Below are 57,671 nucleotides of genomic sequence, written 5' to 3' on the forward strand. Positions count from 1 at the left end.
CCGGGGTGACGTAGATCACCGCCTCCGCGTCATCCGTTCCGTTGGCTCCCGTCGTCCGGTAGGTGAACTTGTCGATGCCGGTACGATCGGGAGCCGGCGTGTAGTCGAAGCCGCCATTGGCCGACAGCACGACCGTGCCGCGCGTCGGGTTGGTCAGCAGGGTCGCCGTCACGGGCGGCCCGGCGATGTCGTTGAACAGCACACCGCTCGAGGCTGCCATGTGCAGCGTCGTATCCTTGGTCGCGATGTAGGCGTCATCGTAGGCGGTGAGGATCGCCGTATCGTCGTTGAGGATGGTGCCCACTGCCGTGGGATGGTCTTCGCACAGCTGCACCGTCGACCCCGACAGCACCTCGAGCGTCTGCGTCGTGGCGATCGTCGTCGCCGACGCATCGGTCGCAATCACCCGTGCCGTGATCTGCTCGGATGCCGATACCGACAGGCCGGTCAAGGTTCCGGTGTACTGCAGCCCGAGCGACGTCTGCACCAGCTGGTTGGGCTGGATCGTCTGCACCACCACGCCATTCACCAGCAGCTCGACCCGCGCGATCTCGGCGAGCTTCACCCCGCCGCCCAGCAGCCCCGAGGTCAGCTGGCTCGGATCGAGCACGATCGTCGCCGTGTTGTTCGCCAGCCCGTCGTCGACCAGGTCGAGCGGGCCCGCCGACGCCCCCGACCCAACGCCGAACGCCTGGATGCCCACCTTCGCCGCCAGCAGCCGGCTCACCTCGTCGGCATACGCCGTCGTCGAATCGGGCTGGCCGTCCGACAGGAAGAACAGCACGTTCTGGCCCGACGGAGCGCCCTTGTAGAACGCCTCCGCCTGCTGCAGCCCGGCCTCGTAGTTCGTCGACCCGCCCGTCTTCAGCCCGCGCAGCGCCTCGACCACGTCGAGCACGCCGTTCTTGTTGGCGTCCGCCCCCGCCGTCGTCACCAGGTTGGTCGCCGCCCCGCTCTCGAACGAGATCACCGCGATCGTGGCGCTGCCCAGCCCGAGGCTGTTGATCGACGCCAGCACCGCTTCGAACCCGGCGATCTCGGCATCCAGCACCGTGTTCGCCACGCCGTCGCCGTTCAGGTCGGCGATCGTCTTCGCGCCCGAGAACGTGCTCCCGGTGCTGCCCGAGCGGTCGACCACGAACGCGATGTTGTACTGACCCGTCCCGCTGCCGCCCGACCGGCTCACCAGCCCGCTCACCGCCTCGCTCGTGCTCGACGAGGCGTCCGGCGCCGTCAGGCTGATCCCCAGCGTCTGGCCCGTCGACACGATCGTGCCGCTGTTCGACGTCGTCTGGTTGCCGCTGCCGCCGCCCACCGTCGCCGGCGACGACAGCGACACCAGGAACGTCTCGTCCAGCTCCAGCCCGGTGTCGCCCTGCACGTTGATCGTGATCGTCTTGGCCGACTCGCCCGGCGCGAACGTCACCGTCCCCGACGGCAGCACTCCGCCGACGAAATCCACCGCATTGGCCGGCGCCCCACCGATGCTGCTCACCGACCACTTCACGCTGTGCGTGCCTGACAGGTCACCCTCGCGCTCCACCGTGAAGGTGAACGGCGTCGGCCCGACATGCCCTTCCTTCAGCGTCGCGTTCGCCGGATGGATGCAGATCTCGGTGCCATCGTCGTTGAGGATCGTGCCGACCGCGGTCGGGTCATCGCACAGCACGACCCCTGATCCCGACAACACCTCCAGCGTCTGTGTCGTGGCGATCGTCGTCGCCGCCGGATCGGTCGCGATCACCCGTGCCGTGATCTGCTCGGACGACGACACCGACAGCCCGGTCAGCGTCCCGGTGTACTGCAGCCCGAGCGGCGTCTGAACCAGCTGGTTGGGCTGGATCGTCTGCACCACAACGCCGTTCACCAGAAGCTCGACCCGCGCGATCTCCGCCAGCTTCACCCCGCCGCCCAGCAGCCCCGACGAAAGCTGGCTCGGATCGAGCACGATCGTCGCCGAGTTGTTCGCCACCCCGTCGTCCACCAGGTCGAGCGCCGTCGGCGACGCCCCCGATCCCACCCCGAACGACCGGATATCGGTCTTCGCCGCCAGCAGACGACTCACCTCGTCGGTAAACGCCGTCTGCGAATCGGGGAAGCCGTCCGACAGGAAGAAGACCACGTCGTTGCCCGCCGGCGTGCCGGCGAAGAACGTCTCCGCCTGCTGCAGACCCGCCTCGTAGTTGGTCGAGCCAGTCGCCTTCAGGCTGCGCAGCGTCTCCACCACATCAAGCGTGCCGTTCTTGTTGGCATCGGCCGCCACCGTCGTGGTGAGATGAGTCGTCGCTCCACTCTCGAACGAGATCACCGCGATGTTGGCGCTGCCCAGACCCAGCCCGTTGATCGACGCCAGCAGGGCCTCGAAGCCGGCAATCTCCGCATCCAGGATGGTGTTCGCCGTGCCGTCGCCGTTGAGATCGCCGATCGACTGCGCGCCCGAGAACGTGCCCGCCGTGCTGCCCGAGCGGTCGACCACGAAGGCGATGTTGTACTGACCCGTCCCGCTGCCGCCCGACCGGCTCACCAGCCCGCTCACCGTCTCGCTCGTGCTCGACGAGGCGTCCGGCGCCGTCAGGCTGATCCCCAGCGTCTGGCCCGTCGACACGATCGTGCCGCTGTTCGACGTCGTCTGGTTGCCGCTGCCGCCGCCCACCGTCGCCGGCGACGACAGCGACACCAGGAACGTCTCGTCCGCCTCCATGCCGGTGTCGCCCTGCACGTTCACGGTGATGGTCTTGGCCGACTCGCCCGGCGCGAACGTCACCGTCCCCGACGGCAGCACGCCGCCCACGAAGTCCACCGCGTTGGCCGGCGCCCCGCCGATGCTGCTCACCGACCACTTCACGCTGTGCGTGCCCGACAGGTCACCCTCGCGGGTCACCGTGAAGGTGAACGGCGTCGGCCCGACATGACCTTCCTTCAGCGTCGAATTCGCCGTCTCGATGCAGATCTCGGTGTCGTCGTTGAGGATCGTGCCGATCGCCGTCGGATCGGCGCACAGCTGTACGTGCGACCCTGACAGCACCTCGAGCGTCTGCGTCGTGGCGATCGTCGTCGCCGACGCGTCGGTCGCAATCACCCGTGCCGTGATCTGCTCGGATGCCGATACCGACAGGCCGGTCAAGGTCCCGGTGTACTGCAGCCCGAGCGGTGTCTGCACCAGCTGGTTGGGCTGGATCGTCTGCACCACAACGCCGTTCACCAGCAGCTCGACCCGCGCGATCTCGGCGAGCTTCACCCCGCCGCCCAGCAGCCCCGAGGTCAGCTGGCTCGGATCGAGCACGATCGTCGCCGTGTTGTTCGCCAGCCCGTCGTCGACCAGGTCGAGCGGGCCCGCCGACGCCCCCGACCCAACGCCGAACGCCTGGATGCCCACCTTCGCCGCCAGCAGCCGGCTCACCTCGTCGGCATACGCCGTCGTCGAATCGGGCTGGCCGTCCGACAGGAAGAACAGCACGTTCTGGCCCGACGGAGCGCCCTTGTAGAACGCCTCCGCCTGCTGCAGCCCGGCCTCGTAGTTCGTCGACCCGCCCGTCTTCAGCCCGCGCAGCGCCTCGACCACGTCGAGCACGCCGTTCTTGTTGGCGTCCGCCCCCGCCGTCGTCACCAGGTTGGTCGCCGCCCCGCTCTCGAACGAGATCACCGCGATCGTGGCGCTGCCCAAGCCGAGGCTGTTGATCGACGCCAGCACTGCTTCGAACCCGGCGATCTCGGCGTCCAGCACCGTATTCGCCACGCCGTCGCCGTTCAGGTCAGCAACCGTCTTCGCCCCGGAGAACGTGCTCGCCGTGCTGCCCGAGCGGTCGACCACGAACGCGATGTTGTACTGCCCCGTCCCGCTGCCGCCCGACCGGCTCACCAGCCCGCTCACCGTCTCGCTCGTGCTCGACGAAGCGTCCGGCGCCGTCAGGCTGATCCCCAGCGTCTGGCCCGTCGACACGATCGTGCCGCTGTTCGACGTCGTCTGGTTGCCGCTGCGCCGCCCACCGTCGCCGGCGACGACAGCGACACCAGGAACGTCTCGTCCAGCTCCAGCCCGGTGTCGCCCTGCACGTTGATCGTGATCGTCTTGGCCGACTCGCCCGGCGCGAACGTCACCGTCCCCGACGGCAGCACGCCGCCCACGAAGTCTACCGCGTTGGCCGGCGCCCCACCGGTGCTGCTCACCGACCACTTCACGCTGTGCGTGCCCGACAGGTCGCCCTCGCGGGTCACCGTGAAGGTGAACGGCGTCGCACCGACGTGACCCTCCCTCAGCGTCGAGCTCGCCGTCTCGATGCAGATCTCGGTGTCGTCGTTGAGAATGGTGCCGATCGCGGTCGGGTCGTCGCACAGCTGCACCGTCGACCCCGACAGCACCTCGAGCGTCTGCGTCGTGGCGATCGTCGTCGCCGCCGCGTCGGTCGCAATCACCCGTGCCGTGATCTGCTCGGACGACGACACCGACAGCCCGGTCAGCGTCCCGGTGTACTGCAGCCCGAGCGGTGTCTGAACCAGCTGGTTGGGCTGGATCGTCTGCACCACAACGCCGTTCACCAGCAGCTCGACCCGCGCGATCTCCGCCAGCTTCACCCCGCCGCCCAGCAGCCCGGAGGTCAGCTGGCTCGGATCGAGCACGATCGTCGCCGTGTTGTTCGCCAGCCCGTCGTCGACCAGGTCGAGCGGGCCCGCCGACGCCCCCGACCCAACGCCGAACGCCTGGATGCCCACCTTCGCCGCCAGCAGCCGGCTCACCTCGTCGGCATACGCCGTCGTCGAATCGGGCTGGCCGTCCGACAGGAAGAACAGCACGTTCTGGCCCGACGGAGCGCCCTTGTAGAACGCCTCCGCCTGCTGCAGCCCGGCCTCGTAGTTCGTCGACCCGCCCGTCTTCAGCCCGCGCAGCGCCTCGACCACGTCGAGCACGCCGTTCTTGTTGGCGTCCGCCCCCGCCGTCGTCACCAGGTTGGTCGCCGCCCCGCTCTCGAACGAGATCACCGCGATCGTGGCGCTGCCCAAGCCGAGGCTGTTGATCGACGCCAGCACCGCCTCGAACCCGGCGATCTCCGCATCCAGCACCGTGTTCGCCGTGCCGTCGCCGTTCAGGTCGGCAACCGTCTTCGCCCCGGAGAACGTGCTCGCCGTGCTGCCCGAGCGGTCGACCACGAAGGCGATGTTGTACTGCCCCGTCCCGCTGCCGCCCGACCGGCTCACCAGCCCGCTCGCCGCCTCGCTCGTGCTCGACGAGGCATCCGGCGCCGTCAGGCTGATCCCCAGCGTCTGGCCTGTCGACACGATCGTGCCGCTGTTCGACGTCGTCTGGTTGCCGCTGCCGCCGCCCACCGTCGCCGGCGACGACAGCGACACCAGGAACGTCTCGTCCAGCTCAACGCCCGTGTCACCCTGCACGTTCACGGTGATGGTCTTGGCCGACTCGCCCGGCGCGAACGTCACTGTGCCCGACGGCAGCACGCCGCCCACGAAGTCCACCGCGTTGGCCGGCGCCCCACCGATGCTGCTCACCGACCACTTCACGCTGTGCGTGCCCGACAGGTCACCCTCGCGGGTCACCGTGAAGGTGAACGGCGTCGCACCGACGTGACCCTCCCTCAGCGTCGAGCTCGCCGTCTCGATGCAGATCTCGGTGGTCCCATCGTCGTTGCGCACGACGCCGGTCGCGGTCGAGGTGCCAATCGCGACGCCTGCGACCTCGAGCGTCTGCGTGGTCGAGACCGTCGTCGTTGCCGCGTCCGTCGCCACGACCCGCGCCGTGATCTGCTCCGCCGCCGACGCCGACAGCCCGGTCATCGTGCCCGTGTACTGCAGCCCGAGCGGCGTCTGAACCAGCTGGTTGGGCTGGATCGTCTGCACCACCACGCCGTTCACAAGAAGCTCGACCCGCGCGATCTCCGCCAGCTTCACCCCGCCGCCCAGCAGTCCCGACGAAAGCTGGCTCGGATCGAGCACGATCGTCGCGCTGTTGTTCGCCAGCCCGTCATCCACCAGGTCGAGCGCCGTCGGCGAGGCGCCCGACCCCACGCCGAACGCCCGGATGTCCGTCTTCGCCGCCAGTAGCCGATTCACCTCGTCGGCAAACGCCGTCTGCGAATCGGGGAAGCCGTCCGACAGGAAGAACAACACGTCGTTGCTCGCCAGCGTGGCGGGAAAGAACGCCTCCGCCAGCTGCAGCCCGGCCTCGTAGTTGGTCGTGTTCCCGGCCTTCAGGCTGCGCAACGCGTCGGCGACGTCGAGCACGCCATTATGGTTGGTATCGGCGCTGGCCGTGGTGCTGATGTTCATCGCCGCGCTGCTATCGAACGAGATCACCGCGATGTTGGCGCTGCCCAGCCCCAGCCCATTGATCGACGCCAGCAGCGCCTCGAAGCCGGCGATCTCGGCGTCCAGGATGGTGTTGGCCGTACCGTCGCCGTTCAGGTCGGCGATCGCCTGCTTTCCGACGAAGGTGTCCGCCGTGCTGCCCGACCGGTCGATCACGAAGGCGATGTTGTACTGCCCCGTGCCGCTGCCGCCCGACCGGCTCACCAGACCGCTCACCGCCTCGCTCGTGCTCGACGAGGCATCCGGCGCCGTCAGGCTGATCCCCAGGGTCTGACCCGTCGACGGGATCGTGCCGGTGTTCGAGGTCGTCTGGTTGCCGGTCGATTGCGCGGGCGCCGAGATCGTCACCGTGAAGGTCTCGTCGGCCTCCACGACGAGGTCGCCCTGGATGTTCACCGTCAGCGTCCGCGACGTCTCGCCGGGAGCAAAGGTGACGGAGCCGGAAGGCAGGACGCCCCCCACGAAATCAGTCCCGTTGGTCGGCGCCGCGCCGCTGCCCGTCACCGCCCAGTTCACCACGTGAGTGCCCGAGATGTCGCCCGTACGGCTCAGGGTGAAGGTGAAGGGCGTCGGACCGACATTGCCCTCGGCCCGATCTGCGCTCGCCGCGGTAATGCTGACTTGCGCGCCGGCCGCCGAGTCGTCGTTGCGAATCGTGCCGGCTGCCGTGCTCGTGCCCAGTGTCGCGCCGCCTGTCGGTGACGACAGAGAGACCGTGAATCCCTCGTCGGCTTCCACCGCGGCATCGCCTTGCACGTTCACCGTGACCGTCTTGGACGTCTCGCCGACGGCAAAGGAAACCGTCCCCGCGGGCAACGCGCCGCCTGCGAAATCGGCAGCGCCAGCAGGATTGGCTCCCGAACCAGCGACCGCATAGGCGACGCTGCGCGCGGTCGAGGTGTCGCCCGCCAATGTCACCGTGAAGGTGAAGGCCGTGCTGCCAGCGTTGCCCTCCGCCTTGTCGGCGCTCGCCACGGAGATCGAGAACAGGGCAACGACCGGGATGCCGTTGCGAACGCTGAAGGTGAAGAGGCCGGGCGTCGCGACGTTGCTGGCGTTCGGCAGACCGAGCATGCCGGACTGGTTGCCGCTCTGCGCCAACTGAAAGAAATTCACGCCGTCGCCCGCCGAGTAGCCGGCGACGGCGACGTCGCCGCCCAGCCCTCCGGAACCGCCCGACGCGTCGCCGGTCGTCCAGTTGATCGCCTCGTAGCGGAACTGGATGTCGAAATCGCCGTTCGTGCCCACCGCGATGATGCGCAGCTGGAAGGCGTTCAGCTTGTCCGAATGCTGGCTGTAATAGGCGACGTCGTCCCATGTCGCCGTGAAGACGCGGTTGACGGCATCGAGATCGTACCAGACGAGATTGGAGCCGGTGGATGTGCCGCCCGGCGTCGCCGTCACGGTGCCCCCGCGCGTATCGACATCGCCCCAGAAGGGAGCGAGGATGGGAATGGTCGTCGCCGCGGTGATCGCCGTCGGGCTGAACGCCTCGAGCGCATCCCCGAAGGTCACGCTGCCGTTGTAGTTGAGAAACAGGCTCGTATAGGTCTGACCGAACAGATCGATGCCGCCCGGAACGATCGACGTGAAATCGATCTCGAGCGATGGAGAATCGTCGGCGCGCGGCAGCGCGTTCTCACCGAATCCTGAAGTTCCACCCAGACCGTTGATCAGCGACGTAGCCATCCCACACCCCCTCGAACGGATTCATTGTTTGGCACGGCGCCCAACGCCGGGCTTGATCCACGTCAAAGGCGAGCGCAGGCCGTCCCGAGATCCCGAGACAGCTCATTGACACGGCCCGGCGCGCAGCCAGGATGCTCAGCGCGTCGCTCATGGTGTCACCGTTCTCGCGACAACCCCCGCCGTCGCGATCCCACGCGTGAATTCTGTTTCGTAAACGTGCCTTCCCACTCGAATTGGGAACCGCTTTCTCAGCAAAGTCAACGCATACACCGGAAATTGATGGCGGCGCCGGCGCGGGCAATGCAAATCATTCCAGAGCACCTTGAACAGCTGCCTGTCGACGACGGCGCCGGGCTACGATGGCCCTCGAATGTGCTCCCGCAGGGGAGACGACGATCAGATCAGTCGTCGTAGACGCTGGTGCCGCGCGCGACGAGGCTCGCGAGCGCGCTTTCCATGGCAAGGACCGTGGCCTTGTCTGTGATACCGGCCTCCGCCGCCAACCGGCCGAGCGCGCGGTAGCTCACCCACACGCGACCGCGTTCATCTTCCCAAACCGACAGGCGCAGCGGAAGATCGAGCGCGACCGACTGATGCTCCTGCATCAGCTTGGTGCCGACCTTGGGATTGCCGAAAACCAGGACCCTGGTCGGCCGCAACTGCATGCCAGCCTGGCGGGCATTTTCAGCATGGTCGAACTGGGCGAACACGGGAACGTTCAGCGCCCGAAGATGCGCCTCCAGACGGGCCACCGTCTCGTCGACCGAGAACTTGCTTTCCCGGGTGACGACGTCGTCGGAGGTCGCGCCCGCGCCCAACCCGGCCTTGTAGGATTCAGCGATCTCGCGCCCGAGGCCGGTCAGGTCGAGGCCTTCGCGGTTGGCCACCAGGGTCACGCAGACGAGGTCCGCCGGCGCGGTGAATCGACTCAAGTATGCGCTGAAGCCCGGCGCCGATCCCTTGATCTCCATGAAGCCGGGATGGCGCGTGAATTCCCAGCCCGCCATCGCCGGCACGACCGTGCCGTTGGCGAGCTTCGTCGGCTGGTAGATCAGCGCGCGGCTCTCCTCTTTCTTGACCAGGATGCCACCCGCCAGGGCGATGTCCCACACGCTGATGTCCTCGGCCGACGACCACAGGCCGCCGAAGGCGAAGAGGTTGGCCGAGAGCTTGGGATCGACGGCGACGAGCGCCCCGCCGGCCAGCTTGTAACCAGTTGCCGGCTCGATGGGGTTGACGAAGGGCACCTCGGCCTTGAAGCGCGTATGCTGCTTGCCGGCACTGCCAGGCGCCGGCCGGTCGGCGAAGGATCTGGTCGGAAAATCCTCGACGAACATCGTGGCGCGCAGCCCGAGCGGCTCGATCTGCTGGCGCGTGACGAAGTCGCGATAGGACACGCCGCTCGTCCGCTCGACGATCAGTCCGAGCAGCACGAAGTTGGTGGCGCTCAGGCGGACCTGGGTGCCGGCCTTGAACAGCGGCGGGGTCGCCGCCACCAGCGCCAAGAGCTCGGCCGGCCGATAACTCCGGTTGGCATCGTAGCCGCGCGCCGCGCGGAAGTCGGCAATGCCCGAGGCGTGCTGCAGCAGCTCGAGGATCGTCGTCTTGCCCCACGCCGCCGGGAGATCAGGCAGGTGCCTGTCGATCGTGTCGGCGACGTCGAGCTTTCCCGCCTCCTCCAGCTGGAAGATCGCGACGGCGGTGAAGCCCTGGGTGATCGGGCCGATACCCCACATCGTCCGTGTCGAAGCGAGCTCGTCGCGCGCCGGGCTCGCCCGGCCATAGCCGGCCGAGCGCGGGATGTACGGCGCCTGGACGATCGCCATCGCCAAGCCGGGCGCATCGTGGCGTTCCATGAATTCGGCGATGCGCTGGTCGATGTACTTGCCGCGCACCGAAAGACTGGGCTCGCCGCGACCGAAGTCCGTCGCCTAGGCGAAGCTCGGACCGGCTGCCAGGACCAGCGGGGCGACAACGGCAATGACCAGTGCCGTCGTGGACCAAGCGCACTTCAAGATCATGCAGGACTCCCTCTATCGGAGATTTGTGATTTACACGCCCGGAAAAGGGAAGGCCTCTCGTTGCCTTCGTCGTCCCAGGCACCGTGAACGAAGACGGCTCGCATACTGCACCATGGGCTCTCCGGCACGACGACGATCAAGCCGGCCGACGCGGCCATCCCGCTCCCGGGGCCGCTCCCAGGCCACCCGTCGCCTTCTCGCGGCAAACCTTGCATCGCGGTTGCGGGCGCGATAAGCCACCCCGCAAATGCCTCGATTGAACGCGAAGGATGCTGCCAGGCGACACGCTTCCGGGCAGGGCTCCTATTATGTCGAGGCGCTGGCCCGCGGACTGGCAATCATCCGCGCTTTCGGCCGCGATCGTTCGTCGATGACGTTGAGCGACATGGCGCGCGCCGCAAACCTGCCCAAGCCTACCGTGCGGCGCGTGCTGCATACGCTGGTCGATCTGGGCTACGCCGAGACGGATGGCCGGCTGTTCCAGCTCACGCCGGCTGTGCTCAACCTCGCCGCCGCCTATCTCGGCACCGACCTCGTGGCCACCGTCCTGCAACCCGTCTGCCAGCGGGTGAGCAAGGCCACCGGCGAGGCCTGCTTCGTCGGCGTGCTGGACGGTCAGGAGATGGTGATGATCGCGCATGCCTCGACGCGTTTTCCGTTCGGCCTCGCCACCTCGGCCGGCATGCGCATGCCGGCCTTCCTTACCGCGGCGGGACGCGTCCTGCTCGGCCTGCTGCCCGACGACGAGCTCGAGCGGCGCCTGAAGGCGGCGAAGGTCAAGGCCAACACCAAGTTCGCGGTCACCAACAAGGCGAAGCTCAGGTCGATCATCCTGAAGGGCCGCGCCGACGGCTATTGCATCACCGAGCGCGAGGTCGCGATGGGCTTCTGCGCCGTCGCCGTGCCGCTGCGACGTATAGACGGCAGCGCGGTCGGCGCCATCAGCATCCCCGCCCTCGCCGAACGTTGCGCCGCCAATCCCGGCCTTCTCGACACTTACCTCAACATCCTTCGCGAGCAGGTCGACACGCTCAGCCAGCAGCTCCTTTGATCCCCCGACGGGCCAGGTCGCGGGCCGGCGGTGCAGATTGGCGATCAGGATGCAGGCGCTGATCAACAGAGCCCGCGTCCCTCGGCACGGACGAACGGAACAGCAGCAGGACGGCGATCAGCAGGGCAGCGAACCGGATGCCGGCGATGGCGGCAGCCCGTGGGCTGCGCAGCCTCCTGCCGGTCCGCGGCACGGCGTCGCTCAGCGCGCCGATTCGTCGGGAAAGCCGGCAAGCATCGCCGCGGTGTTGGCCATGGACTGCTGACTTACCTTGATGAAGCCCGCGCCCGGTCGATCGATGTCCTGGATCAGGAGCACCATGGCGGCGACGAGCAGGCCCATAGGATGCACGGGTACGCGCGAACGTTTCGCCTCGACCCCGCTGCCATAGCCAGCGAAGCCGATACCGATGATGGAGACGCCATACAGCGCGATGACGATGATCGGCGGCAGGCGGTTGTGCATCGCCGCCAGGCGCTTCTCCTGGTCGTCGATCAGCCCGATCGAGGAAAGCCCTGAATCCCTCCTCGCGCTGCGCATCCAGATGAAAGATGAGTGGCGGCTGATCCTCGACGACGATCTGGCCGCCGACCATCTCGGCCAGCTTCGGATAGTCCATTGTGCAACGCTAGGATGCCCACTCGGAGTCGGCCTTGATGTGGCGCAAGCGGCGGAGCGAGTGTCGGCGCTGGCCGGCAGCGACTGCCTGGACAGGCCGGAACATCTCCGCGCACATGATGGCTTCACCTTTTCGCGGCGGATTGACTCGGATTCCCCAGCTTCGCTGGGAAGGGATCCTAGAACGGCAGCCCGACGTAGTTCTCCGCGAGCGCGGTCTGGGCGGCGCGCGAGCCGGCCAGGTAATCGAGCTCGGCGCGCTGCATCTGCGCCTCGAAACTCCTCTCGGGGTGCAGCTTGTGCAGCAGCATGGTCATCCACCACGAGAAGCGTTCGGCTTTCCACACGCGCGCCAACGCGGTATCGTTGTAGGAGATCAGCATATCGTCGTTGCTTTTCCTGTAGAAGGCCATCAGCGCGCGGCACAGATAGTGGACGTCGGACGCGGCAAGGTTGAGGCCCTTGGCACCGGTTGGCGGCACGATGTGGGCCGCATCGCCAGCCAGGAACAACCGGCCATGCTGCATCGGCGTCGACACGAAGCTGCGTAGCGGCGCCACGCTCTTCTCGATCGACGGCCCGCGCGTGATGTGAGGCGGCGGATCCGCCCCGAGCCTGAGCTCGAGCTCGTCCCAGATGCGGGCGTCGGGCCAGTCCTCGATCTTCTCGTCGAGGGCGCATTGAATATAGTAGCGGCTGCGCGTCGGCGAGCGCATCGAGGCGAGCGAGAAGCCGCGTGCGTGACTGGCATAGATCAGCTCGTCCGAGCACGGCGGCACGTCGGCCAGGATGCCGAGCCAGCCGAACGGGTAGGTGCGCTCGTAGGTCTGGGATATCGCTGCCGGCAGCGCCGACCGGCTGACGCCGTGGAAGCCGTCGCAGCCGGCGATGAAGTCGCAGGCAAGCCTCTGCTCGAGGCCGGCGGCACGATAGCTAATGCTCGGCCGCGCCGACGTGAGATCGTGCACGGCGACGTCGGCCGCCTCCCAGACGATCGGGCCGTCGCCGGCCAGCCGCGCGGCAATCAGGTCCTTGGTCATCTCGGTCTGGCCATAGACGGTGACGGTCTTGCCGACGAGATCACGGAAGTCGACGCGAAAGCGCCGGCCGGCGACAGTGATCTCGACGCCGTCGTGCACCAGCCCGTCGCGCTGCAGTCGGTCGGCGACGCCGGCCTCTTCCATCAACGACACCGTACCCTGCTCGAGCACGCCGGCGCGAATGCGCGCCTCGACATACGCGCGCGAGCGCGCTTCCAGGATGACGCTGTCGATGCCGTGCACCTTGAGCAGGCGCGCCAGCAGCAGCCCCGCCGGCCCCGCGCCGATGATGCCGACCTGTGTCCGTTGCTGTATCGCCACGACGTGTTTCGCCTCCCCGTTGCGATCTTAGGCGGGATTTGCTTGGGGCTAAAACAACATTCATCAACGCGAAGACTCGAATTCACTTGGGCCGATGCCCTCCGTCGCAGAAGACGGCGACAGCTCCCATGAAGATGGGCTGGGGGCGCGGCGCGATCATCGTTGATCACACCAGAAGGCGCGCCGCTCCGGTGGCGCGCCCCCGGTCATGAGCGACTGCCTTTTTCACCGCATCGTGGTGTGCGTCGCCGCCTGCTTCAGCCCAGAGAGGAACCGTTCGACGGCTGCCGCGAACTGCTCCGGCATGTGATCTGGCAGCGGCACCATGCCATTCTCGATCTCGACCAGGGTGCTGCCGGCGATGTCGCCCGCCACGCGCGCGGCATGCGGATAGGCGTGCGGGTCCGCGGTCGGCGCGATCACCAGGGTCGGGCAGCGCACCAAAGCGAGGCGCGGCTCCATGACGTAGCGGCCGACCACCCGATGGCCCTCGGCAGCGCGCGGACCGGCGCGCAGCGCATCGATCACGAAGCGCTCCAGGAGATCGCCGCGATTGTCGGGATAGAAGGCCTGGCGCATGGCCCACAACTCCATCAGGTGGCGGCCATCGGCCGACGCCGTCACCTCGTCGACCACCTTCTTCCCGGCCGACGCCGCACGGCGCGCCGCATCGACATAGGGCGAAGCGGAAAGCACCAAGGCCTCGACACGCTCCGGCCGCGACGCCGCCATCTCGACGGCGATCGCCGCGCCGGTGTGATGGCCGACCACGATCGCCGTATCGTGGCCCAGCGCCGTCAGCAGCTGGTGCGCGGCGTCGGCCCACGCCTCGATCGACTCCTGGCCGGCCGGCAGGGGCGTCGAATCGCCGAACCCCATCGTATCCATGGCAAGGGCGCGGTAGCGCCTGCCGAGCAGCGGCAGCACGTCGCGGAACTCGTCCCAGGAGCGCGGCGTCTGGTGCAGCAGAAGGACCGGAGGCCCGCTGCCGCAGGCGGCGACATGGACGCGACCGTTGCGGATGGGCACGAACGATCGCTCGATCACCGTATCGCCACCCACCGTATCGTCACTCTCATGGCTATCCGTGCTGCCAGGACCGGCTGCCGTCCTGTCTGCACACCCTACAGTGGCTGGCCACCGGCGTCCCGGATGATCGCGCGCACCCGATCGGCGGTCTCAAACAGCCGCTGGGTGTGCCCGCCGAGCTCGATGGTCGATCGCGCGCCGCCAACCATGTCCTTGGGCGCGAGCGCGACCGGGCCGACAACCCGCAGCGCGTCGAACCAGATCCTGGTTCCATCCGGCGCGGTGACGACAGCCAACGACGGCAGCTCGGCCTTCGCCAGCGCGACGACCTCGTCGATTGGTTCGCGCACCAGGGACGTTTCCGCCCAGTCGATGCGGGTTTGCGCGCCGCGGTTCCCGGCCATGCTCTCCCCTGCCAGGGTGCTCCGAATCCGCACGATCCGCCCGGTATCGATTACGATCTCATGGCCATCCAGGGCCGTCAGCCTGATCATCCCCGTCCCACTCCCCACGCGCAGTCTATGAAGGGACAGGGATGGATGCAACCTTTGATAGATGTTTTTGGAGATCGATTATCGCAATAACGTCACATTCCGCCGGCGCGGCCGTTTCGCAGACGGCAAGAACCTCATGGACAGGCGCGCCCGGCATTGGGAAGGCTAAGCATTGGAGAGAAGAGATGTCTCATGCTTGCTGAAATCGAAACCGAGGCGACCTTGGCCGAGCGCTGGCTGCTGCGCTTCGAGCAGGCGCTGACACGCGGCGATTCGGGCCTGCTCGAACCGTTGTTCCATCGCGACAGCCATTGGCGCGACGTGGTGGCGCTCTCCTGGGACATCAAGACGCTGAGCGGCCGCGAGCATTTTATCGGCCCCCTGGGTTTCGATGCCCGGCAGAGTCGGCCACACCACTTCGCCTTGAGCCGCGAGCGCACGCCGCCGCGCGTGGCGACCCGCTCCGGCATCGGGGCGATCGAGGCGATCTTCCGCTTCGAGACGGCGTTCGGCCGCGGCAGCGGCGTGCTGCGCCTCACGCCGGCCGACGGCAGCGCCGAGCCCAAGGCATGGGCCCTGCTGACGGCACTCGACGAGCTCAAGGGCTATGAGGAGCAATCAGGCCGCGCCCGCCCGTCAGGCAAGGCGCATTCGCGCGACTTCCGCGGCCCCAACTGGCTCGACCTGCGCCGCAAGGCGGCGCGCTACGAGGATCGCGATCCGGCGGTGATCGTGGTCGGCGGCGGCCAGGCCGGCCTTTCGATCGCCGCCCGCCTGGGCCAGCTCGGGGTCGATACCCTGATCGTCGATCGCGAGGGGCGCATCGGCGACAATTGGCGCAACCGCTACCACGCGCTCACCCTGCACAACCAGGTGCAGGTCAATCACCTGCCTTACATGCCATTCCCGGCGAGCTGGCCGACCTACATCCCCAAGGACAAGCTGGCCGGCTGGTTCGAGACCTATGTCGAGAGCCTCGAGCTCAACTTCTGGACCGAGACCGAGTTCGAGGGCGGCGGCTACGACGAACGACACGGCCGCTGGACGGTCAGCCTGCGCCGCGCCGACGGCACGCGCCGACAGATGCAGCCGCGCCACATCGTGCTCGCGACCGGAGTGAGCGGGATCCCGAACCTGCCCGATATCCCGGGCCTCAAGGACTTCGCCGGCAAGGTCGTGCACTCGAGCCGCTACGAGGACGGCGAGGCGTGGGCGGGCAAGCGTGCGCTCGTCATCGGCACCGGCAACAGCGGTCACGACATCGCCCAGGACCTTTACTCGGGTGGTGCCAAGGTAACGCTGGTGCAGCGCAGCCCGACCCTGGTCGTCAACATCGAGCCCAGCGCCCAGCTGCCCTATGCGCTCTACGACGAAGGCCCGTCGCTCGAGGATTGCGACCTCATCGCCACCTCGATCCCGACCGTGCTGGCCAGGCAGAGCCACATCAGGTTCACGCAGCAAGCCAAGGCGATGGACAAGACGCTGCTCGACGGGCTGCAGCGCGTTGGCTTCAAGCTCGACGACGGCGAGGACGGCACCGGCTGGCAGTTCAAGTACCTGACGCGGGGCGGTGGCTACTACTTCAACGTCGGCTGCTCCGACCTGATCGCCGAGAGCGCCATCGCGCTCCGGCAGTTCGCCGACATCGACACATTCGTGGCCGAGGGCGCGCGGATGCGCGACGGCACCATGCTGCCCGCCGACCTCGTGGTGCTGGCGACCGGCTACAAGGGCCAGGAGCATCTGGTCGGCAAGCTGTTCGGCGAGGCGATCGCCCGGCGCGTCGGGCCGATCTGGGGCTTCGGCGACGGTCAGGAGCTGCGCAACATGTTCACCCGCACGCCGCAGCCCGGCCTGTGGTTCATCGCCGGCAGCCTCGCGCAGTGCCGCATCAACTCGAAGTATCTCGCGCTGCAGATCAAGGCGAGCGAGGTGGGGTTGCTGGGGGCGCGGTAGCACAGCTCCCAACTGTCATCCCGAGCGACGCGAAGGTTCCCATCCCTGCTTCGATCGTGGACTTGCATCTGATGGCGATGATCGCAGCCAGTGCCGCGCCGAGCGCCTTGTTGCCGCGCAGCGACTCGATACGTACTGAAGCAGGGGCTGACCGCAAATCGACCATCAAGGAGGCCATCGTGACTCACCTGGCTCACCGCATCACCATCCTGCTCGCCGTCTTCGCTCTCGCAAGCCCTCAGGCTGCCTCGGCTGCGGATCCGGACTGGCCGCAGGTCGCGAGTTCGCTGGGCCGGCCCCTGCCCGCCCCGTCGGCCGACGGCGTCTACCGCTTCGGGCTGCCGCGCTCAGATCTCAAGGTCGTGGTGGACGGCGTCGCGATCAAGCCCGCGCTGGCGTTGGGCGGCTGGCTCGCCTTCATGCCGATGAGCGGCGGCACCATGGTGATGGGCGATCTCTTGCTCGCCCAGGACGAGATCGGCCCGGTGATGAAGCGGCTGCTCGAGGGCGGCATCGAGATCAGCGCGATCCACAACCACCTGCTGCGCGCCGAGCCGTCGCCGATCTACATGCATGTCAGCGCGTTCGGCGACCCGCAGCGCCTCGCCTCGACGTTCCATGACGCCCTGAAGCGCAGCCGCCTGCCGCCTGCCAGCCCGCCAACCAACGAGAAAATCGCGCTCGACGTCGAGGCGCTCGACGCCATCGTTGGCGCCAAGGGAGCGGCGAATGGCGGCGTCTACCAGTACACCATCGCTCGCAGCGAGCAGGTGAAGGACTCGGGCATGGTCGTGCCGCCGGCCCTCGGCTCGGCGCATGTCGTCAACTTCCAGCCGACCGGCGACGGCAAGGCCGCCGTCACCGGCGACTTCGTCCTGCTGGCCGACGAGGTCAAGCTGGTGCAACGCGACCTGGTCAGCAAGGGCATCGAGGTCACCGCGCTGCACAGCCACATGCTGAAGGAGGAGCCACGGCTATTCTTCATGCATTTCTGGGCCAATGCCGACGCCGCCACGCTGGCGAAGACCATTCGCCAGGCGCTCGACCGCACCAAGGTCAAACGCGACTGAAGCGCGACACGCTGGCGGTCTTCGAGGCACCCGTCGTAGAAGTTGCAACCGTCAGCGTTTCCTTCGAGGCTTCGACGACGTGACGATCATGAGTCCGTGATCATCCGTCCGCATGGGGAAATCATGCACGCTTGGAACGCGGACGGGCCGCGTACTATGGTCGGCGCAATGACTTCCGTTTCCCTGGTCGCTCCCTGGCGCATTGGCGTCGATGTCGGGGGCACATTCACCGACATGGTGCTGCGCGATGGCGCAGGCGCCGTCCGCATCTTCAAGTCGCCGTCCGTGCCGGCCGATCCCAGCGAAGGCGTGCTGGGCGTGCTCAGGCTGGCGGCGCGCCAGCTCGACCTGCCGCTCACCGCGCTGTTGCGCGACTGCGCGCTGTTCGTGCACGGCTCGACCGTGGCGACCAACACCATCCTCGAGAAGAAGGGCGCCAGGGTCGGCATGCTGACGACCGCGGGGTTTCGCGATTCGCTCGAGATCCGCCGCGGCATCCGCGAGAACCAGTGGGACCATCGCGCCCCCTTCCCCGAGGTGCTGGCGCCGCGCTACCTGCGCCAGCCGGTGCGCGGGCGCATCGCCGCCGATGGCAGCGAGCTGGCGCCCCTCGTGCTCGAGGACGTCGATGCGGCAGGCCGCATCTTCTCCGAGGAGGGCGTCGAGTCGGTCGCCGTCTGCCTGTTCAACAGCTTTCTCGACGGCGGGCACGAGAGATCGAGCGGCGAGCGGCTGACGCGGAGCTGGGCCGGCCAATGGGTGTCGCTGTCGAGCGATGTCATGCCGACAATGGGCGAGTACGAGCGGGGCTCGACCGCCGTGGTCAACGCCTACATCGCGCCCAAGGTGACGAGCTACCTCCGCGCGCTCGACGATCAGCTGCGCCAGCTCGGCCTGCCGCGCTCGCTGCTGCTGCTGCAGAGCAACGGCGGCGCCGTATCGGTCGGTCAGGTCGCCAGCCGCCCGGTCATGCTGGTGTTGTCCGGCCCGGCCGCCGGGGTCGGGGCGCTCAAGGGCTGCGCCGATCCGGGCGAGCCGGCCAACCTGATCTCGATGGAGATCGGCGGCACGAGCTGCGATGTCATGGTGATGGCGAAAGGCGACGTGCCGGTCGCCGATGCTCTCACCATCGACGGCTACCATCTCACCACGCCGTCGGTCGAGATCCATACGGTCGGCGCCGGCGGCGGCGCCATCGCCTGGGTCGACGACGCCGGCCTGCTGCATGTCGGCCCACGCGGCGCCGGCGCCCGGCCGGGCCCGGCCGCCTACGGGCTGGGCGGCGAGGAGCCGACCGTGACCGACGCCCAGCTGGTGCTCGGTCGCCTGCGTTCCGGGCCGCTGGCCGGCGGCGCGGTGACGCTCGACGGCGGGCTGGCGCGCCGCGCCATCGAGGCCAAGCTCGCCAAGCCGCTCGGCCTTTCTGTCGAAGCCGCCGCGGCCGGCGTGATCCGCCTGCTCGAGCAGAATCTGCTGCACGCGGTCGAACGGCTCAGCATCGAACGCGGCCACAATCCCGCGACCTTCACCCTGGTCGCGGCCGGCGGCGCCGGGCCGATGCACGGCGCCAACGTCGCCCGTGCCCTCGGAGCCACGCGGGCGCTCCTGCCGCGGGCTGCCGGAGCCTTCTGCGCCATGGGCATGCTGCAGTCGGACGTGCGGCAGGACTACCTGCAAGTCTATCTCGCGGATCTCGACAAGGCCGACCGCGCCAGCCTCGACGCCGCCTTCGCCCAGCTCGAGGCGCGTGCCCACGACGCCCTGGCACGCGAAGGATTCAGCGGCAAGAGCGCCGCGCTGGAGCGCGAGATGGACCTGCGCTACGAGGGCCAGCAATGGCCGGTGCGCGTGGCGATCGGCGCGCAAGGCTTCGACCCCGTCCTCGCGCGAAAAGCCTTCGAGACCGAGCACCAGCGCCTGTTCGGCCACGTCCAGCCCGGCCGCATCGACATCACCGCGCTGCGCGTCGTCGGCCGCGGCCTGCTCGACTGGACGCCATCGGCGGCGCGCGCGCCGCAGGCCGCGCAGCCCATGCCGCGCGAGACCCGCAAGGTATGGATCGATCCGGCGCGGGGCTGGCGCGAGGTGGCGGTCTACGACGGCGCCGACCTCGCGCCCGGCTGCCGGCTCGACGGGCCATTGCTGGTCGAGGAGCGCACCACCACCGCCTTCATCGGCCCGGACGATGCGCTCGAGGTCGATGCGCGCGACGATTTCCTGATCCATGTCGGAGCCCGGCAGCCATGAGCACGCCCCTCGATCCCGTGACGCTCGCCCTGGTGCAAAACCGCCTAGACCATATCTCGCACCAGATGGGCTGGGTGATGACGCGCACCGCGCGCTCGCCGATCTTCAGCCAGAGCCATGATTTCTCCTGCTTCATCGCCGATTCGCGCGGCACCCTGATCAGCCAGGCCGACGGCATTCCCATTCACACCGGCGGCGGCGGCTTCGCGGTGCGCGCCATCCTGCGCGACTTCGCGGGTACGATTGCGCCGGAGGACGTGTTCCTGCTGAACGATCCCTACACGGCCGGCGGCAATCACCTGCCCGACTGGGTGATCGCGCGGCCGGTGTTCGTCGCCGGCGCCCTGGTGGCCTTCGCCTGCAACCGCGCCCACCAGGCCGACATCGGCGGCGGCGCTGCCGGCACCTACAACTCGGCGGCAACCGAGATCTTCCACGAAGGCATCCGGCTGCCGGTGCTGAAGCTGATCGAGCGCGGCCGCGCGCGCGACGACCTGTGGCAGCTGCTGATGCTCAACACCCGCCTGCCCGAGGCGCTCGATGGCGACCTGCGCGCCATGATCGGCTCGACCCGCATCGGCGGCGAGCGGCTCGCCGCGCTGGTCGAGGAGCTCGGCGCCGACCGCGCCGATGATTTCTTCGAAGGCGTGCTGGCCCATGCCGATCGCCGCTTCAGGAGCTGCATCGACCGCCTGGCCGAGGGCGTGTGGCGCGCCGAGGAGACGGTCGACAACGATTGCTTCGAGCCGATCGACGGCCGCATCGTCGTCGCGCTCACGGTCAAGGGCTCGAGCCTGGTCGTCGATTTCGCCGGCACCTCGCCCCAGGTGAAGGGCTTCAAGAACAGCTCGATCGCCAACTCGACCTCGGCGGTGTTCATGGCGCTGTCGTCGTTCTTCGAGCCCGACCTGCCGCGCAACGAGGGCGCTTTCCGCAGCGTCGCGATCCGCCTGCCCGAGGGCACGCTGGTCAATGCGCGGCCGCCCGCGCCGATGACCATGAACACCGTGTTCGTGGCACACGAGATCGTCCACGTGATGTGGAAGGCGCTCAGCCAGGCGCTGCCCGAGCGCGCCTCGGCCGGCTGGTCGAAAGCAGTGCACTCCGTCACCGCCGGCCTCAGGGACGACGGCAGCCGCTACGTGATGTACCAGTGGGGCGGCGCGCCGGCCGGCGGCGCCGTCGAGGGCCGCGACGGCTTCCACCTGATCGGTCACCTGATCACCCTGGGCGGCCTCACGCTGCCCAATCTCGAGACCTACGAGCAGCTCTACCCGGTGCGCTTCCGCCGGCAGGAGCTGCGCTGCGACAGCGCTGGCCCCGGCCGCTTCCGCGGCGGCGCCGGCTGCGACTACGAGGTCGAGATGTTCACGGCGGCCGACTACGCCTTCCGCGGCGAGGGCGTCGGCGCGCCGTCGAGCTACGGCGCCGCCGGCGGCAAGGCGGGCGTGGGCGGCGCGGTGATCCTCACCCTGGCCGACGGCACCGAGATCCAGGCGCCGAAATACGGCGTGCAGCGCCACGGCCCCGGCACCTACCACGCCATCTCGCCGGGCGGCGGCGGCTACGGCGACCCGCGCACCCGCGATCCGGCCCGCGTCCTGCGCGACGTCCGCGACGGCGTGGTGAGCGCGGCGGCCGCCGAGCGCGAGTACGGCGTGGCGATCACGGCCGACGGCCGCAGCATTGACCAGGTGCGAACGGCGGGGCTCAGGGGCTGAGGCAGCCCACCTCTCTCTTGTCATCCTGAGCGCAGCGAAGGATCTCATCGCCAGAAGTGTCAAAGTGCACTCGTGGCATGCGGCGCTGAGGTCCTTCGCTCCGCTCAGGACGACAAGAAGGCGGTCATCTGGTCTCGCCGTCCCGGTAGTTGTCGCCGGCCGTCCCTGTGCTCGCCCCCTACTCCGCGGCAAGTCTCTCGCCGCTGAAGGCCGGCATGACGTCGCGGGCGAACCAGCGCAGCTGGTCCTTGAATTCCGCCGAGGACAAACCCTCGGCCCAATGGATCATGAAATCCTCGAGCCCCGGGTACTTGGCCTCGATCGACTTTATGCCGTCGATGACCTCGCCCGGCGTGCCGCAGAACCAGGCCTTCTGCTTCACGCCATCGCGCAGCGACGGGATCCTGGCCGGGGCGCCCGGCGTGCCCCAGGTACGGCCCTGCTCGTCGGCGTAGCGCACGAAACCGAAGGGCGCGAACCATTTGTAGCGCTCGTCATGCGCCGGCTCGACGCGCCGGATCGCCTCCTCCTGGCTGCCGGCGAGGTAGAGGCCCGCGCCCCAGATCATGTCCTCGCCGAGCTGCTTCTGCCGACCATGGCGCGCACAGGCCTCCTGGTAGGCGCGGACCGAGTCGTCGAGAATCTTCTCGCCGTTCAGGTCGACCATGGCCTTGAGGCCGTAGCGCGCCATCATGTCGATGCTCCGGCCACTGGCGATCGGCATCCAGATATCGACCGGCAGATGCTTGGGCCGCGGCACCATGGTGATGTCCTTCAGCCGATAGCCCCGGTAATCGACGGCCGGCGGGCACTCGAAATAGTTGCCCTTGAAGTGGAACGAATCCTCGTTGAAGCACTTCAGCAGCAGCTGGAGCTGCTCCTCGAAATATTCCCGGTTGGCCTCGGCATCGAGGAGCGGTGCACCGAAGGTCTCGACCTCACGGCTGTGATAGCCGCGGCCGACTCCCATGATGACGCGGCCGTCGGTCACGATGTCGGCCATCGCATAGTCCTCGGCCAGCCGGATCGGATGCCACATCGGCAGGATGTTGAAGCCGCAGCCGAACTTCAGACGCTTCGTCTGGGTGGCGAGCCACAGGCCGAGCTGCACCAGATTGGGCAGGCACTCGTAGCCTTCCCGCTGGAAGTGGTGCTCCGCCGTCCACAGCGCGTGGTAGCCAAGCTCGTCCATGAGCCGCGCGACGTCGCGGGCGGTCGCGAACACCTCGCTCAGGCGCTGGTTGGCGTAACGGCGATCGTTGGCCGGCGTCCCGTCGAGACCGACATTGTCGAGGTCGATCTGACCGACATACAAGGCATGGAATCTCTTGATCATGTGACTTGCTCCCTCGGGCAACAACGACAAGCACCTGTCGATGATACGCGACGGCCGACCGTTGATCTCCCTGTCCCGTACACGCTGGCCGACGCTGCACGCGCGTGCCCGCCCGCTGCTATTCGACGCATCTCACGTCTCTGCGCGGCTGCCTGCGCCCATCATCGTCCTTGCGAATGCCGATGAACGCAAGAGCGGTCCGATGGACAACTCCCATGTGGGCACATCTCGCGCCTTGCCGAGGCCGCCTTGAACACGTCGCCGCGGGCGCCTAGCCTGCCCGCGTCCGGTCGATGGGAGCATGCGGATGTCGAACCATTTCACTGGCCTGAGCCTCGGCCCGCCCCTCGGTGATCAGAGGCTGGACCTCTGCGATCTCTACGCCTTCCAGTCGCCGGCGGACGCGACGAGGACGGTGATCATCCTCAATGCCAATCCCTCGGCCGACGAGTTCCATCCCGACGCCCTCTATCGCCTCAACATCGACAACGACGGCGATTGCCTGACCGACCTCGCCTTCACCTTCGTGTTCGCCCCGAAGAGGAACGGCCGGCAGACCGCGAGCGTCTTCCTGGCGAAGGGAGCGGAAGCGCGCTCCGTCGAGCCGGCTGGCGCGGAGATCATTGCCGATGCCGAGGTGTCGCTCGGCGCCATGCCGAATATCGTCAGGTCCGGCGTCTACACCATCTTCGCCGGCAGCCGCAGCGACGCCTTCTTCTTCGACTATGATGGAATCAAGAACCTGTTCGACACCAGCGGAGGGCGGAACTTCACGGCGCCGCACCTCGGCGGCAAGTCGCCATGGACCGGCAAGGACTCGAATACCGAGGCCAACGTGCTGTCGATGGCCATCGAGATGCCGACCGCCGCGCTTGGCGGAAAGCCTGCCATACGCATCTGGGGGCGCTGCAGCGTGCGCCGCGACGGCAAGCTCGTCCATGTCGACCGTGCCGGCCATCCGTCGGTCAGCAGCTTCTTCAATACCGACGACACCAAGGAGGAATACAATGCCAGCGAGCCGGTCAACGACCGCACGCGCTGGCTCGAGATGTTCATCCACCTGATGGGTCATACCGGCAACTACACGCGCGAGGAGGCGATTGCGGCAATCGACGCCCACGGCCTCCTGCCAGACATGCTGAGCTTCGATCCGTCACGGCCCGCGCAGTACCCGAACGGCCGGGTCTTCGCCGACGACGTCATCAACCACCGTCTGTCCTTCTTGTCCAAGGGAGATATCCCGCCCGACGGGCTCAAGCCGCATGACGACGTGCTCGCGGTGTTCCCCTACCTCGGGCCGCCGCATCCGCCGGCAGGCTAGAGCTGGTTGCGGGCAAGCAGACAGCTACCGTTCGCCGGACGGCTGGAGCACCGCGGGGACCCGCTTGCGCATCGAAGCATCGAGACGAATGGCATCCGGCCGCGTGTAGCTTCACGGACTCCCCCCATCGTCATCGCCGGTCGCGGTCCGTTTGCGGACTGAGCGGGTTGGCGCCGCAACCGGCGGCATGGCGCACCGTTGTGATGCGGTACCGGTGGAACCGGCGGAATCGCGATCCCTCTGAGCACCGATCAAGTCGATGCCCGCGCGCCGTCAAGCGCGCTTTACCATCCTGCCCGGCTGGAGGTTTCCGCCTCTGCGATGACGGTCGCGGCGGTTACAGTCATACTGGCAATCCTCGTCGTCAATGCCGCGCTGCGCGGGCCACAGCTGGATCGACACGTCACTCCCGCAAGCCCTGATCGTGCCGCTCGCTCTCATCGGTGCAGCGCTCTGGCACAACCCCGTCGTCGTCGTCGGGCTGTGGAGGGAACCGCGCGCGTTCCTTTGGCGAGACGGACCGTTTCTCGTCGTGATCTCCAGCACGCTGGTTTCGGGCATCGCGCTCGTGCTCGGGCTCCATGTCTTCATGCCGATCATGATCGACCGCTACCTCTTCGCGGTGCCGGTGCTGGTCTCTGCCCTGATGGCCGCTCCGGCGGCGCGGCTGGCCGGTCACCTGCCGATGGTCGCCCTCCTGGCGCTCGTCTCAATAGTCGCCGCCGGCGCGAACCTGGCCGACACCGGCATCAAGCCGCTATGGCGCGCCAATGCCCAGGTGATCGCAGAGATCGTCCAGGACTGCCCGACGACGCAAGTCTATGCAGCGAGCGGATGGGCGCTGGGGCCGGCTGCCGCGACGCTGGCCGCACGCCGCGAGGATCCCGTGTTCGAGCGCGCCTACCGTTCGCTCGCCCGCGAGCACGGCTATGACGTCTGGTTCATCGGCCAGAACGGTCGCGTCCACGCGACGCCCGGACGCTGCCCGGTGCTGCTCTGGGTCGAACATTCGCCCAACGAGGCCGAGAACGATCTTCCCGAGGCGATTCACAGTGGCGGTCTGCCAAGCCTCGAGGAGGCTCACCTTTCGGTCTACCGCAGCGCCACCGGGCTGGTCGTTCGCGCCGATCGCTGACTGGACCTGCGAGCCTTCCCCATCCCGGCAACCACAAATTGGACGGGCTACTTCCTGCGTGTCTCCGAGGCACCGTCATTTCGCGGTGATCACGCGGCAAGCGGGAAATATTTCGTGGGCTTCGCGACGCCAACACAAGAAAGTGGCCACGGGCCGGCATCGCCGATGACAAAGCCCTTGCCGCCGATTTGGGCAGTCGGTGTAATTCGCCGCGTCAAGACAAAGTGTATGGCCCGCACGCGGCGATCGAGCCGCCGGGTCGATGGGAGGAAAAAATGCAGACCAAATGGGGGCGCCGAGCTTTCCTGGCCGGCACCGGTGCGTCCGTCGCCCTGCCGCGGCTGGCCGCGGCGCAAGCCGCCTTTCCGGCTAAGCCGATTCGCATCGTGCACGGCTACAGCGCCGCCTCGAACCCGGACACGATCGCCCGCGTGATCGCGCCCAGCATGATTGAGACGCTGGGCCAGAGCGTCATCGTCGAGCCCAAGCCGGGCGCCGGCGAACGTATCGCCGCGCAGTACCTGATGACGCAGCCGGCCGACGGCTACACGCTTTACCTCATCACCGGCGGCGCCAACGTGATCAGCGCCACCGATCCGCAGACGCCGTTCAATACGCTGAAGGATTTCTCCTACGTCTCGACGATCACGCTGTTCCCGTTCGCGCTGTTCGTTGCCGCCAATTCGCCGCTGCAGAGCTTCAAGGACCTGCGCGCCGCCGCACTGGCGCGGCCGGGCAAGCTCAACTACGGCCACAGCGGCGTCGGCAACACGCTGCATCTCGCGGTCGAGTACCTCAAGGCGCTGACCGACATGAAGATGGAGGCGATCGCCTACAAGGACACCGGCCAGCAAATCAACGATGTCCTCACCGGCCGGCTCGACGTGGCGATCGGCACGTTCACCGGCTATCACGGCGCGCTCGCCAACCGCCAGGCCCGCGCGATCGGAGTCACGTCGAAGGAAGTCTGGCCGCTCAATCCCGACGTGCCGCCGATCGCGCTGGACGTGCCGGGCTACGAGGTGGTGTCGTGGCTGGGCCTCGCTGGGCCGATCGGCCTGCCGGGCCCGATCGCCGACAAGCTCTCCGACGCGGTCAAGATCGCGGTGGCGCGGACCGACGTGAAGGAACGGCTGCAGGGCATGGGCAACGACGCGCGAGCGAGCACGCCCGCCCAATTCCGTGCCCGCATCGAGGCTGACTACGCCAAGTGGCAGCCGCTCGCCAAGTTCGTGAACCCGTAGTGGCTCACCGTGGGGAGCGCATCGGGATGGGAGACAGTTGCATGGTAACGTTCAACAAGGTCGATGAGCTGCCGGCCCACGCCGTGCCGGGCGGGCTGATGCATCGCCTGATCGGCGACAAGCTCACGGTGATGTGGGGCAAGCGCGGCAAGGGTACCGCCACGCCGCGCCACGCCCATCCCCACGAGCAGATCGCCTGGCTGGTGTCGGGCCAGCTCGACTGCCGGATCGGGGACGGGGCGGTCGAGCGGCTGGAGGCCGGCACGACATTCCTGATCCCGGGCGGCGTCGAGCACGAGTTCTGGTACCGCGAGGACTGCGAGATCGTCGAGATCTTCGCACCACCGCGCCACGACCTGTTCCCCGGCGGCAAGCATCCCAAGGATCTGTGAGCCAATGTGAATCATCCTCTTTCGGACCGCGAGCGTCGACGGCATCATCGTGCTCGAGGGCGAGACCCACGCCGTTCTCGACAAGGGCGAGACGCTGCTCAAGCGGGGCGATATCCTGGTCCAGCGGGGAACCAACCATTCGTGGAGCATGCGCGGCACCAGGCTCGCCATCGTCGCCGCGGTCCTGGTGGGCGCGGCGCCGGTCGGCCGGCTGGCGCGCAAGAATCCGCGCAAGGCGGCGAAACGGACGAAGACCAAGAGGTAGTCAGTCATGAAAATCGGCGCGGTGATGTTCTTCACCACGGACTCCATGCAGCCCGCCCCGCTGGCGCGCGTGCTGGAGGAGCGCGGCTTCGAATCGCTGTGGGTGCCCGAGCACACCCACATACCGTCGACCCGCAAGACGCCCTATCCGGCGGGCGGGCCCCTGATCCGGCCCTACTACGACATCATGGATCCGTTCCTGGCGCTCAACACGGCGGCCACGGTGACGTCCAGGCTGAAGGTCGGCACTGGAATTGCGCTGCTGACGCAGCGCGACCCGATCGTCACCGCCAAGGTCGTGTCGACGATCGACCAGCTGAGCCAGGGCCGCTTCCTGTTCGGCGTCGGCAACGGCTGGAACCAGGACGAGATCGAGAACCACGGCACGGCCTTCGAGAGCCGCCACAAGCTCGCGCGCGAGCGCATGGAAGCGATGAAGACGATCTGGACCGAGGACGAGCCGGAGTATCACGGCGAGTTCGTCAATTTCGACAAGATGAAGCAGTGGCCCAAGCCGTTCCAGAAGCCGCATCCGCCGGTCATCGTCGGCGGCGCCTTCCCCTACGCGGCGCGGCGCGCCATCCGCTACGGCGACGGCTGGATCCCGCGCGCCGACCGGCTCGAGTCGGCAGGCGTCGGCGTGGTGATCGACAAGTTCCGCAAGATGGCGAGCGAAGCCGGGCGCGACCCCGCCTCGCTGCCCATCACCATCTTCCGCGTGCCCGAGGCGATGGAGGGCCTGCGCTTCTGCCAGCAGATCGGCATCGACCGCGTCACCTTCACCCTGCCGGCGGAGAAAGAAGACAAGCTGATGCCGATTATCGACCGCTGGACGGAGATCAAGCGCAAGCTGGAGCAGGCCTGACCCTTCCCCAGCAAAGCTGGGGAAGGGTTCCCGCCATACGCGACGAAGGGGTCACGACTCTTCTGGACCGCGGGCGCTCCGCCCGCTCATGATCATGATTCATGCGCGGGCGAGACGCCCGTGGTCCAAGAAGAGCCTCACTCCACGCTGACGTTGGCCGCCGCAGCGACCTCCTTCCAGGTCGCGATGTCCTTCTTCAGGAAGGCGGCGAATTGCTGCGGCGTGCTGCCGACCGGCTCCATCGCCTGTTTGCTGAGCAGCTCCTTGATGTCGGGCTTCTGCAGCGCCTTGACGATCTCGCTATTGAGTTTGCCGATGACCGGCTGCGGCGTGCCGGCCGGGGCGAAGATGCCGTGCCAGGCAACCGCCTCCATCTTGGGATAGCCCGTTTCGATCATGGTCGGCACCTGGGACATCACCGGCGAACGCTGTGGGCTGGTCACGGCAAGCGCGCGCAAGGTGCCGGCCTGGATATGCGGCAGGGCGCTCACCGGATCGCTGAACACCAGGGTCACCTGACCGGCCACGAGATCGGCGACGGCGAGCGCGGTGCCGCGATAGGGAATGTGAGTCATCTTCAGGCCGGCCTCGCGGCAGAACAGCTCGCTCACCAGATGGTTGGCCGCGCCGACGCCGGTGGTGCCGTAGTTCATGGCACCAGGCTTGGCCTTGCCCAGCGCCAGGAACTCCTGCAGCGTCTTTGGCCCCAGCTTGCCGTTGACCACCAGCACGTAGGGATACGAGTTGGTCATGGTGATCGGCACGAGATCCTTGGCCGGATCGTAGGGCAAGGTCTTGTAGACCGCCGGGTTGATCGAGATCGGGCCGGACTGGCCGAGCAGCAGCATGTAGCCGTCGGGCTCGGCTTTGGCGATCATGTCCGTGCCGATGATCGAGCCGGCGCCGCCGCGATTTTCGACCACGATCGACTGGCCGAAGGCGTCGCCGACATGGCGCGCCAGGACACGCGCCACGGCATCGGCGCCGCCGCCCGGCGCATAGGGCACGATCAGGCGGATCGGCTTGGTGGGATAGTCGGCCGCGCCGGCGCGGGCACCGGCCAGCGCCGGCGCAACGGTCAGCAGCAGCGCCGCGCGCCGTCGAGTCGTGTTCACTATCGTTCCTCCCTCAGCTCATTCACACTCAGCTCGCGCTCCAACCGCCGTCGATCGGGATCACCGCGCCGGTCAAATCCGCACCGCCCGGCCCGCACAGGAAGGCTGCCAGCGCCGCCACCGAGTCCATCGCCACGAAGCGCCGCGACGGCTGGCGCGAGGCCATGAAACGTTCGACGGCGCGCTCGCGGCTGAGGCCCTGCTCTTCCATCGTCGCGGCCAGCCGCTCCTCGATGTTCGGGCTGGGCGAGGTGCCGGGACAGATGGCGTTGCAGGTGATGTCCTGGCTCGCCGCCTCGAGAGCGACGGCGCGCGTCAGGCCGATCAGCGCCGTCTTGGTGGTGACGTAGTCGACGCGGTTCACCGTGGCGCGCTGCCCGTAGATCGACGCCATGTTGATGATGCGGCCGAAATTGCGCGCGCGCATGCCGGCGAGCGTAAGGCGGATGGTGTGGAACGCTGCCGAGAGATTGACCGCCAGCGCCCGGTCCCACTCGGCCGGCTTGAAGTCTTCGATCGGCGCGAAGAAACGGACGACGGCGTTGTTGATCAGGATGTCGACGCCGCCGAACGCCTCCGTGGCGGCGTCGACCAGCGCGGCGATCTGCCCGGGATCGGCAAGATCGGCGCCGTGATGTATTGCACGCCCGCCGTGCTCGCTCTCGAGGCGCTTGCTCTTCGCGCCGATCTCGGCCGGCTCGCCAAAGCCGTTCAGCACGATGTTGCAGCCCTCGGCGGCGAGCCGCTCCGCCATGGCGTAGCCCAGCCCCTGGGTCGAGCCGGTGATCAGCGCGCACTTGCCCTTGAGCATCTAGGCTTTCTCCGGCGCGAACTGGCGCTCGTGGCGCTCGACCTGTGCGCGGTAGTTCTCGGAATAGCGCTCGAACACGTCGGCATGTCGCGCCGTGTCGAACTCGACGGTCGGCGGATCGTAGAGATCGAAATGGCCCCACCGGTCGCGGCCGCGCACCAGCATCGCCGCCATGCGCACCGGGCCGGTCGGCCGGACATGGGCCGGGATGTAGTTGATGCCACAGCCGATGCGACGGTGGGCGGCGCGGTTGGGCGCCGAGCGGTGCACGCAGAGCGTATGGTGCAGCGAGAACGAGCCGGCGGTGAGCTGCATGGTGACGGCGCCGCGCTCGTGGAGCGGCTCGGTGATGGTCTGGCCGGCACGGTTGATGCTGTTCTCCAGCCGCAGCGCCGAATGATACATCTGGCGCAGCACGCCGTGCGCCGACAAAACCTCCATGCAGCCGGCCTCGCGGCTGGCGTCGGTCAGCGCCACCCAGGCAGTGACCTGCTCGTAGGGCTCGAGGCCGAAATAGGTCGAGTCCTGGTGCCACGCGGCGAAGGTCGGCGACTGCGCTTCCTTGATGAAGAAGGTGCCGGTCCACACCAGGATGTCGGGGCCGATCAGGTCCTCGACGACATCGAGGATGCGGGGATGGCGCACCAGATCTGCGTACCATGGCAGCAGGGCGTGCGGCTGCGTGCGCCACTTGTTCTCGGCCCGCGGCACCGGCGTGCCGAGCCAGCGCTCGTAGCGCTCGAGCCCGGCCAGGCAGGCGAGCCGCTCGCCCTCGTCGAGCGCCGGGAAGGGAAACAGGAAGCCGTCATGGCGATAGGCCTCGACCTGCGCCGCCGTCAGCGCCTTCATGCCGTCCTCCCGTAGCGTTCTTCATGCCTCAACCGGCAACGAAGGTTGGCAGTGCCCGGCACGCGAAGCCAGCGCGGCAGCGCGGAGGGTGCGTTGTCCTAGACGCAAGTCGGCGGCGCGTCGTCCGGAGGGTCGTTCCTGGCGAACTCCTCGCGCAGACGGGCGCCGTGCTGATCGAGCGTCGGCGGCCCGGCCCGCTCGGCCGGATCCGGGTAGGCGCTCATCTTGATCGGATTGCCCGGCATGGTGACGCCGCCGGCCTTAATCAGCATGTTGCGCGCCCGGGCCTGCGGATGCTCGACCGCCTGGGCCACGCTGAACAGAGGACCGATCGGCACACCGGCGGCATGGATCACCTCGAGCCAATGCTCGACCGGCTGCAGTCCGAGAGCCGCCTCGATCGCCTGCTTGAGAGCGGCGCTGTTGGTCGCGCGGCCGGGATCGTCGACGAAGCGCGGATCGCTCGCGAGCGCGTCCAGGCCGAGCGCCTGGCAGAGCTGGGCGAACAGGCGGTCATTGCCACAGCAGATGGCGACATGGCCATCGCTGCACGCGAACACATCGAACGGCGCCAGGAACGGATGGCGATTGCCGAGGCGCCCGAGCGGCCGTCCGTTCGCCACGTACTCCATGAGGCCATGCTCCAGGAAGGAGAGCGTCGCATCGAACATGGCGATGTCGACGTGCGCGCCCCGGCCGGTCCGCTCGCGAGCGTAAAGGGCGCTGGCGATGCCGCTGAACATGTACAGGCCGCCCAGCAGGTCCGACAGCGAGGTGCCGACCCGGGTCGGCGGTCCGTCGGCAAAGCCCGTCATGTCCATGATGCCGCTCATCGCCTGGATGATGGTGTCGTAGGCGGGCGATGCCTTGAGCGGCCCGGTCTGGCCGAAGCCTGAGGACGAGGCATAGATCAGCCGCGGATTGAGCGTCGCCAGTTCCTCGTAGGAGAATCCCAGCCGCGCCATCACGCCGGGACGGAAATTCTCGGCCAGCACGTCGGCCCGCTGCACCATGTTGAGGAAGACTGCGCGATCGGCCGCGGCCTTGAGATCGAGCACGATGCTTTCCTTGCCACGATTGACGAAGCCGAAATAGAGCGACAGGTCGCCGAGGAACGGCCCGTAGGTGCGGGTGTCGTCGCCGTGACCGGGCGCCTCGACCTTGATCACCCGCGCGCCGAGATCGCTCAGCATCACCGTGCCGAACGGCCCGTTCAGCACATGGGTAAGATCGATGACCAGCACGCCGGAGAACGGACCGTCGGGAGTTTTCGCGCCTGCCATGATGCCTCTCCTCGTCGCGATGCTGTCGAACGCCTTCCACCGCCTCGCGCTGCTTGGCGGCGCGCAGCCGGTCTTGGATCTTGCCGACATGCTTCATGCCCGTCTCGTCCGCGTCCTGCTGCGCCGCAGCCGGCGCTGACGCGGCGAGCAGTGCAGCCAGCAGCCCACAGAACCGGCGGGACGTCACTGCAGTCGGGCCGCCGGACGGATCAGGATCAGCTGCGTCACCCAGCTGCCGGCGACGAACAGCACGATCACGCCGAACGACCAGGGTTGCGTGACAGCCGTGGACCACAGAAACAGGGCCAACACAGTGCTCATGGCCAGGATGCCGATGCCCACCAGCAGCCGCGAGCCGCCGGTCTGGTCGAGGACACGCCAGTGCGCGACATGGACCGAGAGGTAGGCGATCAGGAAGGTCGCGCTGACGATGTGGGCGAGCGCACTGAGATCGAAGATGTTCATGACGACCAGCAGGGCAAAGACCGCGAGCATCATGCCGCGCGTGCAGGTGCCCCACACCGGGACGTCGAACATCCGCGGCAGGTGTCCGGTGCGGGCGAGGGCCGGCGCCATCTGCATCATGCCGTAGAAGTTGCCGTTGATCGCCGAGGCGGTCGCCAGCAGGGCGCCGATGGCGACGATGACGAACCCGGCATGGCCGAGAACGGGCCTGGCCGCCTCGGCGACCGCCGTGTCGGCATGCTTCGCGAGCTCGGCGGGCGTCAGGCTGCCCACGACCACGATCGCCAGGCCGACATAGAGCACCATGACAGTGGTGATGGCGAGGAAGATGGCGCGCGGGATGGTGACCTGCGGGCGGGCGACGCTGGCGGCGGCGTTGGTCATCATGCCGTAACCGGCATAGGCGAGGAAGGTAAGCCCGACCGTGTCGATCAGCCCGATGAAGCCGGGACCGGGATGCTCGACCACGGGCTTGCCCAGCATGACGGTGAAGCCCGCTACCGTGAGCAGGACCAGGATGACGAGCTTGATGCCGACCAGCACCAGCTCGACCTTGCCGACGGCCGCCTCGCTGCCGGCGTTGAGCGCGACGAACACGACGATGATCGCCGTCGCCAGGATGTCGACCCATACGCTGGCGGACGTGCCGAACAGCAACGCCGCGGCGTAACCGCCGAACGCCTTGGCCACCAGCGCGTTGGCCCCGGCCAGGACGAGGAGGAACATCACCGACACGGTGCCCGACAGGCGCCCGGGGCCGAAGCCCGCGTCGAGATAGGCCGTGATGCCGCCGGCGTCGGGGTAGCGGGCGGCGAGCTTGGCGTAGGAATAACCGCTGAGCTGCGCCACCACGCCGGCAAGCAGAAAGGCGATGAAGGTGCTGCGGCCGGCCGCCACCGCCGCCTCGCCCAGCAGGGCGAAGATTCCGGCACCGACCATGGCGCCAATGCCGATCGCCGCAACCGACCACATGTTCAGGGGGTGGGATGTTTCAGGGGCACGGTTCATGCGGGCAGGCCGTCGACGGGCAGAGGGCACCCGCATTTGAAGAAAAGACCGTCATCCCGACCGAGCCGAGCGCAGCGAGGCGAAGTGCAGGGACCTTTCATTTTGAAGCGTCGACAAGATAAGGTCCCTCGACTGCGCCGCCCTTCGGGCGGCTCGGCTCGGGATGACGGAAAAAGCATGTGCGATTGGCCTGAGTCGGCGGGCCGGCGCCGATCGCATTCCGCGACCGGCTTGGCGCTCGCCACCGGTGTGTGCTCGCTCACCGCACTCCCCTCGCATCTTCCCCCTGAAACCTATCGACGGGTGAACGGGCCAAGCAAGGCGAAACGGTCCGACGCCGACGCTCTGTCGCAATCAGCGCATCGTTGTGGCACGCTGGGCCCTGTCGGGGCGTACGTTTGGGGCGTGCATTCGTGCGAGGAAGGATCCTGGTGGTCAAGATGGCGTTGGCAAAGATCGCAGCCGTCGTGTTGGCGTGCACGCTCCCGTTCCACGATACCGCTGCCCAGTCCGGTCGCCCGCAGGTCAAGGTTGCCGCTGTCGATTTCGTTCCGGCGTGGGGTGACCTCGACGGCAACGTCCGACGGCTCGCCCAGGCCGCCGAGGAGGCAAGCCGGCAGGGCGTCGAGTACGCCGTGTTCCCCGAGACCGCGGTCAGCGGCTACCTGTTCAGCGGCCCCGACCAGATCGCGCCCTTCCTCGACACGATCCCGGGCAGGACGACGGAGGCCCTGCTGCCGATCCTCGAGCGCACCGGCATGCACATGAGCGTCGGCATCGCCGAGCGCGACGCCCGTACCGGGCTTGCCTACAACACGGCGGTGCTGATGGGGCCGAAAGGCATCGTCGGAAAGTATCGCAAGAACGGCCTCAACCCGCAGGATCAGAAGGTGTTCGCGCCAGGCGACACCGGCGTCGAGGTGTTCGATACGCCGCTGGGCCGTATCGCCCTGCTGATCTGCTACGACGACACCTATTGGCAGTATGCCCGCCTGGCCGCGCTACGCGGCGCCCAGATCATCGCCTGGCATTCGGTGTCGGACCGCGTGATGCCGGGCACGCCGCCGGCCCAGGCGACGGGCAATCATTCGACGGTCGCGAACGTCCAGTACATGAGCGCGCAGAACGGCGTCTGGGTGATCGGTGCGACACGCAGCGGCATCGAGACCAATCCGATCACCGGCGGCAAGCTCTACTACAATGGCGGCTCGAGCATCTGGTCGCCGTCCGGCCGCAAGCTCGTGCAGGCGCCGGTCGTACCGCCGGAGGTGCTGCCACCTGGGCTGAACGGCGTTTTCAGCACCGAGATCGTGCCGGCGGAGGCCGACGCGGCACGCGCGGCCGCACTCGCGCGCCGCCGTCCCGCGATCTATTCGCCGCTGCTCGCGCTGCATCGCATTCCGGTCGACGGCAATGCCACCAAGAGACAGCGCACTGTCGCCTTCGCGGCCGCGCAATGGCCCGACGGCCCCTCCCTGATGACGGCGACCGAGCCTGACGAAGGCGAGCTGATGGTGCTGCCGGCGCTGTCGGCTCTGCCATCGGGCCTGCCTGCCGACAAGATCAAGGAGGCGGCCGAGATCCAGGGCGGCGCCTTCGAACAGGCATTGGCCAGAGCGGCCCGCGCCGGCAAGGGCTATCTGGTCGGCAGCTACCCGGAACGCGACGGCTCACGCGTGTACCACACGGTCGTGATGGCCGGCCCGACCGGCACCGTCCTCGGCCGCTATCGCACCATGCATCTCGACGGCGGTGAGGCCGGGTGGGCGACCCCGGGCGACGCGCCCGCCGTCATCGAGACGCCCCTCGGACGCGTCGGTCTCGCCTCGGCAAGCGAGCTCGCGGTACCCGAGCTCGGCGGCCTGTACGGCGCCTTGAGGGCCGACATTCTGGCCGCGCCGGCGGGCAAGCCCGATGCGCTGAAGGTGCAGATTGCGCCAGCCCTCTATGCCGTGCCCGATCCGCCGACCGGCCGAGCCGACTTCTTTCCCTATGCCTCGGCCAAGCAGAACCAGCTATGGCTGGTGAGCGGCGGGCGCCGCGTCGGCGACCAGACGGCCGCGGCGATCTACGGGCCAGAGCCCATCGTCGAGACGCCGACGCTCACGGCACTGCCGGGCGCCCCCGCCATCCGCCATTCGACGACGCTGCCAGCACCGGGAACCTGGATCAATCAGCAGCAGCTGATCAGCGGGCAACAGGCGCTCTATTTCGTTCCGCTGGTCCTCGACGAAGGCAATGACTGCCTGAAACGCTGGCGCGCCACCGGCACACAAGCCTTTCCGTGTCGCTGATGTGCAAGCCGGTTGCTTGACGCTGTCGTCGACGCCAGCGAACAATCGCCGGTCGCATTGGCCAAACTTGACTTAGGGGATTTGGGGACATGGTACTGCCGCTCGAAGGGATAAAGGTCATCGACTTCACGGGCGTGCAGGCAGGGCCTGCCTGCACGCAGATGCTCGCGTGGTACGGCGCAGACGTGCTGAAGGTCGAGCGTCCGGGCGTCGGCGACGTCACCCGCCACCAGCTGCAGGACGCGCCCAACCTCGACGCGCTCTACTTCACGATGCTGAACAGCAACAAGAGGTCGCTCGAGCTCGACACCAAGACGCCGGAAGGCAAGAAGATCCTCGAGCAGCTGATCCGCGGCGCCGACGTGCTGGTCGAGAATTTCGCGCCCGGCGCGCTCGACCGCATGGGCTTCACCTGGGAGCGCATCCAGGAGCTCAATCCGCGCCTGGTCTTCGGCTCGGTCAAGGGTTTCAGTGAAGAATCGCCCTACGCCGATCTCAAGGTCTACGAGAACGTCGCGCAATGCGCCGGCGGTGCGGCGTCGACGACCGGCTTCTGGGACGGCCCGCCGACCATCAGCGCCGCCGCGCTGGGCGACAGCAACACCGGCATGCATCTGCTGATTGGCATTCTCACCGCGCTGCTGCATCGCGAGAAGACGGGCAAGGGCCAGAAGGTCGCCGTGTCGATGCAGGACGCCGTCCTCAATCTCTGTCGCGTGAAATTGCGCGACCAGGAACGGCTCGAGCATGTCGGCTATCTCGAGGAGTATCCGCAGTATCCCAAGACACCGTTCGGCGAGGCGGTGCCGCGCGGCGGCAATGCCGGCGGCGGCGGCCAGCCGGGCTGGGTGCTGAAGTGCAAGGGCTGGGAGAGCGATCCCAACGCCTACATCTACTTCACCATCCAGGAGCAGAACTGGCCGCGCACCGCCGAGGCGATCGGCCATCCCGAATGGGCCAAGGATCCGGCCTACGCCACGGCCAAGGCGCGCCAGCCGCACATCTTCGACATCTTCACCGAGATCGAGAAATGGCTGGCCGACAAGACCAAGTTCGAGGCGGTCGAGATCCTGCGCAAGTACGAGGTGCCGTGCGCGCCGGTGCTGTCGATGAAGGAGATCGCCTACGATCCGGCGCTGCGCGCCTCGGGCTCGATTGTCGAGGTCGACCAGGAGAGGCGCGGCAAGTACTTGACCGTCGGTAGCCCGGTGAAATTCTCATCCTTCAAGCCACACATCACCGGCGCGCCGCTGCTCGGCGAGCATACCGACGAGGTCCTCGCGGGACTGGGCTACGGCCCGGACGCGATCGCCAGGCTGCACAAGGACAAGGTGGTGTAGGGCGCACCTCGCGCGGACAGCTTTCAAATCCTCCCCGTCATCGGGGAGAACATTCACCTATCGGCGCTCTCTCACGCTCCTCCCCAGCTTCGGTGAGGAGGAGAATGAAAAGCGCGCCCATATGCGAATGCCCTGCGTCATCGGGCGAGGAACATGCAAGATGTGTCTTCGCCTTGGAGGAAAATGACCGCGTGCTGACCGAGCAACAGACCGCCATCCGCGACATGGCGCGCGACTTTGCGTGCCGCGAGATCACGCCTTTCGCCGCCGACTGGGATCGCCGCGAGCACGTTCCGCTCGACACGCTGGCGCGCATGGGGGCGCTCGGCCTGATGGGGGTCTGCGTGCCGGCGGCGTGGGGCGGCTCGGGCGCCGACTTCGTCTCCTACGTGCTCGCCATGGAGGAGATCGCCTACGGCGACGCCGGAATCGCCAACATGATGGCGGCGACCAATTCGCCCTACAATGCCGCGGTCCTGGCCTACGGTACCGACACGCAAAAGGAGAAATACCTGCGCCCGGCCGCTTCGGGCCGCGAGCTCGCGGCCTTTCTGTTGAGCGAGCCGCAGGTCGGATCGGACGCCGCCGGCCTCGAGACCCGTGCCGTGCGTCGCGGCGACCACTACGTGATCAATGGCACCAAGAACTTCATCACCTCGGGACAGTCGGCGAAGCTCGCCATGATCGTCGCCGTCACCGATCCGGCAGCCGGCAAGAACGGCATTTCCTGCTTCCTCGCCCGCACCGGCTCCGCCGGCTACCACGTCGCCCGGCTCGAGAAGAAGCTCGGCCACCGGACCTGCGACACCTGCCAGATCGTGCTCGATGGCCTGCGGATTCCGGCCTCCGACATGCTGGGCGAACCCGGCGCGGGCCTGCGCGTGGCACTCTCGGCGCTCGACAGCGGACGCATCGGCGTCGCCGCGCAATCGGTCGGCGTGGCGCGCGCGGCGTTCGATGCGGCGCTCGCCTACGCCCGTGTGCGCGTCACCTTCGGCAAGCCACTGATCGAGCACCAGGCGATCGCCTTCCAGCTGGCGGAGATGTCAACCAGGATCGAGGCGGCGCGTCAGCTCTACCTCCATGCCGCGCGCCTCAAGGATTCCGGCGGCGGTTCACCCAAGGAAGCGTCGATGGCGAAGCTGTTCGCCTCGGAGATGGCGGAGGAAGTGACTTCCGCCGCCATCCAGATCCACGGCGGCTACGGCTTTCTCAACGACTACCCTGTGGAGAAATTCTATCGCGATGTGCGGGTCTTCCAGATCTACGACGGCCCGAGCGAGATCCAGAAAATGCTGATCGCCCGCGAGCTGGCGAAGGGGTGACGCCGCGGGTGTTCAGGTGATGAGGAAAGGTCCCTCGCTGCGCTCGGGGTGACAGCCATTTTGTCGGCACGACAGAGATAATGTCATCCCGAGCGCAGCGAGGGACCTCTGATCATGCTCTTCCCGGCAAGCGTCTCGCTCGCCCGGACCTATGAGCGAGCGAGACGCTCGCAGTCCAGAAGACAGTTTGAGTGCTATCTTACGCGGGAGCCGCTGTACCGAATTGGCGCCCCTCCTGACTAGCGGAATTTCGTTGCTCGGTCCGTAGGGAATGCTTAACGTCTGCGACAAGGTCCCAGCGAGGATCGCAGTCCTGTGTACAAGCGGGCATCGCCTTTCAGGGAGGCAGCTATGAAGTCGCACAGCGTTACGCGTCGTCTTCTAGTCCACGGCACTCACGATCTTTCCGCGGCCGAAACCGCGCGCAGAGCGGGCGCACAGACCTAGGCTCCGACCGCCCGGCGCAGCGATCCCCGCTTTCTCGGAGCGGCGGACCACACCAACAGTCGGGCGGCGACGGAAGTCGAGGCTTTCCGCAGAGGGTCAGCGCAGTCGATCGGCCGGTACCGACGGAGGACGTCGCGCGCCGATCGCAATTGCCCACGGCCCTTTCATCGACGTCGTGAATGGGAGGCAGGCAATGACAACAGTACAGGACGTTATCGCACGATCCTTCGGAAGCTCGCCGGACGCCATCGGACGCCGCCGGCTGCTCGCCCTCGCCGCCCTGGGCTTGGCGGCTGCGCCGCAGACCGCGTGGTCAGGAGCGCCGCAGGGCCAGCTCACCTGGGCGGTGCATTTCTCGCTGGCGCCGACCTGGTTCGACCCGGCCGAGACGCCCGGCATGATCACCCCCTTCCTGCTGATGTACGCCCTGCACGACGCCATGGTGAAGCCGATGCCGGACGGCCCCACCACCCCCTGCCTGGCCGAAAAGTGGAAGATGGCGCCGGATGGCTTGGCCTGCGAATTCACCGTCCGCGCCGGCACGAAGTTCCACAACGGCGAGCCGGTGACCGCCGAGGACGTGAAGTTCTCCTACGAGCGCTACCGTGGCACCTCGGCCGGCCTGATGAAGGAGCAGGTGGCGGCGATCGAGACGCCGGACGAGCGCACCGTGCGCTTCGTGCTGAAGAAGCCGTGGCCCGATTTCCTCACGTTCTACAGCTCGGCCACCGGCGCCGGCTGGATCGTCCCGAAGAAGTACGTCCAGCAGGTCGGCGAGGAGGGCTTCAAGAAGGCGCCGGTCGGCGCCGGCCCCTATCGCTTCGTCTCGTTCACGCCCGGCGTAGAGCTGGTCCTCGAGGCGTTCGACGGATATTGGCGCAAGCAACCAACCGTGAAGCGTCTGGTCTTCAAGGTGATCCCGGAAGAGGCTACGCGCCTCGCGGCCCTCAAGCGCGGCGAGGTCGATCTCGCCTACTCGATCCGCGGCGAGCTTGCCGAGGAGCTGACCCGCTCGCCCGGCCTGTCGCTGAAGCCGGTCGTCATCCAAGGCACGTTCTGGCTCTACTTCCCCGACCAGTGGGACCCCAAGTCGCCGTGGCACGACCAGCGCGTGCGTGACGCGGCGCGGCTGGCGATCGACTACAAATCGATCTCCGAAGCGCTGACTCTCGGCCATTCGCCGGTCACCAACAGCATCATCCCCGACAGCTTCGACTTCTACTGGAAGGCGCCAGCCGCGGTGTACGACATGGCCAGAGCCAAGAAGCTCCTGGCGGACGCCGGCCTGCGCAATGGCTTCGATGCCGGCGATTACTACTGCGACGCCACCTACGCCAACCTCGCTGAGGCGGTGATCAACAACCTTCAGGAAGTCGGGATTCGCGCGAAGCTCCGGCCGCTCGAACGCGCCGCTTTCTTCAGCGGCTACGGCGAGAAGAAGCTGAAGAACATCATCCAGGGTTCATCCGGCGCGTTCGGCAATGCGGCGACCCGGCTCGAGGCCTTCGCCGTCAAAGGTGGTGCCTATGTCTATGGCAGCTATCCCGAGATCGAAACCCTGTTTGCCCAACAGGCAGCCGAGCTCGACATGGCCAAGCGCACCGCCCAGCTGCATGGCATCCAGCGATTCCTGCACGAGCGCAGCGTCTACGCACCGATCTGGCAGCTCGCCTTCCTCAATGGCCAGGGCAAGCGCGTCGGCCAATCGGCGCTCGGCCTGATCCGCGGCCATGCCTATTCCGCCCCCTACGAGGACGTGACCATCAAGCAGCCCTGACACGACAGCGCCGGCGGCCTGCACAGCAATCGCCAACAGGGAGTGACCGCATGCTCTCCTCTCGCAGTGACCATCGTTCCCGCGTAACCCGCCCCATCGCCACACGGGCGACCCGCCGAGAGCTGCTCGGTCTCACGGCCCTCGGCGTCCTGGCCGCCGGCACGAAATCCGCCAGCGCCAAGGACAGCCGGCTCGTCTATGCCTCGCACATCTCGCTCGCGCCTACCTGGTTCGATCCGGCGGAAACGCCGGGCATCGTCACCCCCTTCATGCTGCTCTACGCGCTGCATGACGGCATGGTGAAACCGATGCCCGGCAATCCAACCGCGCCGTGCCTGGCGGAATCCTACAGCGCCTCGGCCGACGGGCTGGTCCACACCTTCGTGCTGCGCGCCGGCGCCAGGTTCCACAACGGCGCCCCGGTGACGGCGGAGGACGTGAAGTTCTCCTTCGAGCGCTATCGCGGCAATGCCGCGGGCTTCATCAAGGAGCGTGTGGCAGCGGTGGAAACACCCGATCCGCGGCAGGTGATCTTCCGTCTTCACAAGCCGTGGCCCGACTTCCTCAGCTACTACTCCAGCGTCACCGGCGCGGGCTGGATCGTGCCCAAGAAGTACGTCGAGAGCGTCGGCGAGGACGGTTTCAAGAAAGAGCCGATCGGCGCAGGCCCTTACAAGTTCGTCTCCTTCACCCCCGGCGTCGAGCTGGTGATGGAGGCGTTCGACGGCTACTGGCGCAAGACGCCCACCGTGAAGCGGCTGATCTGGAAGGTGATCCCGGAGGAAACCACGCGGCTGGCGGCGCTGAAGCGCGGCGAGGTCGACCTCGCCTACTCGATCCGCGGCGAGCTCGCCGAGGAATTGCTGCGCACGCCCGGCCTCACCTTGAAGCCGGTGGTGATCAACTCGCCCTTCTGGATCTATTTCGCCGATCAGTGGGATCCGAAATCGCCGTGGCACGACGAGCGGGTACGCCGTGCCGTGACGCTGGCGCTCGACCGCGACGGCATCAACCAGGCGCTCACGTTGGGCCATTCGCTGCTGACCGGCAGCATCGTGCCGAAGGACTACGACTACTACTGGCAGCCGCCGAAGATTCCGCACGATCCGGCGGCCGCCCGGCGCCTGCTGGCGGAAGCCGGCTTGCGCGGCGGCTTCGATGCCGGCGAGTATTTCTGCGACGCTTCCTACGCCAACCTTGGAGAGGCAGCATTGAACAGCCTGGCGGAAATCGGCATCCGCCTGAAGCTGCGCCCGGTCGAGCGCGCCGCCTTCGTCAAGGAATACTCCGAAAAGAAGTACCGCAACCTGATCCAAGGCGGCAGCGGCGCCTTCGGCAATGCGGCCACACGCATGGAGACCTTCGTCGTCAAGGGCGGCGCCTATGTCTATGGCAGCTACCCCGACATCGACGAGCTGTTCGCCCAGCAGGCGGAGGAGACCGATCGCACCAAGCGAGCGGCGGTCCTCCAGCGCATGCAGCAGCTGGTGCACGAACGCACGGTGTACGCGCCGCTCTGGCAGCTCGCTTTCATCAACGGCCAGGGACCGCGCGTCGACGACGCGGCTTTCGGCCTGATCGGCGGACACCCGTACTCGGCGCCTTACGAAGACGTTCGCCTGAAGAACGGCGCCTAACGAAGGCACGCTCCGCCCCCTCAAAGGACAAGGCTATGGCATGAAACAGTTCATCATCCGCCGCATCGGCTACTCGTTGCTGTCGCTGTTCCTGCTGTCGCTCACGATCTTCCTGTTCGTGCGGGTGACCGGCGATCCGATGACCCTGCTGGTCGAACCGGGCGCCCGGCCCGAGGACATCGAGGCCATGCGCCACCAGTTCGGTCTCGATCAGCCGCTGTGGGTGCAGTACTGGCTGTTCGTCACGAGCTTCCTCACCGGCGATCTCGGCCAGTCCTTCTACTATCGTACGCCGGTGCTGGAACTCTACTTCCAGCGCCTGCCCAACTCGCTGGTGCTGGCCGCGGTGGCCATGGTCCTGTCGCTGGCGATCGGCATCCCGAGCGGCATCCTGGCGGCGGTCCGGGTTGGCGGCTTCTGGGACAGCTTCGGCAAGACCTTCGCCCTGCTCGGCCTGTCGCTGCCGCAGTTCTGGGTCGGCCTGGTGCTGATCCTGTTCTTCTCGGTCTATCTCGGCTGGCTGCCGTCGTCGGGCGCCGGCGGCATTGCGCACCTGCTGATGCCCGCCTTCACGCTCGGCTGGTACTTCGCCGCCGCGCACATGCGGCTGACGCGCTCCTCGATGCTCGAGGTGCTGGGCTCGGAATACGTCAAGCTGGCCCGCCTCAAAGGCCTGCCCGAGTCCCTGGTGATCGGCAAGCACGCGCTCAAGAACGCGCTCATTCCGGTGATCACGCTGGCCGGCATCAACCTCGTGGTGATGATCAACGTCGCCGTCGTGGTCGAGACCGTGTTCGCCTGGCCGGGCATCGGTCGCCTGCTCTACGAAGGCATCACCTTCCGCGACTTCCCCGTCGTCCAATGCGTCGTGGTGATCGGCGGCAGCATGATCATCGTGGTCAACCTGCTGGTCGACATCCTCTACGCCATCATCGATCCTCGCATTCGCCTGGAGAGCTGACGACCATGACCGTCACCACGCCTCCCCTCGCCGCCGCTGCTGCGACCGCACCCGCTCGCACTTTCAAGCTGTGGCGCCTCGAGGGTTTTCCTTTGATCCCGGTGCTGATCCTGCTGTTCATCGCCTTTGTCGCGATCTTCGCCGACTTCCTGGCACCCTACGACCCGCAGGTCGGCAGCCTCGCCCGTCGCTTCCGGCCGCCCGCCTGGGAGGCGGGCGGCAGCATGGCGCACCTGCTCGGCACCGACCATGTCGGCCGGGACGTGCTGTCGCGCCTGATCTTCGGCGCCCGCGTGTCGATGGTCGTCGGAATCACGGCCGTGCTGGTCGCCGGCGGCATCGGCACCCTGCTCGGCATCCTGTCGGGCTATCTCGGCGGCTGGGTCGACCAAGTGGTCATGCGCATCGTCGATGCCTGGCTCGCCCTGCCGGCGCTCACCTTCGCGATCTTCCTCGCCGCCATCGTCGGCCCGAGCGAGCTCAACATCATCGTCATCCTGGGCGGCGTCTACTGGACGCGCTACGCCCGCGTCGTGCGCGGCGAGGTGCTGTCGCTGAAACAGCGCGAGTTCGTCCGTCTCGCCGTCGTCGCCGGCGCCTCGAAGCCGCTCATCATGTGGCGCCACATCATGCCCAACGTGATCAACTCGGCCATCGTGCTGGCGACCCTGATGCTGGGCGTGGTGATCGTCACCGAGGCTTCGCTGTCGTTCCTCGGCGTCGGCGTGCCGCCGCCCAAGCCGGCCTGGGGCCTAATGATGGCCGACGGCAAGAAGGGCTTGATGGTCGGCTACTGGTGGCTGACCGTATTCCCCGGCATCTGCATCATGCTGATGGTCCTGTCGGCCAACCTGTTGGGCGACTGGCTGCGCGTGAAGCTCGATCCCCAATTGCGCCAGCTGTGAGCCGCGACATGGCCAACAAGCTCCTGTCGCTGGAAAACCTGTCCGCACACTACGTTTCACAGCAGGGTACGCGTGTGGTGCGTGCTGTCGACGAGGTCACCCTCAGTCTCGATGCCGGCGAGACGCTGGGCATTGTCGGCGAATCGGGCTCGGGCAAGAGCACGCTCGCGCTCACCATCCTGCGTCTGCTGCCGCAGGCCGCCCGCATCGTCGGCGGGCGCATGATGTTCGACGGCGAGAACCTCACCGACAAGTCGGAAGCCGAGATGCGGCACGTGCGCGGCAAGCGCATCGCCATGATCCTGCAGGACCCGATGGCCTCGCTCAATCCGCTGTTCAGCATCGGCGACCAGGTCGGCGAGCCCCTGCGCGTGCACGAGGGCGCCAGCCGCTCCAGCGCCTGGCGGCGCGCCATCGAGCTGATCAAGTCGGTGCGCATCGCCTCGCCGCAGACCCGCGTCGCGCAGTTCCCGCACGAGATGTCGGGCGGCATGCGCCAGCGCATCGTCGGCGCCATCGGCATGTCGTGCGAGCCGCGCCTCCTGATCGCCGACGAGCCGACGACCAGCCTCGACCTCACCATCCAGGCACAGTATCTCGACCTCCTGCGCGAGTTGCAGCGCGCGCACGGGCTGGCGTTGATCTTCATCACCCACAATCTCGGCATCGTCGCCAAGATGTGCGACCAGCTCGCGGTCATGTACGCCGGCCGGGTGGTCGAGCAGGGGCCGGTGTCGCGCGTGTTCTCGCACCCGTTGCACCCCTATACCAGGGCGCTGCTGGGCTCGATCCCGCGCATGACCGAAGCGCGCGAGCAGCTTACCGCGATCGACGGCCAGCCGCCCGATCTCGCCAACCTGCCGGCCGGCTGCTCCTTCGCCGCGCGCTGCCCGGCCGCCTTCGCGCGCTGCCAGGTCGAGGCGCCGCCCGACTTCACCGTCGAGCCCGGCCGCAGCGCCCGCTGCTGGCTGGCCGTGCCGGGGGCGCAGGCCTCGATGGAGCAGACGATCCCGCTTTCCCGGAGTGCCGCGTCATGACCGCCGTGATGGAAGCCAAGGGCCTCAGCAAGCATTTCCAGGCCCGTCGCGGCCTGTTCGGCGGCAGCCGCGGCGTGGTCCGCGCGGTCGACGAGATCTCCTTCGCGATCGCGCCTGGCCACACCCTGGGCGTGGTCGGCGAATCGGGCTGCGGCAAGACCACGACCGCCAAGCTGGTGCTCGGACTCGAGGCGCCGAGCGGCGGCTCGATCCAGTTCGAAGGCCACGACCTCGCGACGCTCGACACGCCGGGCCAGCGGCGTTACCGCAAATCCGTCCAGGCGGTGTTCCAGGATCCGTATGCCTCGCTCAATCCGCGCATGCGGATCAGCGCCATTATCGCCGAGCCACTGGTCACCAACGAGAAGACGGAAGCCGTCGAGGTCCGCCAGCGCGTGCTCGAGCTGCTCGACCTGGTGGGCCTGCCGGAGCGTTCGGCCGATCTCTTCCCGCACGAGTTCTCGGGCGGCCAGCGCCAGCGCATCGCCATCGCCCGATCGCTCGTGCTGTCGCCGCAACTGGTCGTGCTCGACGAGCCGGTGTCGGCGCTCGACGTCTCGATCCGCGCGCAGATCCTCAACCTGTTGCGCAACCTGCAGACGCGGCTCGGCCTTTCCTACCTGTTCATCGCCCACGACCTCGCGGCGGTGGCCCACATGAGCCACGAGATCGTGGTGATGTATCTCGGCAAGATCGTCGAAAGCGGCGAGGCCCGCGCGCTCGCCCTCGAACCGAAGCACCCCTACACCAAGGCCCTGTTCGCCGCTGCCCTGCCGAGCCATCCCGACGAGCGGCGCGACGAGCCGGTGCTGCAGGGCGAGGTGCCGAGCCCGCTGGCGCCGCCGAGCGGCTGCCACTTCCATCCCCGCTGCCCGCACGCCACCGCCCGCTGCGCCCAGGAGGCGCCGCGGCTCAGGGCGGTGGAAGGCAGATTCGTGGCCTGCCATTTGTTTGATTAGGATTTTCCTCCCCAGCGAAGACGCTGGGGAGGGGGTCCTCCTCACTCCTGCGGATAGCGCCACGGCTTGTCGGGCTGGGGCACCGCCTCGTCGATCGTCCAGTGCGGCAGGGCCAAGCCCTCGGTGACGTCGGCATAAACCATGCGCACGCGCGAGCCGATGCCGATCTTGCGCACCTGGTCGGGTGGCGCCAGCCTGCCGTCCGGAGTCACCAGGTTGCCGACGACGCGCAGCGCCTCATGCTCGGTGGGCTTGCCCTTCTGCGCGTCGAGGTCGACCAGCAGGATCAGGTAGGGCGTGTGCTGACGGAAGGCCGGCTGGATGGCGTGATGCACCTCCGTATAGGAATGCACCGTGCCGCGCCCTTCGACCGACATCCATTGCGACTTCGGGCTGGCGCACCATGGGCAGGCGGTGGTCGGCGGATAGCGCAGCAGCCCGCAGGCGCTGCATCTCTGCAAATGGAAATCGTGCGCCGCGCAGTGCTTGAAATAGGCAAGGTTCTCGACGTCGAGGTCATTGATGTCGAGCGGCATGCCGAGATAGGTGGCCTGGATCGCCATGGTCGTTCTCCCTTTCTGCTCGCTCAGTCGTTCCGCATGACCATGGCCGACCCGGTTCCCGGGTTGGCCCAGCCCAGATTGGCCGTCAGCTCGCATTTCTTGACCTGGCGGCAGCCGCCCTCGCGATAGTCGTAGGTGTGCTGGCGCTTGCCGTCGGGCCCAATGGGGCACGAATCGTCGGCGTCGTGGCGCAGCTGGCGCACGTTCTCGATCACCATGTTCTGGCCGTGCGTGTAGCCCTCGCAGAGATGACCGCCGCTCGTGTTGTTGGGCCGCCGGCCACCCAGCCGGATCGTGCCGTCGCTCACATAGGCGCCGCCCTCGCCCTTCTTGCAGAAGCCGTAATCCTCGAGCTGCAGCATGGTGGTGAAGGTGAAAGCATCGTACGAGCCAGTGACGTCGATATCCTCCGGCCCGACGCCCGAGTTCGGCCACAGGATGTTGCGCGCATAATGGCCGGCGACGGTCGAGATCGGGCCGTGCTGGTAGTGCATGTCGGTGCGCGGCTTGTTGCAACGGCCGACGACGCCGCGGATCAGCACCCGGGGATGACGGCAGTCGCGCGCCCGCTCCGCACTGGTCACCACGATTGCCGTGCCATTGTCGGTCTCGACGCAGCAATCGAGCAGGTGCAGCGGCTTGCAGATGATGCGGCTCGATACGACTTCGTCGACGGTGAAGCGCTTCTTGTAGAACGCCTTGGGATTGTTCGAGGCGTGCTCGCTGTGGATCGCCTTGACGGCGGCCACCTGCTCGGGCCGCGTGCCGTAGTCGTACATGTGGCGCATGAAGGTCGGGCTGAACATCTGCCCGGCGCTCTGCCAGCCATAGGCGCGGCCGTGCAGGGCGTCACCGGAGACCGGCGCCGCCGAGCGCGCGCCGGTGCCGCCGATGCGCACCTGGGAGAAGCCGTTCATGGCGCGGAAGATCGCCACCGCCTTGCACATGCCGGCTTCCATCAGGCCGATCGCCATGCCGATCAGCGCCTCGGTCGACGAGCCGCCACCAAAAACGTCCATGTAGAAATTCGGCCGGATACCGAGGTCACCGGCAATGAACGTCGAGAAGGTCGAATCGCCCGACTGGTAGGACAGCATGCCGTCGATGTCGGACGGCTTCAGCCCGGCATCCTCAATGGCGTTGCGCACCGCCCAGGTCCCGAGCGCGCGCGTCGTGATGCCCGAGCCGCGCGTGTAAGTCGTCTCGCCGACGCCGACGATGGCGTACTTGTCGCGCAGGTATTTCGGGCTCGTGGTATCGGTCTCGGCCGGCATCGCCATGGCGTCTCCCCTTCGTGCATTCCGAACGGAGCCTATGATGGATACAGCCTGCTGTCAGGTCATGGGCTTGATGGCGGCGCCGTTCGCCCTGCAAACGGCTTGATCCTCCTCCCCAGCTTCGCTGGGGAGGAGAATGAAGCGCTTCGCTGTGGTACGACGGCGTCACGATCGAAGGGAAAGCATGTTCGACGGCAATCGCGTCACGGCGCACACACGCTCGCGCTATCCGATCTTCCAGTCGCCGATGACCTGGATCGCCCGGGCACCGCTGGTGACCGCCGTGTCGCAAGCCGGCGCGATGGGCCTGCTGGAGAACTCGATCCGCGACCTCGCCGTCACCAGGCGCGAATTCGCCGCCATTCGCGCCGCTACCAACCAGCCGTTCGGCGTCAACCTGCCGATCCGCTACCTGCAAATGGATCCCAAGGAGGAGAAGGCCATCATCGACTGGCTGCTCGGCCAGGGCATCCACTTCGCCACCACATCAGCGGGTGATCCGACGCGCTACACCCGTCTTCTCAAGGATGCCGGCGTCACGGTCTATCACGCGACGGCGACGCTGCGCGGCGCCGTCAAGGCAGTCGATGCTGGCGTCGACGGGTTGATCGTCGAGGGCGCCGAAAGCGCCGGCATCCGCAATCCCGAGGAAGTCCACACCTTCGCCCTGCTGCAAGCCGTACGCGAGAAGGTCGACGTGCCGATCGTCGCCGCCGGAGGTATCGTCGATGGGCGTGGCATGGCAGCGGCGTTCGCGCTCGGCGCCGAGGGTGTCACCATGGGAACGCGCTTCGTCGCTTCGTTCGAGAGCCCCGTCCACCTCAACTACAAGAACGCCATCGTCTCCGCGCCGATCACCGGCACGATCATGACCGACAATCCGCCGCGCGCCCGCTCGCGCGGCTTGCGCACGCCCTATTCGGTCGAGGTCAGTGAAGGCAAGCGCGAGCGCCTGCCACGCAACGCCACGCTCGACATGCTTTACCTCCAAGGTGATGTCGACAACACCTCGGGCGCCGCCGGCGAAAGTGCAGGATTGGTGCACGAGATCAAGTCGGTCCAGCAGATCGTCGATGACACGATCGCGAGCTTCTGGCGGGAGATCGACCGCCTGGCCGGGCTCCGTCCACGCTGAAAGCGCGTATTGCATTTGCGAATGCAACAAAGGCGAGATCGTGTCCTTTGTGAATCCAAGCTATGCGCAGGCGCAGATTGAACAGCGAGCGCCAGGGCTCTTATAGGAGTCAGCCAACGTACGAAGCGTTCGTACGACGGCCATCGGGATCCACTTCCCGATCCACTATCCGTCACTCTGAACTGCTGTGCTCTCTTGCAAGGAGTAAGGGCTATGTCTGTCGCTCAAGCTTCTGCCGTCAAGACCACGCGCGCCTTCGCGGTACGGCCCGGCGAGGTGTTCAGAAGATAGATCGTCGCGGCCGCGACGATGTCCCGTCGGCCGCTGGTGGGATTGCTTTACAATCCCACCGTTCCCATCGTGCTCGACGCCATCGGCGAGCGTGTCGACTTCATCGAGGTCGTCCCGGATCGCCTGTGGCACGATTTCGGCGTCAATGCGCGTCATCGGTTCCGCCGTTCCTTGTCCGCGGTCGAGGAATTGCGCCGCTACGCACAAGGCCGTCCCCTTGTCGGCCATGGCATAGGCTTGTCACTGTCCAGCGAGACGCCGCTCGACGAACGGCTGCTCGATGAAGTCCTGGCCTCGCATCGAACGTTGAGATATCGCTGGTACAGCGAGCATCTCGAGGTGCTCCTGAAGTCGGACCGAAGCGCGCCGGAGACCCATGCGGGCATCGCGCTGCCGGTTGTGCTCGACGACGACTTGCTGGAGCTGGTCGGAGGCAAGGTGCGGCGTCTCGGGGAGGCGCTGGGCACACGGATTCTCCTGGAGAACAGCACGATGCTGCCCACCGCGCTCGACCAGGACATGAGCGAACCGGAGTTCTTCAACCGGCTCCATCGCCAGACCGGCTGCGGGATGCTGCTCGATCTGCACAACCTCCATGCCAGCACACGCAATCTCGGCGTTTCCGCCGATGAATATCTTGCCGAGCTCGACCCCGATCTCGTCGTCGAGATCCATCTCGCCGGCGCCGATCGCACGTTCGAGCTCCCTGCCGATTCACTGTCTCGTCCGATGCTGGACGAAGCCTGGCAGTGGGCCAACACGTGGGCCCCGCGGTTTCACAACCTCGCGGCGATCACGTACGAGTATCGCGAATCGCATCACCGCCGGCACGGCCTGGGCGGCATCGGCCGCGAGCTGGAGCTGATGCGCGACCTGGCCGCCGGGATCGGCGAATCGCGCGCCTCGGAGATGATCTGAACTGAGTCAAGAATGATCGCGCGGGATGGTGCAGTCCCACGATCGGCGGCAGACCTCGTCCGGCCCTTCGAGGGCGCGCAGGGAGGCCTGAAGCAGGAATGCCTCCCGCGTGCACGAAAGCCGCATGGAGGTTTCGACGCGGACCTGCCAGTCGTCGCGGGCGAGCGTCTGGGACCGCTGCATCTCGGCGACGGCGCTCAGCGGATCGTCGTCCGAGATGTCGAACTTGAATCGGCCTTCGGTTCCCAGCTCGAGACCGACCCGCTCGATCCGCACGACGCCCGGGCCGACGGCGGTCGGCCGCTCGGGCGTTGCGGTCTCCGGCTCCGGCAGCGACGACAGGGATGCGTCCACGCCCTCGGCCGGGCGCTGCGGCAGGTCGAGCGCGCCCGCCAACACGGTCACTGTCGACGCCTCCGGGCTGGGCCAGATCATCGGCCAGTAGGCCGTCGACAGCGCAAGCCGGATCCTGTGGCCGGCCGGAAACGTTGCGCCGGCGTCGTTGAGCTGGACGCGCACGCGGTAACGTTCGCCCGGCACCAGCGGCGCAGGCGACTCGTGCCCGTCGCGGTGCGTGAGGTTGAGGATGCCGAAGCTCACCCGCAGTGATTCGCCCGAGGGAAGGACATCGCATAGCCGAACCACGAGGTTGGCGACCGGCCGGTCGGCCATGAGCTCGAGCGTGACCACGGGCGCGCCCAGGATCTCGAATATCTCGGCGAGCGGCTCGGTCTCGAAGACCAGCGAGCGCGAATCGTCCTCGCGCTGGTCATCCGCCTGGTCGGCGGCGCGGCCGAACGGACACCAGTTTCCGGCATGCTTGCCGACCGTTTGCGACGAGCAGATATCGCGTGAAGTCAGCGGTGCGCGCTCGGACCGGAGGAGACCATCGTCGCAGAGATGCAGCCGCAAGGGCTTGCGATTCACCGGTGGCCAGATCGACTCTCCTACCCAGCGGCCGGGGAGTGTCTCGTGATAGGTTGCCGGCTTGACGCTGTCGGTCATCCAGGCGCGCAGCATGGGCTCGGCCATGACGCCGGTGTCGATGCCCTTCAGCCAATGATCCCACCAGCGCAGCATCTCCTGCAGGAAGCCGATCTGCGGGCCGGGCATGGCGAAATGGGGGTAGGCATGCGCCCATGGCCCGATCAGCCCCTTGCGCGGCACCGAGAGATTCTTCAAAAGGCGCGTGATGGCATTGGTATAGCCGTCGGTCCAGCCGCCAACCGCATAGACCGGACACTGGATCGCCTGGAAATCCTCGCACACCGAGCCGTGGCGCCAATACGAATCGCGGCGCTGATGGCGGGTCCACGGCTCGAGGAAAAGCGGCACGTTCTCGAGGCGCTGCAACCACATCTCCCGCCAGCGGGCGCCGACAAGTGCCGGATCGGGCGGCAGGCACATCGCCCCGAAGAAGAACGAGGCCCAGCCGAAGCCAGCCGTCAGCTTGGCCCCACCCATGTAGTGCACGTCGTCGGCGTAGCGATCGTCGGTCGAGCAGATCGTCACGATCGCCTTCAGCGCCGGCGGCCGGCGCGCCGCGACCTGCAGGCCGTTGAAGCCGCCCCATGAGATTCCCATCATGCCGACCGCGCCGCTGCACCACGGCTGCCCAGCCAGCCAGGCAATGATCTCCAGCGCATCATCCTGTTCCTGCGGGGCGTACTCGTCGGTCAGCAGCCCATCCGAGTCGCCGCTGCCGCGGATATCGACCCGCACGCCGGCATAGCCGTGACCGGCCAGGTACGGATGGGTGAGCGAATCACGCTCATAGGTTCCATCGCGCTTGCGATAGGGCAGATACTCCAGGATCGCCGGGACCGGATGCAGCTCGGCATCCTCGGGAAGCCAGATGCGGGCGGCGAGCTTCGTGCCATCGCGCAACGGGATCAGCGTGTGCTCGATGACACGTACGGGGCGGGGGAACTCGGTGACGATCACCATCAGGACGTCAGCCCGGTCAGATCCAGGCTGAGCGCGCGCAACTTGCGCCGCGCCTCGGCGTCGTAGGCCTGGCCGTTGGCGCGTGCCTCGCGCAACACATTGAAGTAGAGCCCGCTGCGGCCCGCCAGCGCGGGCGATGTGGCGAGTTGGAGGATCGCTTCGGCGCCGTCCTCGACCCGGCTCATCGGCGACACGCCGGCCTGACGAACCATGGTCGTGTTCATGTAGGTCGAGGGATGGAGGGCGTTCACGATCACTCCCGACCCCTCGAGCTCCGCGGCGAGGTCGACGGTGAACAGGATCTGCGCGAGCTTGCTCTGGCAGTAGGCTGCGACGCCGCTATACTGCCGCGTCAGCATGACATCGGAGAAGTCGATCGCCTGCTGGCCGGCGGAGGAGACATTGACGATGCGGGCCGGCGTACTCGCCTTGAGCAGCGGCAGCAGCAGATGGGTGAGCAGGAAGCCTGCCAGGTAGTTCACAGCGAAGCGCAGTTCGTGGCCCTCGGCGCTGGTCTTGCGACCGGGGGCATTGCCGGCGCTGCCGATCCCGGCATTGTTGATCAGCAGGTCGAGGCGATCGGTCGTCGCCCGGACCGCCTCGGCGAGGCGTCGGACCTCGGCCAACGATGCGAGGTCAGCGGCAAGAAAGGTAGCCCCGCCCTGCTCGATCTCGCGCACAAGGGCCTCGCCCCTTGCGCGATCACGGCCATGCACCAGCACGCGCCAGCCATCCGTGCCCAGTGCGCGCGCCACGACGCGCCCGACTCCGTCGGTCGCGCCGGTGATCAGCGCGGTCCGTCCCCTGCTCTCGGCCATGCCAACGTCCTCCTGGCCAATCCGCGTTTCCAATCCCGCCAGTCAACCCTGGCCAGCCGGCTCATGCCAAATGCAATCCTTCTGCACTTTTTCCAACATTCCCACCGCTGGTGTGTATAGTCTTCCTGCCTATCCTAGTTCTTGATTGGTGCCATGACCGCATTCGACTTCGTTGCTGTGGGACAGCCGGTTCGATGATCACCCGCAGAGGCGCGATAGGCGGCATGCTCGCCTTGACTGCGCCCGGCCTCGCGGCGTGCGGCAGTGCCTCGCGTGGGCCTGTCCCCAAGGTCGAGACGTCAGCTTCGCATCCTGGCGTGCCCGGCCTCGATGCGGTGATCGATATAAGCCACAACGTGTCGGTCACGGACTTCAACGCGGTGCGTCGCAGCGGGATTCTCGCCGTCCTCCACAAGGTGAGCGAGGGCGGCGACTGGTTCGATCCCTCGTACGCCACGCGCAAGCGTCAGGCCGAGGCGGCCGGCCTCTTGTGGGGCGGCTATCATTTCGGCACCCGGCAGTATTCCGGGGTCGAGCAGGCCAGAGCCTTCCTGTCGGCGGCCCAGCCTGGGCCAGCCACCTTGCTGGCGCTCGATGTCGAGCCCAACGAACGCAACCCGCGCAACTCGATGACGGTCAGCCACGCCGAGGCGTTCGTCCAGACGGTCTTCCAGGCGACCGGGCGGATGCCGCTGGTCTACACCCATCCCCGCTGGGCAAACGGAGACAAGTACGGCCGCGCCGGCCTGCGGCTGAATCCGCCGATCGGCCCGCAATCCCTCCTTGCGCGCTGCGATCTCTGGGTCGCCGACTATCGCGAGGAGCCCGAAGTGCCGTACGCCTGGGCAAACAAGGGCTGGCGCCTCTGGCAGTATGTCGCCGACGAGACCGACGCCGACGCCGCCTACGGCACCGTGCCGCGCGCGGTCGCCGGAGTAGGCCACTGCGACCGCAACCTGTTCAACGGCAATGCGAACGCGCTCTACCGCTATTGGGGCGCCAAGGCCTGACAGCCGCGTCGTCGCCGTCACGCCGCGCTGTCAGCTCTCGCCGATAGCCGCGATGATCTTGGCCGAGCTCGTCACCCAGCCGAAGATGCCGCCCTGGGCCTTGATCATCTTGAGCCCCATTTCCTGGAATTCGGGAAAGTACGAGCCGACGCAATCCTCGGCGACCAGGCAGTCGTAACCGCGGTCGTTGGCTTCGCGCACCGTGGTGTTGACGCAGACCTCGGTCGTGACGCCGGTCACGACGAGCTGGCTGATGCCGCGGTTCTGCAGGATCGACTGGATGTCGGTGGCGTAAAAGGCGCCCTTGCCTGGCTTGTCGATCACCGGTTCGCCCTGTTCCGGATGGAGCTCGGGGATGATGTCGTGACCCGCCTCGCCGCGCACCAGGATGCGCCCCATCGGGCCACTGTCGCCGATCGTCGTCTCGCCGCGCCCGCGCAGCTTCTTGGATGGCGGCAGATCGGTCAGGTCGGGCCGATGGCCTTCGCGCGTGTGGATCACCATTAGGCCGGCGGCCCGCCAGGCAGCCAGCAGGCGACGGTTGGGCTCGATCGTACGACGCAGCTGCGACACGTCGTTGCCCAGCATCTCGCCAAAGCCGCCCGGCTCGAGAAAGTCGCGCTGCATGTCGATGATCACGAGCGCGCAGCGCGCCGGCACAAGCTCGAAGGCGTAGGGTTCCGCGTTGACGAACGACACCTTGTCCTGCACCGCAGGCTCCTCCAGCCTTGGCCGCTGCTGTCGGTTACCGTGCAAGCGCTGTGCCAAGCTAGTCCAACGTGACACGGTAGCGACTGATCGCAAGCGCCGAAACGATGAACAGCATCAGCACCAGAGCGGCGAGCTCGACGGCAACGTCGGAAGCGCCGGCGCCCTTCAGCATGACGCCGCGCACGATGCGCATGAAATGCGTCGCCGGCAACGCCTCGCCCAGCCACTGCGCCCATTGCGGCATGCCGCGGAAAGGAAACATGAAACCCGACAGCAGGATCGAAGGCAGCAGCACGAAGACCGACGCCTGCATCGCCTGCAGCTGGTTCTGGCTCACCGTCGAGATGGTGAAGCCGATCGCAAGGTTCACGGTGATGAACAGGGCCGTGCCGAGACCAAGCAGGCCCGGATCGCCTTCGATCGCAACATCGAAAAGCATGCGAGAAACCGCCAAGATGACGATCACCTGGACCGAGCCGATGGCGACATAGGGCAGGATCTTGCCGATCATGACCTCGATCGGCCGGACCGGCGTGGCGAGCAGGTTCTCCATCGTGCCGCGTTCGCGTTCGCGGGTCACGGCAAGCGCCGTCATCATCACCATGGTCATGGTCAGGATGACCGCCAGCAGGCCGGGCACGATGTTGAGCCGCGCCTTGCCCTCCGGGTTGTAGCGCCGCTGGATGACGAGCTCGACGCCGCCCGGCTTGCTCCGCAGGCCGGCCAGGGGGCCGACCAGGTCGCGGGCGAGCGCCTGATCGAGGGCCGGCTGCACCGCTGCCAGCGGATTGGCCGCGGCCAGGGGATCGGTCGCATCAGCGTCGATCAGGATCTGCGCGCGCTCGCCGCGCACCAGGCGGCGCGTGAAGTCGGACGGAATGGTGACGACGAACTGCACCTCGCCGGCCTGGAGGAGCTGGCTCGCCTCGGCCTGCGAGGCCGGCCGGCGGGTGACGGTCATGTAGCCTGTGCTCTGCAATGCCGCGACCACCGTGCGCGTGACCGCGCTGTCGTCGGCCGCTATGATGGCAGTCGGCAGATGATGCGGATCGGTGTCGATGGCGTAGCCGAACAGCAGCAGCTGCATGATCGGCACGCCGAACATCATGGCGAAGGTCAGCCGGTCGCGCCGCAGCTGCTGCACCTCCTTGACGATGATGGCGATGAGACGCCGCCAGAAGGTGCCGGTCATGGCTTTTCTCCTTCCTCCCCAGCTTCGCCGGGGAGGTGTCGCCGTCTTATGGCGACGGAGGGGTCATGAAGCCGCGAGCGCGTCACTCCTGTGGCGCCTTCTTCGCTTGCACACGTGAAGATGCGCCACGGAGCGGCGCGCTCCCGGCGCATGACACCTCCGCAGCGAAGCCGGGGAGAAGAAGCGAACCCGCTCGTCACGACGTCACCGCATTGTCAGTCGCCTGGCCCATCAGGTGAATGAAGACATCCTCGAGAGTGGGTTTGGCTTCGGTCCAGACGAGATCCCTAGAACGGAAAGACGCGATGGCGGCGAGCAGCGCGTCGCGCTCGGGTCCGGAGACGTGCAACGTGGTGCCGAAGGCGGCGGCGGCCGTCACGCCCGGCACGTCGCGCAGTTCGTGCGCCAAGCGGTCGGCGCCTGGACCGGTGGCGATGAGCGAGCTGAGGCCGGACGCGGCGATCACGTCCTCGGCGGTGCCGCGCGCCATCAGCTGGCCGTAGGCGATGTAGGCGATCTCGTGACAGCGCTCGGCCTCGTCCATGTAGTGCGTCGACACGAGCACCGTGATGCCCTGTGCGGCATAGGCATGGATCTCGTCCCAGAAGGCACGCCGCGCCTTGGGATCGACGCCGGCGGTGGGCTCGTCGAGCAACAGGAGCTTGGGCTCGTGCAGCACGCAGGCGGCAAGCGCAAGCCGCTGCTTCCAGCCGCCGGACAGCGAGCCGGCGAGTTGGCGCTGGCGGGTCGCCAGGCCGAGCTGCTCGAGCGATCGGTCGACGCGCTCGCCGAGCCGGTCGAGGCCGTAGACGCGGCCGACGAACTCGAGGTTCTCGCGGATGGTGAGATCCTCGTAGAGGCCGAATCGCTGGGTCATGTAGCCGGCCTGGCGCTTGATGGCGTCGCGCTCGCGCACGAGGTCGTGGCCGAGGCAGGTGCCGCCGCCGCCGTCGGGCGTCAGCAGGCCGCAGATCATGCGCAGCGTCGTCGTCTTGCCCGAGCCGTTGGGGCCGAGGAAGCCGCAGATGCGGCCCTGCTCGATCTGCAGGTTGACCCGATCGACCACGGTGCGCGGTCCGAAGCGCTTGACCAGGTCGTGGACATCGATGGCGAGCGGCATGGCTCCCTCACTTGGCCAGCGGCGCAACGCTCACCGGCAGGCCGGGCGGCAGCGCCGTCGTCGGCGCATCGGGCCGCGCCTCGACCAGGAACACGAGCTTGGTGCGCGCACTTTGCGAGTAGATCACCGGCGGGGTGAACTCGGCGCGCGGCGAGATGTAGATGATGCTGGCCGTGAGGCCGGGCGGGCAGGTATCGCAGGCGAAGCTCACCGTGTCGCCAGGCTTCGCCTTGGCGATGTCCTCCTCCGGCACGAAGAAGCGCAGCTTGACCCGTTGCGGCGGCAGCAACGACAGGACGGCCGTGCCGGCCGGCACCCATTCACCGACATTGAAAAAAGTGTTC

At 67.4% G+C, this 57,671-nt stretch carries 45 protein-coding genes (2 of these 45 only partly in view); 24 read left to right on the plus strand and 21 right to left on the minus strand.

The features are described from left to right. The 3 genes from ACILR9_RS01095 to ACILR9_RS01105 all read right to left on the minus strand — a co-directional run. Positions 1-3,940 carry the 5' portion of a VWA domain-containing protein gene (locus ACILR9_RS01095; protein ID WP_395708024.1) on the minus strand. 632 nt of this gene lie to the left of the window's left edge, so the window shows 3,940 of its 4,572 coding nt (coding positions 1-3,940); its start codon is at positions 3,938-3,940; its stop codon lies off the left edge, out of view. Beyond that, positions 3,907-8,007 carry a Calx-beta domain-containing protein gene (locus ACILR9_RS01100; RefSeq protein ID WP_395708025.1) on the minus strand — a complete coding sequence of 1,367 codons (4,101 nt, stop codon included), beginning with the start codon at positions 8,005-8,007 and terminating at the stop codon, positions 3,907-3,909. Before ACILR9_RS01100 ends, ACILR9_RS01095 begins: the two co-directional genes overlap by 34 nt. A gap of 401 nt (positions 8,008-8,408) precedes the next feature. Then, a complete protein-coding gene (locus tag ACILR9_RS01105) occupies positions 8,409-9,902 on the minus strand; it encodes a serine hydrolase (RefSeq protein WP_395708026.1) in 1,494 nt (497 codons plus the stop codon). A 373-nt stretch (positions 9,903-10,275) separates the two neighbouring features. Between ACILR9_RS01105 and ACILR9_RS01110 the strand changes: the two genes are divergently transcribed. Continuing rightward, positions 10,276-11,079 (plus strand): IclR family transcriptional regulator C-terminal domain-containing protein, encoded by an 804-nt coding sequence (locus ACILR9_RS01110; RefSeq protein WP_395708027.1) that lies wholly within the window; start codon positions 10,276-10,278, stop codon positions 11,077-11,079. Positions 11,080-11,280: 201 nt separating this feature from the next. Here ACILR9_RS01110 and ACILR9_RS01115 read toward each other — a convergent pair whose 3' ends face one another. The 4 genes from ACILR9_RS01115 to ACILR9_RS01130 all read right to left on the minus strand — a co-directional run bounded on the left by ACILR9_RS01115 (position 11,281) and on the right by ACILR9_RS01130 (position 14,581). Further along, on the minus strand, positions 11,281-11,544 hold the full coding sequence (locus ACILR9_RS01115) for a hypothetical protein (protein ID WP_395708028.1): 264 nt from the start codon (positions 11,542-11,544) through the stop codon (positions 11,281-11,283). Positions 11,545-11,876: 332 nt separating this feature from the next. Then, positions 11,877-13,058 (minus strand): 4-hydroxybenzoate 3-monooxygenase, encoded by a 1,182-nt coding sequence (gene pobA, locus ACILR9_RS01120; protein ID WP_395708029.1) that lies wholly within the window; start codon positions 13,056-13,058, stop codon positions 11,877-11,879. A gap of 225 nt (positions 13,059-13,283) precedes the next feature. After that, positions 13,284-14,120 carry an alpha/beta fold hydrolase gene (locus ACILR9_RS01125; RefSeq protein WP_395708030.1) on the minus strand — a complete coding sequence of 279 codons (837 nt, stop codon included), beginning with the start codon at positions 14,118-14,120 and terminating at the stop codon, positions 13,284-13,286. Positions 14,121-14,182: 62 nt separating this feature from the next. Continuing rightward, positions 14,183-14,581, minus strand: a complete 399-nt coding sequence (locus ACILR9_RS01130; RefSeq protein WP_395708031.1) for a hypothetical protein — start codon at positions 14,579-14,581, stop codon at positions 14,183-14,185. Between the two features lie 192 nt (positions 14,582-14,773). On the opposite strand from ACILR9_RS01130, the gene ACILR9_RS01135 reads away from it, so the two are divergent. From ACILR9_RS01135 to ACILR9_RS01150, 4 genes are all read left to right on the plus strand, one after another. Continuing rightward, on the plus strand, positions 14,774-16,537 hold the full coding sequence (locus ACILR9_RS01135) for a flavin-containing monooxygenase (RefSeq protein ID WP_395708032.1): 1,764 nt from the start codon (positions 14,774-14,776) through the stop codon (positions 16,535-16,537). A 188-nt stretch (positions 16,538-16,725) separates the two neighbouring features. Beyond that, entirely contained in the window at positions 16,726-17,607 is an 882-nt protein-coding gene (locus ACILR9_RS01140) for a DUF1259 domain-containing protein (RefSeq protein ID WP_395708177.1), read from the plus strand. Positions 17,608-17,775: 168 nt separating this feature from the next. Further along, the gene (locus ACILR9_RS01145; protein ID WP_395708033.1) at positions 17,776-19,854 is read left to right on the plus strand and encodes a hydantoinase/oxoprolinase family protein; all 2,079 of its coding nucleotides are present in this window, start codon (positions 17,776-17,778) and stop codon (positions 19,852-19,854) included. After that, the gene (locus tag ACILR9_RS01150; protein ID WP_395708034.1) at positions 19,851-21,575 is read left to right on the plus strand and encodes a hydantoinase B/oxoprolinase family protein; all 1,725 of its coding nucleotides are present in this window, start codon (positions 19,851-19,853) and stop codon (positions 21,573-21,575) included. Before ACILR9_RS01145 ends, ACILR9_RS01150 begins: the two co-directional genes overlap by 4 nt. Before the next feature lie 178 nt (positions 21,576-21,753). On the opposite strand, the gene ACILR9_RS01155 is transcribed toward ACILR9_RS01150, so the two are convergent. Next, positions 21,754-22,911 (minus strand): LLM class flavin-dependent oxidoreductase, encoded by a 1,158-nt coding sequence (locus ACILR9_RS01155; RefSeq protein WP_395708035.1) that lies wholly within the window; start codon positions 22,909-22,911, stop codon positions 21,754-21,756. Between the two features lie 307 nt (positions 22,912-23,218). Between ACILR9_RS01155 and ACILR9_RS01160 the strand changes: the two genes are divergently transcribed. The 6 genes from ACILR9_RS01160 (at position 23,219) to ACILR9_RS01185 (ending at position 28,132) form a co-directional block, all read left to right on the plus strand. Then, complete coding sequence (locus ACILR9_RS01160; RefSeq protein ID WP_395708036.1) at positions 23,219-24,232, plus strand: DUF4331 family protein; 1,014 nt, start codon at positions 23,219-23,221, stop codon at positions 24,230-24,232. Between the two features lie 367 nt (positions 24,233-24,599). Further along, positions 24,600-25,367, plus strand: coding sequence for a hypothetical protein (locus ACILR9_RS01165; protein ID WP_395708037.1), 768 nt, complete (start codon positions 24,600-24,602; stop codon positions 25,365-25,367). Between the two features lie 275 nt (positions 25,368-25,642). Then, positions 25,643-26,611, plus strand: coding sequence for a Bug family tripartite tricarboxylate transporter substrate binding protein (locus ACILR9_RS01170; protein ID WP_395708038.1), 969 nt, complete (start codon positions 25,643-25,645; stop codon positions 26,609-26,611). 41 nt (positions 26,612-26,652) lie between these two features. Further along, complete coding sequence (locus ACILR9_RS01175) at positions 26,653-27,003, plus strand: cupin domain-containing protein (protein WP_395708039.1); 351 nt, start codon at positions 26,653-26,655, stop codon at positions 27,001-27,003. Between the two features lie 49 nt (positions 27,004-27,052). Beyond that, on the plus strand, positions 27,053-27,268 hold the full coding sequence (locus tag ACILR9_RS01180) for a hypothetical protein (protein ID WP_395708040.1): 216 nt from the start codon (positions 27,053-27,055) through the stop codon (positions 27,266-27,268). 6 nt (positions 27,269-27,274) lie between these two features. Further along, on the plus strand, positions 27,275-28,132 hold the full coding sequence (locus ACILR9_RS01185; RefSeq protein WP_395708041.1) for an LLM class F420-dependent oxidoreductase: 858 nt from the start codon (positions 27,275-27,277) through the stop codon (positions 28,130-28,132). 137 nt (positions 28,133-28,269) lie between these two features. Here ACILR9_RS01185 and ACILR9_RS01190 read toward each other — a convergent pair whose 3' ends face one another. The 4 genes from ACILR9_RS01190 to yfdE form a co-directional block, all read right to left on the minus strand. Then, positions 28,270-29,247: a Bug family tripartite tricarboxylate transporter substrate binding protein gene (locus ACILR9_RS01190; protein ID WP_395708042.1), complete on the minus strand. Its 978-nt coding sequence runs from the start codon at positions 29,245-29,247 to the stop codon at positions 28,270-28,272. Between the two features lie 28 nt (positions 29,248-29,275). Further along, complete coding sequence (locus tag ACILR9_RS01195; protein ID WP_395708043.1) at positions 29,276-30,058, minus strand: 3-hydroxybutyrate dehydrogenase; 783 nt, start codon at positions 30,056-30,058, stop codon at positions 29,276-29,278. Beyond that, on the minus strand, positions 30,059-30,907 hold the full coding sequence (locus ACILR9_RS01200; RefSeq protein ID WP_395708044.1) for a phytanoyl-CoA dioxygenase family protein: 849 nt from the start codon (positions 30,905-30,907) through the stop codon (positions 30,059-30,061). It abuts the gene before it with no gap. A gap of 98 nt (positions 30,908-31,005) precedes the next feature. Continuing rightward, entirely contained in the window at positions 31,006-32,190 is a 1,185-nt protein-coding gene (gene yfdE, locus ACILR9_RS01205; RefSeq protein ID WP_395708045.1) for a CoA:oxalate CoA-transferase, read from the minus strand. On the opposite strand from yfdE, the gene ACILR9_RS01210 reads away from it, so the two are divergent. After that, positions 32,189-32,329: a hypothetical protein gene (locus tag ACILR9_RS01210; RefSeq protein WP_395708046.1), complete on the plus strand. Its 141-nt coding sequence runs from the start codon at positions 32,189-32,191 to the stop codon at positions 32,327-32,329. The genes yfdE and ACILR9_RS01210 overlap by 2 nt on opposite strands. A gap of 44 nt (positions 32,330-32,373) precedes the next feature. Here the strand turns inward: ACILR9_RS01210 and ACILR9_RS01215 are convergent, their stop codons facing one another. Beyond that, positions 32,374-33,699 carry an APC family permease gene (locus tag ACILR9_RS01215; protein ID WP_395708047.1) on the minus strand — a complete coding sequence of 442 codons (1,326 nt, stop codon included), beginning with the start codon at positions 33,697-33,699 and terminating at the stop codon, positions 32,374-32,376. A 377-nt stretch (positions 33,700-34,076) separates the two neighbouring features. On the opposite strand from ACILR9_RS01215, the gene ACILR9_RS01220 reads away from it, so the two are divergent. The 9 genes from ACILR9_RS01220 to ACILR9_RS01260 all read left to right on the plus strand — a co-directional run bounded on the left by ACILR9_RS01220 (position 34,077) and on the right by ACILR9_RS01260 (position 46,345). After that, positions 34,077-35,957 (plus strand): carbon-nitrogen hydrolase family protein, encoded by a 1,881-nt coding sequence (locus ACILR9_RS01220; protein ID WP_395708048.1) that lies wholly within the window; start codon positions 34,077-34,079, stop codon positions 35,955-35,957. An 89-nt stretch (positions 35,958-36,046) separates the two neighbouring features. After that, entirely contained in the window at positions 36,047-37,297 is a 1,251-nt protein-coding gene (frc, locus tag ACILR9_RS01225) for a formyl-CoA transferase (RefSeq protein WP_395708049.1), read from the plus strand. Positions 37,298-37,488: 191 nt separating this feature from the next. Next, positions 37,489-38,622 (plus strand): acyl-CoA dehydrogenase family protein, encoded by a 1,134-nt coding sequence (locus ACILR9_RS01230; protein WP_395708050.1) that lies wholly within the window; start codon positions 37,489-37,491, stop codon positions 38,620-38,622. Positions 38,623-39,262: 640 nt separating this feature from the next. Continuing rightward, positions 39,263-40,846 carry an ABC transporter substrate-binding protein gene (locus ACILR9_RS01235; RefSeq protein WP_395708051.1) on the plus strand — a complete coding sequence of 528 codons (1,584 nt, stop codon included), beginning with the start codon at positions 39,263-39,265 and terminating at the stop codon, positions 40,844-40,846. A 50-nt stretch (positions 40,847-40,896) separates the two neighbouring features. Beyond that, positions 40,897-42,483: an ABC transporter substrate-binding protein gene (locus ACILR9_RS01240; RefSeq protein WP_395708052.1), complete on the plus strand. Its 1,587-nt coding sequence runs from the start codon at positions 40,897-40,899 to the stop codon at positions 42,481-42,483. A 40-nt stretch (positions 42,484-42,523) separates the two neighbouring features. Next, positions 42,524-43,444 (plus strand): ABC transporter permease, encoded by a 921-nt coding sequence (locus ACILR9_RS01245; protein ID WP_395708053.1) that lies wholly within the window; start codon positions 42,524-42,526, stop codon positions 43,442-43,444. A gap of 5 nt (positions 43,445-43,449) precedes the next feature. Continuing rightward, a complete protein-coding gene (locus ACILR9_RS01250) occupies positions 43,450-44,349 on the plus strand; it encodes an ABC transporter permease (protein ID WP_395708054.1) in 900 nt (299 codons plus the stop codon). Between the two features lie 8 nt (positions 44,350-44,357). Continuing rightward, a complete protein-coding gene (locus tag ACILR9_RS01255; RefSeq protein WP_395708055.1) occupies positions 44,358-45,386 on the plus strand; it encodes an ABC transporter ATP-binding protein in 1,029 nt (342 codons plus the stop codon). After that, complete coding sequence (locus tag ACILR9_RS01260; protein ID WP_395708056.1) at positions 45,383-46,345, plus strand: ABC transporter ATP-binding protein; 963 nt, start codon at positions 45,383-45,385, stop codon at positions 46,343-46,345. Before ACILR9_RS01255 ends, ACILR9_RS01260 begins: the two co-directional genes overlap by 4 nt. A gap of 41 nt (positions 46,346-46,386) precedes the next feature. Here the strand turns inward: ACILR9_RS01260 and ACILR9_RS01265 are convergent, their stop codons facing one another. Beyond that, positions 46,387-46,908 carry a Zn-ribbon domain-containing OB-fold protein gene (locus tag ACILR9_RS01265; protein ID WP_395708057.1) on the minus strand — a complete coding sequence of 174 codons (522 nt, stop codon included), beginning with the start codon at positions 46,906-46,908 and terminating at the stop codon, positions 46,387-46,389. Positions 46,909-46,931: 23 nt separating this feature from the next. Then, positions 46,932-48,188, minus strand: a complete 1,257-nt coding sequence (locus ACILR9_RS01270) for a thiolase C-terminal domain-containing protein (RefSeq protein ID WP_395708058.1) — start codon at positions 48,186-48,188, stop codon at positions 46,932-46,934. Positions 48,189-48,369: 181 nt separating this feature from the next. Here ACILR9_RS01270 and ACILR9_RS01275 point away from each other — a divergent pair, with 181 nt between their 5' ends. Together ACILR9_RS01275 and ACILR9_RS01280 are read left to right on the plus strand one after the other, a co-directional pair. Next, on the plus strand, positions 48,370-49,320 hold the full coding sequence (locus ACILR9_RS01275) for an NAD(P)H-dependent flavin oxidoreductase (RefSeq protein WP_395708059.1): 951 nt from the start codon (positions 48,370-48,372) through the stop codon (positions 49,318-49,320). Positions 49,321-49,629: 309 nt separating this feature from the next. After that, the gene (locus ACILR9_RS01280) at positions 49,630-50,529 is read left to right on the plus strand and encodes a DUF692 family multinuclear iron-containing protein (RefSeq protein ID WP_395708060.1); all 900 of its coding nucleotides are present in this window, start codon (positions 49,630-49,632) and stop codon (positions 50,527-50,529) included. Between the two features lie 6 nt (positions 50,530-50,535). Here ACILR9_RS01280 and ACILR9_RS01285 read toward each other — a convergent pair whose 3' ends face one another. Next, positions 50,536-52,476: a CocE/NonD family hydrolase gene (locus ACILR9_RS01285; RefSeq protein WP_395708061.1), complete on the minus strand. Its 1,941-nt coding sequence runs from the start codon at positions 52,474-52,476 to the stop codon at positions 50,536-50,538. Continuing rightward, positions 52,476-53,294 carry an SDR family NAD(P)-dependent oxidoreductase gene (locus ACILR9_RS01290; RefSeq protein WP_395708062.1) on the minus strand — a complete coding sequence of 273 codons (819 nt, stop codon included), beginning with the start codon at positions 53,292-53,294 and terminating at the stop codon, positions 52,476-52,478. Before ACILR9_RS01290 ends, ACILR9_RS01285 begins: the two co-directional genes overlap by 1 nt. Before the next feature lie 194 nt (positions 53,295-53,488). On the opposite strand from ACILR9_RS01290, the gene ACILR9_RS01295 reads away from it, so the two are divergent. Continuing rightward, entirely contained in the window at positions 53,489-54,304 is an 816-nt protein-coding gene (locus tag ACILR9_RS01295) for a glycoside hydrolase family 25 protein (RefSeq protein ID WP_395708063.1), read from the plus strand. A 30-nt stretch (positions 54,305-54,334) separates the two neighbouring features. Here the strand turns inward: ACILR9_RS01295 and ACILR9_RS01300 are convergent, their stop codons facing one another. From ACILR9_RS01300 to ACILR9_RS01315, 4 genes are all read right to left on the minus strand, one after another. After that, positions 54,335-55,015: a cysteine hydrolase family protein gene (locus tag ACILR9_RS01300; protein WP_395708064.1), complete on the minus strand. Its 681-nt coding sequence runs from the start codon at positions 55,013-55,015 to the stop codon at positions 54,335-54,337. 58 nt (positions 55,016-55,073) lie between these two features. Next, positions 55,074-56,207: an ABC transporter permease gene (locus ACILR9_RS01305; RefSeq protein WP_395708065.1), complete on the minus strand. Its 1,134-nt coding sequence runs from the start codon at positions 56,205-56,207 to the stop codon at positions 55,074-55,076. A 196-nt stretch (positions 56,208-56,403) separates the two neighbouring features. After that, complete coding sequence (locus ACILR9_RS01310) at positions 56,404-57,327, minus strand: ABC transporter ATP-binding protein (RefSeq protein ID WP_395708066.1); 924 nt, start codon at positions 57,325-57,327, stop codon at positions 56,404-56,406. A 7-nt stretch (positions 57,328-57,334) separates the two neighbouring features. Beyond that, positions 57,335-57,671, minus strand: partial view of an HlyD family secretion protein gene (locus ACILR9_RS01315; protein ID WP_395708067.1) — the final stretch only. It continues 662 nt past the right edge of the window; only the last 337 of its 999 coding nucleotides appear in the window; its start codon lies off the right edge, out of view; it ends in the stop codon at positions 57,335-57,337.

This window comes from Reyranella sp. (assembly GCF_044224635.1).
GTDB lineage: Bacteria > Pseudomonadota > Alphaproteobacteria > Reyranellales > Reyranellaceae > Reyranella.

Coding starts and splice junctions, on each gene's coding strand:
- ACILR9_RS01310 (WP_395708066.1), bottom strand. CDS start 57,327: ATGCCGCTCGCCATCGATGTCCACGACCTGGTCAAGCGCTTCGGACCG.
- ACILR9_RS01135 (WP_395708032.1), top strand. CDS start 14,774: ATGCTTGCTGAAATCGAAACCGAGGCGACCTTGGCCGAGCGCTGGCTG.
- ACILR9_RS01295 (WP_395708063.1), top strand. CDS start 53,489: ATGATCACCCGCAGAGGCGCGATAGGCGGCATGCTCGCCTTGACTGCG.
- ACILR9_RS01195 (WP_395708043.1), bottom strand. CDS start 30,058: ATGCTCAAGGGCAAGTGCGCGCTGATCACCGGCTCGACCCAGGGGCTG.
- ACILR9_RS01255 (WP_395708055.1), top strand. CDS start 44,358: ATGGCCAACAAGCTCCTGTCGCTGGAAAACCTGTCCGCACACTACGTT.
- ACILR9_RS01200 (WP_395708044.1), bottom strand. CDS start 30,907: ATGAAGGCGCTGACGGCGGCGCAGGTCGAGGCCTATCGCCATGACGGC.
- ACILR9_RS01170 (WP_395708038.1), top strand. CDS start 25,643: ATGCAGACCAAATGGGGGCGCCGAGCTTTCCTGGCCGGCACCGGTGCG.
- ACILR9_RS01110 (WP_395708027.1), top strand. CDS start 10,276: ATGCCTCGATTGAACGCGAAGGATGCTGCCAGGCGACACGCTTCCGGG.
- ACILR9_RS01260 (WP_395708056.1), top strand. CDS start 45,383: ATGACCGCCGTGATGGAAGCCAAGGGCCTCAGCAAGCATTTCCAGGCC.
- ACILR9_RS01165 (WP_395708037.1), top strand. CDS start 24,600: ATGCCGCGCTGCGCGGGCCACAGCTGGATCGACACGTCACTCCCGCAA.
- ACILR9_RS01245 (WP_395708053.1), top strand. CDS start 42,524: ATGAAACAGTTCATCATCCGCCGCATCGGCTACTCGTTGCTGTCGCTG.
- ACILR9_RS01215 (WP_395708047.1), bottom strand. CDS start 33,699: ATGCGGGTGCCCTCTGCCCGTCGACGGCCTGCCCGCATGAACCGTGCC.
- ACILR9_RS01115 (WP_395708028.1), bottom strand. CDS start 11,544: ATGCACAACCGCCTGCCGCCGATCATCGTCATCGCGCTGTATGGCGTC.
- ACILR9_RS01100 (WP_395708025.1), bottom strand. CDS start 8,007: ATGGCTACGTCGCTGATCAACGGTCTGGGTGGAACTTCAGGATTCGGT.
- ACILR9_RS01250 (WP_395708054.1), top strand. CDS start 43,450: ATGACCGTCACCACGCCTCCCCTCGCCGCCGCTGCTGCGACCGCACCC.
- ACILR9_RS01155 (WP_395708035.1), bottom strand. CDS start 22,911: ATGATCAAGAGATTCCATGCCTTGTATGTCGGTCAGATCGACCTCGAC.
- ACILR9_RS01145 (WP_395708033.1), top strand. CDS start 17,776: ATGACTTCCGTTTCCCTGGTCGCTCCCTGGCGCATTGGCGTCGATGTC.
- ACILR9_RS01150 (WP_395708034.1), top strand. CDS start 19,851: ATGAGCACGCCCCTCGATCCCGTGACGCTCGCCCTGGTGCAAAACCGC.
- ACILR9_RS01285 (WP_395708061.1), bottom strand. CDS start 52,476: ATGGTGATCGTCACCGAGTTCCCCCGCCCCGTACGTGTCATCGAGCAC.
- ACILR9_RS01130 (WP_395708031.1), bottom strand. CDS start 14,581: ATGATCAGGCTGACGGCCCTGGATGGCCATGAGATCGTAATCGATACC.
- ACILR9_RS01160 (WP_395708036.1), top strand. CDS start 23,219: ATGTCGAACCATTTCACTGGCCTGAGCCTCGGCCCGCCCCTCGGTGAT.
- ACILR9_RS01210 (WP_395708046.1), top strand. CDS start 32,189: ATGATGCCTCTCCTCGTCGCGATGCTGTCGAACGCCTTCCACCGCCTC.
- ACILR9_RS01280 (WP_395708060.1), top strand. CDS start 49,630: ATGTCCCGTCGGCCGCTGGTGGGATTGCTTTACAATCCCACCGTTCCC.
- ACILR9_RS01265 (WP_395708057.1), bottom strand. CDS start 46,908: ATGGCGATCCAGGCCACCTATCTCGGCATGCCGCTCGACATCAATGAC.
- ACILR9_RS01305 (WP_395708065.1), bottom strand. CDS start 56,207: ATGACCGGCACCTTCTGGCGGCGTCTCATCGCCATCATCGTCAAGGAG.
- ACILR9_RS01235 (WP_395708051.1), top strand. CDS start 39,263: ATGACAACAGTACAGGACGTTATCGCACGATCCTTCGGAAGCTCGCCG.
- ACILR9_RS01240 (WP_395708052.1), top strand. CDS start 40,897: ATGCTCTCCTCTCGCAGTGACCATCGTTCCCGCGTAACCCGCCCCATC.
- ACILR9_RS01275 (WP_395708059.1), top strand. CDS start 48,370: ATGTTCGACGGCAATCGCGTCACGGCGCACACACGCTCGCGCTATCCG.
- yfdE (WP_395708045.1), bottom strand. CDS start 32,190: ATGGCAGGCGCGAAAACTCCCGACGGTCCGTTCTCCGGCGTGCTGGTC.
- ACILR9_RS01175 (WP_395708039.1), top strand. CDS start 26,653: ATGGTAACGTTCAACAAGGTCGATGAGCTGCCGGCCCACGCCGTGCCG.
- ACILR9_RS01270 (WP_395708058.1), bottom strand. CDS start 48,188: ATGGCGATGCCGGCCGAGACCGATACCACGAGCCCGAAATACCTGCGC.
- ACILR9_RS01290 (WP_395708062.1), bottom strand. CDS start 53,294: ATGGCCGAGAGCAGGGGACGGACCGCGCTGATCACCGGCGCGACCGAC.
- ACILR9_RS01185 (WP_395708041.1), top strand. CDS start 27,275: ATGAAAATCGGCGCGGTGATGTTCTTCACCACGGACTCCATGCAGCCC.
- frc (WP_395708049.1), top strand. CDS start 36,047: ATGGTACTGCCGCTCGAAGGGATAAAGGTCATCGACTTCACGGGCGTG.